General features: G+C 62.8%; 53 protein-coding genes and 1 pseudogene (1 of these 54 cut by a window edge). 40 read left to right on the top strand and 14 right to left on the bottom strand.

What is annotated here, in order from left to right:
- Positions 1-41: 41 nt before the first annotated feature.
- The 3 genes from ACSQ8R_RS18790 to ACSQ8R_RS18780 form a co-directional block, all read right to left on the bottom strand.
- Complete coding sequence (locus ACSQ8R_RS18790) at positions 42-824, bottom strand: cyclase family protein (protein ID WP_436254768.1); 783 nt, start codon at positions 822-824, stop codon at positions 42-44.
- 446 nt (positions 825-1,270) lie between these two features.
- Positions 1,271-1,945: an amino acid ABC transporter permease gene (locus ACSQ8R_RS18785; protein WP_436254767.1), complete on the bottom strand. Its 675-nt coding sequence runs from the start codon at positions 1,943-1,945 to the stop codon at positions 1,271-1,273.
- 77 nt (positions 1,946-2,022) lie between these two features.
- Positions 2,023-2,820 (bottom strand): ABC transporter substrate-binding protein, encoded by a 798-nt coding sequence (locus ACSQ8R_RS18780; RefSeq protein ID WP_436255517.1) that lies wholly within the window; start codon positions 2,818-2,820, stop codon positions 2,023-2,025.
- A gap of 377 nt (positions 2,821-3,197) precedes the next feature.
- Here ACSQ8R_RS18780 and ACSQ8R_RS18775 point away from each other — a divergent pair, with 377 nt between their 5' ends.
- A complete protein-coding gene (locus ACSQ8R_RS18775) occupies positions 3,198-3,902 on the top strand; it encodes a hypothetical protein (RefSeq protein WP_436254766.1) in 705 nt (234 codons plus the stop codon).
- Between the two features lie 16 nt (positions 3,903-3,918).
- On the opposite strand, the gene ACSQ8R_RS18770 is transcribed toward ACSQ8R_RS18775, so the two are convergent.
- The 5 genes from ACSQ8R_RS18770 to ACSQ8R_RS18750 form a co-directional block, all read right to left on the bottom strand.
- On the bottom strand, positions 3,919-5,097 hold the full coding sequence (locus ACSQ8R_RS18770) for an alpha-hydroxy acid oxidase (protein ID WP_436254765.1): 1,179 nt from the start codon (positions 5,095-5,097) through the stop codon (positions 3,919-3,921).
- Complete coding sequence (locus ACSQ8R_RS18765) at positions 5,094-6,971, bottom strand: dipeptide ABC transporter ATP-binding protein (protein WP_436254764.1); 1,878 nt, start codon at positions 6,969-6,971, stop codon at positions 5,094-5,096. The genes ACSQ8R_RS18770 and ACSQ8R_RS18765 overlap by 4 nt, the downstream gene beginning before the upstream one ends.
- A gap of 1 nt (position 6,972) precedes the next feature.
- Complete coding sequence (locus ACSQ8R_RS18760) at positions 6,973-7,848, bottom strand: ABC transporter permease (protein ID WP_436254763.1); 876 nt, start codon at positions 7,846-7,848, stop codon at positions 6,973-6,975.
- A gap of 1 nt (position 7,849) precedes the next feature.
- Positions 7,850-8,866 (bottom strand): ABC transporter permease, encoded by a 1,017-nt coding sequence (locus ACSQ8R_RS18755; protein WP_436254762.1) that lies wholly within the window; start codon positions 8,864-8,866, stop codon positions 7,850-7,852.
- A gap of 76 nt (positions 8,867-8,942) precedes the next feature.
- Positions 8,943-10,478, bottom strand: coding sequence for an ABC transporter substrate-binding protein (locus ACSQ8R_RS18750; RefSeq protein WP_436254761.1), 1,536 nt, complete (start codon positions 10,476-10,478; stop codon positions 8,943-8,945).
- A 406-nt stretch (positions 10,479-10,884) separates the two neighbouring features.
- On the opposite strand from ACSQ8R_RS18750, the gene ACSQ8R_RS18745 reads away from it, so the two are divergent.
- The 6 genes from ACSQ8R_RS18745 to ACSQ8R_RS18720 all read left to right on the top strand — a co-directional run bounded on the left by ACSQ8R_RS18745 (position 10,885) and on the right by ACSQ8R_RS18720 (position 16,641).
- A complete protein-coding gene (locus tag ACSQ8R_RS18745; protein WP_436254760.1) occupies positions 10,885-11,313 on the top strand; it encodes a hypothetical protein in 429 nt (142 codons plus the stop codon).
- Between the two features lie 10 nt (positions 11,314-11,323).
- Positions 11,324-12,937, top strand: a complete 1,614-nt coding sequence (locus ACSQ8R_RS18740) for an AMP-binding protein (RefSeq protein ID WP_436254759.1) — start codon at positions 11,324-11,326, stop codon at positions 12,935-12,937.
- 71 nt (positions 12,938-13,008) lie between these two features.
- Positions 13,009-13,434 (top strand): organic hydroperoxide resistance protein, encoded by a 426-nt coding sequence (locus ACSQ8R_RS18735; RefSeq protein ID WP_046631594.1) that lies wholly within the window; start codon positions 13,009-13,011, stop codon positions 13,432-13,434.
- Positions 13,434-14,612, top strand: a complete 1,179-nt coding sequence (locus tag ACSQ8R_RS18730) for a thiolase family protein (protein ID WP_436254758.1) — start codon at positions 13,434-13,436, stop codon at positions 14,610-14,612. The genes ACSQ8R_RS18735 and ACSQ8R_RS18730 overlap by 1 nt, the downstream gene beginning before the upstream one ends.
- On the top strand, positions 14,609-15,853 hold the full coding sequence (locus ACSQ8R_RS18725) for an SDR family NAD(P)-dependent oxidoreductase (RefSeq protein WP_436254757.1): 1,245 nt from the start codon (positions 14,609-14,611) through the stop codon (positions 15,851-15,853). Before ACSQ8R_RS18730 ends, ACSQ8R_RS18725 begins: the two co-directional genes overlap by 4 nt.
- Entirely contained in the window at positions 15,850-16,641 is a 792-nt protein-coding gene (locus tag ACSQ8R_RS18720) for a cyclase family protein (RefSeq protein WP_436254756.1), read from the top strand. The genes ACSQ8R_RS18725 and ACSQ8R_RS18720 overlap by 4 nt, the downstream gene beginning before the upstream one ends.
- On the opposite strand, the gene ACSQ8R_RS18715 is transcribed toward ACSQ8R_RS18720, so the two are convergent.
- Positions 16,620-17,162, bottom strand: coding sequence for a winged helix DNA-binding protein (locus ACSQ8R_RS18715; RefSeq protein ID WP_436254755.1), 543 nt, complete (start codon positions 17,160-17,162; stop codon positions 16,620-16,622). The genes ACSQ8R_RS18720 and ACSQ8R_RS18715 overlap by 22 nt on opposite strands.
- Before the next feature lie 98 nt (positions 17,163-17,260).
- On the opposite strand from ACSQ8R_RS18715, the gene ACSQ8R_RS18710 reads away from it, so the two are divergent.
- Positions 17,261-18,067, top strand: coding sequence for an aspartate/glutamate racemase family protein (locus ACSQ8R_RS18710; protein WP_436254754.1), 807 nt, complete (start codon positions 17,261-17,263; stop codon positions 18,065-18,067).
- A gap of 5 nt (positions 18,068-18,072) precedes the next feature.
- Here ACSQ8R_RS18710 and ACSQ8R_RS18705 read toward each other — a convergent pair whose 3' ends face one another.
- Entirely contained in the window at positions 18,073-18,999 is a 927-nt protein-coding gene (locus ACSQ8R_RS18705) for an NADP-dependent oxidoreductase (protein WP_436254753.1), read from the bottom strand.
- A gap of 27 nt (positions 19,000-19,026) precedes the next feature.
- On the bottom strand, positions 19,027-19,782 hold the full coding sequence (locus ACSQ8R_RS18700) for an HpcH/HpaI aldolase family protein (protein WP_436254752.1): 756 nt from the start codon (positions 19,780-19,782) through the stop codon (positions 19,027-19,029).
- A 191-nt stretch (positions 19,783-19,973) separates the two neighbouring features.
- Here ACSQ8R_RS18700 and ACSQ8R_RS18695 point away from each other — a divergent pair, with 191 nt between their 5' ends.
- Genes ACSQ8R_RS18695 through ACSQ8R_RS18685 form a run of 3 tightly spaced genes read left to right on the top strand, consistent with a single transcriptional unit; the run spans position 19,974 to position 22,278 of the window.
- The gene (locus ACSQ8R_RS18695) at positions 19,974-20,681 is read left to right on the top strand and encodes a GntR family transcriptional regulator (protein WP_436254751.1); all 708 of its coding nucleotides are present in this window, start codon (positions 19,974-19,976) and stop codon (positions 20,679-20,681) included.
- On the top strand, positions 20,678-21,772 hold the full coding sequence (locus ACSQ8R_RS18690) for an LLM class flavin-dependent oxidoreductase (RefSeq protein ID WP_436254750.1): 1,095 nt from the start codon (positions 20,678-20,680) through the stop codon (positions 21,770-21,772). The genes ACSQ8R_RS18695 and ACSQ8R_RS18690 overlap by 4 nt, the downstream gene beginning before the upstream one ends.
- Positions 21,769-22,278, top strand: a complete 510-nt coding sequence (locus ACSQ8R_RS18685; protein ID WP_436254749.1) for a flavin reductase — start codon at positions 21,769-21,771, stop codon at positions 22,276-22,278. Before ACSQ8R_RS18690 ends, ACSQ8R_RS18685 begins: the two co-directional genes overlap by 4 nt.
- Positions 22,279-22,422: 144 nt before the next feature.
- Here the strand turns inward: ACSQ8R_RS18685 and ACSQ8R_RS18680 are convergent, their stop codons facing one another.
- On the bottom strand, positions 22,423-23,700 hold the full coding sequence (locus ACSQ8R_RS18680) for a cysteine desulfurase-like protein (RefSeq protein WP_436254748.1): 1,278 nt from the start codon (positions 23,698-23,700) through the stop codon (positions 22,423-22,425).
- Between the two features lie 247 nt (positions 23,701-23,947).
- On the opposite strand from ACSQ8R_RS18680, the gene ACSQ8R_RS18675 reads away from it, so the two are divergent.
- Entirely contained in the window at positions 23,948-24,640 is a 693-nt protein-coding gene (locus tag ACSQ8R_RS18675; protein ID WP_113126889.1) for a GntR family transcriptional regulator, read from the top strand.
- Positions 24,641-24,678: 38 nt separating this feature from the next.
- Here the strand turns inward: ACSQ8R_RS18675 and ACSQ8R_RS18670 are convergent, their stop codons facing one another.
- Positions 24,679-25,497 (bottom strand): sugar phosphate isomerase/epimerase family protein, encoded by an 819-nt coding sequence (locus ACSQ8R_RS18670; protein WP_436254747.1) that lies wholly within the window; start codon positions 25,495-25,497, stop codon positions 24,679-24,681.
- Between the two features lie 218 nt (positions 25,498-25,715).
- Between ACSQ8R_RS18670 and ACSQ8R_RS18665 the strand changes: the two genes are divergently transcribed.
- From ACSQ8R_RS18665 to ACSQ8R_RS18580, 18 genes are all read left to right on the top strand, one after another.
- Positions 25,716-25,874 (top strand): hypothetical protein, encoded by a 159-nt coding sequence (locus ACSQ8R_RS18665; RefSeq protein WP_436254746.1) that lies wholly within the window; start codon positions 25,716-25,718, stop codon positions 25,872-25,874.
- Between the two features lie 23 nt (positions 25,875-25,897).
- A complete protein-coding gene (locus ACSQ8R_RS18660) occupies positions 25,898-27,535 on the top strand; it encodes an ABC transporter substrate-binding protein (protein WP_436254745.1) in 1,638 nt (545 codons plus the stop codon).
- A 107-nt stretch (positions 27,536-27,642) separates the two neighbouring features.
- Complete coding sequence (locus ACSQ8R_RS18655) at positions 27,643-28,656, top strand: ABC transporter ATP-binding protein (RefSeq protein ID WP_436254744.1); 1,014 nt, start codon at positions 27,643-27,645, stop codon at positions 28,654-28,656.
- Entirely contained in the window at positions 28,653-29,636 is a 984-nt protein-coding gene (locus ACSQ8R_RS18650; RefSeq protein WP_436254743.1) for an ABC transporter ATP-binding protein, read from the top strand. The genes ACSQ8R_RS18655 and ACSQ8R_RS18650 overlap by 4 nt, the downstream gene beginning before the upstream one ends.
- Positions 29,637-29,648: 12 nt before the next feature.
- Complete coding sequence (locus ACSQ8R_RS18645) at positions 29,649-30,575, top strand: ABC transporter permease (RefSeq protein ID WP_436254742.1); 927 nt, start codon at positions 29,649-29,651, stop codon at positions 30,573-30,575.
- A gap of 12 nt (positions 30,576-30,587) precedes the next feature.
- Positions 30,588-31,469, top strand: coding sequence for an ABC transporter permease (locus tag ACSQ8R_RS18640; protein ID WP_436254741.1), 882 nt, complete (start codon positions 30,588-30,590; stop codon positions 31,467-31,469).
- A gap of 372 nt (positions 31,470-31,841) precedes the next feature.
- Positions 31,842-32,495 (top strand): TerC family protein, encoded by a 654-nt coding sequence (locus tag ACSQ8R_RS18635; RefSeq protein WP_436254740.1) that lies wholly within the window; start codon positions 31,842-31,844, stop codon positions 32,493-32,495.
- 279 nt (positions 32,496-32,774) lie between these two features.
- Positions 32,775-33,731: a VOC family protein gene (locus ACSQ8R_RS18630; RefSeq protein WP_436254739.1), complete on the top strand. Its 957-nt coding sequence runs from the start codon at positions 32,775-32,777 to the stop codon at positions 33,729-33,731.
- Positions 33,732-33,747: 16 nt separating this feature from the next.
- Complete coding sequence (locus ACSQ8R_RS18625) at positions 33,748-34,476, top strand: PIG-L deacetylase family protein (protein ID WP_038591148.1); 729 nt, start codon at positions 33,748-33,750, stop codon at positions 34,474-34,476.
- A gap of 15 nt (positions 34,477-34,491) precedes the next feature.
- Positions 34,492-35,163 carry a 4-carboxy-4-hydroxy-2-oxoadipate aldolase/oxaloacetate decarboxylase gene (gene ligK / locus ACSQ8R_RS18620; protein WP_436254738.1) on the top strand — a complete coding sequence of 224 codons (672 nt, stop codon included), beginning with the start codon at positions 34,492-34,494 and terminating at the stop codon, positions 35,161-35,163.
- Positions 35,164-35,337: 174 nt separating this feature from the next.
- Positions 35,338-36,393, top strand: coding sequence for a 4-oxalomesaconate tautomerase (locus ACSQ8R_RS18615; protein ID WP_436254737.1), 1,056 nt, complete (start codon positions 35,338-35,340; stop codon positions 36,391-36,393).
- A gap of 15 nt (positions 36,394-36,408) precedes the next feature.
- The gene (locus ACSQ8R_RS18610) at positions 36,409-37,281 is read left to right on the top strand and encodes a DUF1932 domain-containing protein (protein WP_436254736.1); all 873 of its coding nucleotides are present in this window, start codon (positions 36,409-36,411) and stop codon (positions 37,279-37,281) included.
- Positions 37,282-37,458: 177 nt separating this feature from the next.
- Entirely contained in the window at positions 37,459-38,193 is a 735-nt protein-coding gene (locus ACSQ8R_RS18605; protein ID WP_432762579.1) for a GntR family transcriptional regulator, read from the top strand.
- Positions 38,194-38,353: 160 nt separating this feature from the next.
- Positions 38,354-39,766: a vanillate/3-O-methylgallate O-demethylase gene (gene ligM, locus ACSQ8R_RS18600; protein WP_436254735.1), complete on the top strand. Its 1,413-nt coding sequence runs from the start codon at positions 38,354-38,356 to the stop codon at positions 39,764-39,766.
- Positions 39,767-39,858: 92 nt separating this feature from the next.
- A complete protein-coding gene (locus ACSQ8R_RS18595; protein ID WP_436254734.1) occupies positions 39,859-40,782 on the top strand; it encodes a methylenetetrahydrofolate reductase in 924 nt (307 codons plus the stop codon).
- A 78-nt stretch (positions 40,783-40,860) separates the two neighbouring features.
- Positions 40,861-42,111 carry a LysR family transcriptional regulator gene (locus ACSQ8R_RS18590; RefSeq protein WP_436254733.1) on the top strand — a complete coding sequence of 417 codons (1,251 nt, stop codon included), beginning with the start codon at positions 40,861-40,863 and terminating at the stop codon, positions 42,109-42,111.
- Positions 42,112-42,205: 94 nt separating this feature from the next.
- A complete protein-coding gene (locus tag ACSQ8R_RS18585; RefSeq protein ID WP_436254732.1) occupies positions 42,206-42,985 on the top strand; it encodes an IclR family transcriptional regulator in 780 nt (259 codons plus the stop codon).
- A gap of 174 nt (positions 42,986-43,159) precedes the next feature.
- Entirely contained in the window at positions 43,160-44,173 is a 1,014-nt protein-coding gene (locus ACSQ8R_RS18580) for an amidohydrolase family protein (protein ID WP_436254731.1), read from the top strand.
- A 55-nt stretch (positions 44,174-44,228) separates the two neighbouring features.
- On the opposite strand, the gene ACSQ8R_RS18575 is transcribed toward ACSQ8R_RS18580, so the two are convergent.
- Positions 44,229-45,032: an MBL fold metallo-hydrolase gene (locus tag ACSQ8R_RS18575; protein WP_436254730.1), complete on the bottom strand. Its 804-nt coding sequence runs from the start codon at positions 45,030-45,032 to the stop codon at positions 44,229-44,231.
- A gap of 195 nt (positions 45,033-45,227) precedes the next feature.
- Here ACSQ8R_RS18575 and ACSQ8R_RS18570 point away from each other — a divergent pair, with 195 nt between their 5' ends.
- From ACSQ8R_RS18570 to ACSQ8R_RS18525, 10 genes and pseudogenes are all read left to right on the top strand, one after another.
- The gene (locus ACSQ8R_RS18570) at positions 45,228-46,307 is read left to right on the top strand and encodes an acyltransferase family protein (protein WP_436254729.1); all 1,080 of its coding nucleotides are present in this window, start codon (positions 45,228-45,230) and stop codon (positions 46,305-46,307) included.
- 59 nt (positions 46,308-46,366) lie between these two features.
- Positions 46,367-46,945: a DUF2239 family protein gene (locus ACSQ8R_RS18565; protein WP_436254728.1), complete on the top strand. Its 579-nt coding sequence runs from the start codon at positions 46,367-46,369 to the stop codon at positions 46,943-46,945.
- Positions 46,946-47,111: 166 nt separating this feature from the next.
- Positions 47,112-47,915: an SDR family NAD(P)-dependent oxidoreductase gene (locus ACSQ8R_RS18560; RefSeq protein WP_436254727.1), complete on the top strand. Its 804-nt coding sequence runs from the start codon at positions 47,112-47,114 to the stop codon at positions 47,913-47,915.
- Positions 47,916-48,239: 324 nt separating this feature from the next.
- Complete coding sequence (locus ACSQ8R_RS18555) at positions 48,240-50,096, top strand: TRAP transporter large permease subunit (protein WP_436255516.1); 1,857 nt, start codon at positions 48,240-48,242, stop codon at positions 50,094-50,096.
- Between the two features lie 44 nt (positions 50,097-50,140).
- Positions 50,141-51,160 (top strand): TRAP transporter substrate-binding protein, encoded by a 1,020-nt coding sequence (locus ACSQ8R_RS18550; RefSeq protein ID WP_046638027.1) that lies wholly within the window; start codon positions 50,141-50,143, stop codon positions 51,158-51,160.
- Between the two features lie 35 nt (positions 51,161-51,195).
- Positions 51,196-52,071: an IclR family transcriptional regulator gene (locus tag ACSQ8R_RS18545; RefSeq protein WP_436254726.1), complete on the top strand. Its 876-nt coding sequence runs from the start codon at positions 51,196-51,198 to the stop codon at positions 52,069-52,071.
- Between the two features lie 16 nt (positions 52,072-52,087).
- A complete protein-coding gene (locus tag ACSQ8R_RS18540) occupies positions 52,088-53,257 on the top strand; it encodes an acetyl-CoA acetyltransferase (RefSeq protein WP_436254725.1) in 1,170 nt (389 codons plus the stop codon).
- Positions 53,254-54,894, top strand: a pseudogene (locus ACSQ8R_RS18535) (acyl-CoA synthetase); the annotation flags it as partial. The gene ACSQ8R_RS18540 and the pseudogene ACSQ8R_RS18535, both read left to right, overlap by 4 nt.
- 135 nt (positions 54,895-55,029) lie before the next feature.
- On the top strand, positions 55,030-55,770 hold the full coding sequence (locus ACSQ8R_RS18530; RefSeq protein WP_436255515.1) for a PCC domain-containing protein: 741 nt from the start codon (positions 55,030-55,032) through the stop codon (positions 55,768-55,770).
- Positions 55,771-55,772: 2 nt separating this feature from the next.
- Positions 55,773-56,363, top strand: partial view of an SDR family NAD(P)-dependent oxidoreductase gene (locus ACSQ8R_RS18525; protein WP_436254724.1) — the 5' portion only. Its footprint extends 159 nt past the window's final position; 591 of the gene's 750 nt are visible here — the first part of the coding sequence; it begins with the start codon at positions 55,773-55,775; its stop codon lies beyond the right edge, outside the window.

Here is a 56,363-nt window from a genome sequence, read left to right as displayed (position 1 = left end):
AGAAAGGGCCGGAACCTTCCGGGTCCGGCCCTTCGATCGGATCAGGCGATCAGGGCCAGCGCCCGGACCGGCGAGCCGGTGCCCTTGACGAGCTTCAGCGGTGCGGCGATCAGCACGGCGCCCTTCGGCGGCAACTGGTCGAGGTTCGACAGCGATGCGAGGCCGTATTTGCCGGCGCCGTGCATGAGGTTATGGGCAGGGAAGGGCGGGTTCATGCCGCCGGCCGAACCGGCGTCGGTGCCGATGGTTTCCTGGCCCCAGCCGATGATGTCCTTCGAAATCAGGTATTGGATGGCTTCGGCGGTCGGGCCGGGAGAATGAGGGCCATTTTCGTCGGCGTTCAGGAAGGTTTCGGTGGAGCCGTTGCGCTTGTACCAGTCGGAGCGCATCAGCACCCAGCTGCCGGCTTCGATCTCGCCATGCTCGGCTTCCCATTCCTTGATGCTGTCGACCGTCAGCAGGTAGTCCGGGTTTTCGGCGGCTTCCTGGGAGCGGTCGATGACATTGACCGGCGCCACGAAATTCTGCGGCGGGATGGTGTCGGTCGTGTTGTTCGGCTTGTCCTTGCCGGTGATCCAATGACAGGGCGCATCGAAATGGGTGCCGGTGTGTTCGCCGAGTTCCAGCCAGTTCCAGGCCCAGAACGGACCGTCCTCGTTATATTCAGAGATCGTGTGGACGGCGACCTTGGGGGTGTTCTTGCCGAACTGCGGCGGCAGGTAGAGGACGGGGGTATCTGGCCCGAGCGGCGCCGTCAGGTCCACGACCTTGACTGAGCCGGAGAGAAGAGCGGAAGCGAGACTAGTGAGTGTGCTGGAAGACATGGTGCCGGGTTCCCCTTGAATGACCGGTTTCGTGAGCCGGGCAGCAGCCGGTTTTCCTCTCCGGGTGCCGCTAACCGATGATGGAGCCTATTGCAGAAAATATGAGGATGCAAGCAATCGGGAGAGGCTGCATCGCGCAAATTTAGGTGGCGGGGTGCCGATGAAAAAGCCGGAAGTTTCACCGGAAGTTGCCTGTTTCGGACTCGATTGAGGACGAGTGCGACCGGCAGTCAACCTGCCGATACGGTCGCCGTCCGTGGTGCCGTCCTCCGAAAATATATGCATATGGATGAATAATGAGAACAGGAGGGGGCTTTTGACACGGCGATAATCGGGAGGCGGCCATAAGGACCTTGCGAGCGGCATCCATCATGGGGCGATCCAAGACCTCCGCCAACAACCACCTCGCCGGCGCCGCCTTCGAATAGGGCTCGCCGCCTCCGCCGTCAGCGCTTCTTTTCCTTGTTGAACCTCTGTTCGAGAAGATTGACCAGCCGCACCATCGGCCAGAGGAAAGCGATGTAGATCACCGCAGCTCCGATCAGCGGTGTCGGGTTGGCGTAAAGCGCCTGTGCGTCCGTCGCTTCCTTGAGGAGTTCCGGCAGCGCGACCGTGGAGGCGAGCGACGTATCCTTGAACATCGAGACACAGTTGTTGGTCATCGGCGGGATGACGATGCGGATCGCCTGCGGCAGCACGACCTTGCGCAGCGTAACGAGGAAGGGCAGGCCGAGAGCTGCGGCCGCCTCGAACTGGCCGCGCGGAATACCCTCGATGCCGGAACGGAAGATCTCCGCCGAATAGGCGGCCATGACGATCGAGAAGGCAAGGCCGGCGGACGTCCAGGAGGACAGGCGGATGCCGACGAAAGGCAGCGCGTAGTAGATGAGGATCAGCACCACCAGCATCGGCGCCGCGCGGAAGATGTCGATGTAGAATACCGTCAGATAACGCACCGGCTTCGGCCCGTAGAGGCGCAGAAGCGCGATCGCCAGGCCGATGGGAATGCCGATGCCGATGCCCGCCACGCCGAGCAGGAAGGTGTTGATCAGCCCGCGCAGCAGCGCCGGAAACGCGTCGCCGAGAACCCCGAGGTTGAAGAATGTATCGAGGAGGGTCATGTCCTGGTGCCTCTAAGCTCACGAAAAAGCCGGCCGTCGCCGGCCGGCATGATTGGGGTGTGCGATCAGTAGCCGGCTCAGGGTTTCGGCAGCGGCTGTTCGATTGCGGATGCGGAACCGGCGGCCGGATCCGAGCCGAACCACTTCTTGTGGATCGCGGCCAGCGTGCCGTCCTTCTTCATGGCGGTGATCGCATCGTTCGCCTTGGCAAGCAGGGGGTGATCCTTGGTCATCATCAGACCGTATTGTTCGCCGGTCTTGATGCGTACCTTGACGGCAAGGTCCTTCATCTTGAGGAAGGCGTATTCCATGCCCGGAACGTCGCTGACGGCGACGTCGGCGCGGCCGGCGGAGAGATCCATCAGCAGGTCCTGCTGGGCATTGTAGCTCTTGATGTCGCTGATGCCGTATTTCTCCTTGTTGTCCTTGGCCCACTTGTCGCCGGTGGAACCCGCCAGCACGCCGACGACCTTGCCCTTCAGGTCCTCGACCTTGGAAACGGTCGCTTCCTTGCGGGTGGCGATGCCCATGTCGGCGTCATAATAGGCTTGCGTGAAGGACTGGCTGCCGAGACGTTCCTTGGTGATGGTGATCGAGGAGATCGCGACATCGATACGCTTCGAGGACGTGGCGGCGAACAGAGCCTGGAAGCCGAGGTCGGAAATCTCGACCGTCATGCCGAGGCGCTTGGCGACTTCGTTGACGATGTCGACTTCGAAACCCTCGAACGTTCCGGCGGCAGTCTTGTATTCGAAGGGCGGGTTGCTCGGGTAGGAGCCGACGGCAAGCGCTGCGGCAGACGCAAAGCCGGCGCTTGCGACGGACAGGGCGGCAGCGCCCGCGAGACCTAAAAAGGCGCGGCGGAAAAGGCTCATGGTCATGATTGCGTTCCCTCTGTTCTGGCGACCGGCGGGCGTTTTTCCCTGCCGGATCGGATACGAATTCTTTTGATGATTGGCAGATGGAGCGACGTTGACGCGAGCCCTCTCCCAAGAGCGATCCAGCGGCGTCCCATATCCTCCTTCAACGCGCGTGGGAGCGGATCGTGATCGAAAATCCGGCAAGTTTCAAGGGGAAAGATTGAAGCTTAAATCATGTCGGGGCGGTCCGTCCCTGGCCGGCAAACGAGGCAAAAAATAGTTTAGGTATAAACTTGTTTTTCGCTTCCTGCGGTTCGATAGTGGCTCACGACAGGGGAACAGGGGCCGCCGGCAATCGTTGCGGTCCCATTATGGAAGCAGGAATCCAAGCCATGCGTTTTGCCTATTTCGCCTTTTTCGAAAACACCGATGGCAGCGAGCTCGCCGTGAGCAAGGCGGATGTCGAGACCGTCGCCGAGATCGTCAAGCTCACTCCCGGGTTGACCGCTGCCAATCTCTATACGCCTGAAGTCACCAAGGACATGTACAACAAAGACGAGCAGTCGCCGATCTTCGGCATGCAGCTCTATTTCAACGACCTGACCGATCTGGAAGACGCCATGGCACCGGCAGGCCACCTGCATCAGCTTGCGGCTTCCGGCGTGCTTTCGAGCATCCGCGGCGCGAAGGGCACGCAGCAGGCCATGTATGCGCGGCATTTCCCGGTCGATGAAGCCAGGCTCGATATGGAAAAGAACGGCAATCCCTGTTCATACGTGGTGCACTATACCGGACCGGCGGAGGACCTGAACGTCTGGATGCACCATTATGTCAGCCATCATCCGCAGGTGATGCGAACCTTCCCGGGTATCCGCAAGATCGAGGTCCTGTCGCGGATCGACTGGTGCGGTTTCCTTCCGTGGGAGCGGGTCAACCACATGCAGCGCAACCGGGTGATGTTCGACAGCCCGGCGGCACTGCAGGCCGCGCTGCAGTCGCCGGCGCGCATCGCAATGCGCGAGGACTTCAAGACCTTCCCGCCCTTCGAAGGCGGCAATTCCCACTTCCCGATGGAGACGCAGATCATCGTCCCGTGAGGGGCGGTGAGGCTGTTCAGAGCTTGATATGGTCGCGGTCGAGATCCGCGACCGAGCGGCAGCCGAGAAGCGCCAGGGTGCGGCGGATTTCCTCTTCGAGGATGGTGATGGCGCGGGTGGCACCCGCCTCACCTCCGGCGGCGAGGCCATAGAGTGTCGCACGGCCGGTCATGACCGCATCGGCGCCGAGCGCCAGGGCCTTGACGATGTCGGTGCCGCGGCGAAAGCCGCTGTCGGCGAGGATGGTGATCCTGCCCTTCAGCTTGCCGGCGATTTTTGGCAGGACAGTGATCGGCGAAGGCGCCCCGTCGAGCTGGCGGCCGCCGTGATTGCTGATAACGATGCCGTCGGCACCCGCATCCATCGCCAGCTCCGCATCGCGCATCGTCATGACGCCCTTGACGATCAGCGGGCGCTTCCAGATTTTCCGCAGATGGCGGATGTGGCTCCAGTGAAGGTCCGGCTCCACCTGTTCGCGCGACCAGATGGCGGTGCGGGCAAAGGTCTGCTGGTCCGCGGGCAGGAAATCGAGGAGGTTGCCGAAGGGCGGAATGCCGCGCGCCATGACCGACAGTGCCCAGCGTGGATGGCAGAGAATATCAAGCTTGTGGCGGAAGGTCGGGTCCATGCCGGCACGATAGTTGCGGCGGTCCCATTCGCGGTTGCCGAAGGTGGCTGCGTCGGTCGTCACCATCAGCGCCTGGCAGCCGGCCCTTTCGGCGCGGCCGACCAGCTCGTCCATGAAGGTCTGGGAGCGGAAGACGTAAAGCTGCATCCAGTGGGAGAGGTTGGGGATGTTGGAAAGTTCCTCGATCCGCATATTGGAGACGGTGCTCTGGGTGAAGGTCACACCGGCTTTGGCGGCGGCTTCCGCGAGCAGCCGATCTCCCTGATGCTGGAACAGACCATTGAAGCCGGTCGGGGCAACGATGAGTGGTAGCCGCATCTTCCGGCCAAAGATCGTCGTCGAAAGATCGGGCACGCCGACGCCGGTCAGCGTCGAGGGGCGGAATTCGATTTCGGAAAAGATCTGGCGGTTGCGGCGGAGCGTCCATTCGTCCTCGGCGCCGCCTTCGAGATATTCCAGCACGAAAGCGGGGAGACGGTTGCGCGCCATGGCCTGCAGGTCGGCGATGGTGACGGCGCGGCTGATATCCCTGCCGTCGTAATATCTCCGACCGGCAATCGCCATCATTCGACCTGATAGCCGGCTTCCGCCAATACCGGCGACCATTCGGCGTTGACGTCGTCCGGCGGCACGGCGGCGAGCAGGCTGCGGGTATAGGCGTGCTGCGGGTCGGCGAACACGGTTTCCGTCCGGCCGCTTTCCACGACCTCGCCGCGATACATAACCATCACCCGATCGCAGAGATAACGGACGACCGACAGGTCGTGGCTGATGAACAGCATCGAGAAGCCGTGCTCATCGCGAAGCTTCAGGAGAAGGTCGAGAAGTTGCGCCTGCACCGACACGTCGAGGCCGGAGACGATCTCGTCGGCGACGAGGATGCGCGGCAGGGTGCAAAGCGCGCGGGCAATGTTGACGCGCTGCTTCTGGCCGCCTGAAAGCTGGGAGGGGAAACGTGTCGCCGCATCCGGCGGCAGGCCGATTTCCTTCAAGAGTTCGGCGGCGCGGTCCATGCGTTCGCGGGTACTGTTGTGCAGACCGCTCGCCTCGCTTGCCTGGGTGACGATGCTGCCGATGCGACGGCGTGGGTTGAGCGCCGATTGCGGGTCCTGGAAGACCATCTGGATAAATTCGCGGCGATAGGCCCGTTCGGCATTGCTGTTGCCGGTAACGTCGCGACCGGCCAGCGTGATCTTGCCGCCTGTCGGCGTATCGAGGCCGACGACGAGGCGGGCGAGCGAGCTCTTGCCGCTGCCGCTCTCGCCGACGATGCCGACGAACTCCCCCTCGCCGAGCGAAAAATCGACGCTGTTGACGGCCTTGAAGCTGCTGCGCTTGGCGAACGGGCTCCAGGCCGTCGTATAGGCCTTGGTCAGTTTCTCGCCGTTGAGATGGATCTTGGTCGAGGCGACCTCGCGGCCGGGTGCCAGCGGCGGCGGCACGATGTCCGGCGTCTTCTCGGTGCGGATGCAGGCGGCGATATGGTTCGGGCCGATATCGGCGAGGGGCGGTTCGGCGCGGGTGCAGGCCTCGATCGCGTTCGGACAGCGGGAAGCGAAGCGGCACCCCTTCAGTTCCTTCAATACGCGTAGCCCCGGCATGCGTTCCGGCAGGATGAAGAGGCCGCGGCGCGGGCCCGATATGTTTGGGTTGGCGAGCTGCAGGCAGCGCGTATAGGGATGCGCCGGTGCCGAGAAAAGCTGTTTTGCCGGGCCGCGCTCGGCCGGCCGGCCGGCATAGAGCACCATGATCTCGTCGCTGATCTGCGAGGCGAGGCGCAGGTCGTGGGTGATGAAGATCACCGCCGTGCCGTCGCGTTTCTGCATTTCGGCGATCAGCTTGACGATGCGAGCCTGGATGGTGACGTCGAGCGCGGTGGTCGGCTCGTCGGCGATCAGCAGGCGCGGACGGCTGGCAAAGGCCATGGCGATCAGGATGCGCTGGCACATGCCGCCGGAAAGCTGGTGCGGGTATTTTTCCAGCAGCGCGGCGCCATGCGGCAGATGGACGGCCTCGAATTCCCTGAGCGCCCGCTCGCGCCAGTGCTCCCCGGAGGCAAGGCCGATGCGTAGAAGGTGTTCCTTGATCTGCTGGCCGACTGTCAGCACCGGGTTGAGGCCGGAAAGCGGCTCCTGCGGAATGAAGGCGATGTCACGGCCGAGAAGGTTGCGCCGACGTTCCGCCGCCATCGACACCAGGTCTTCGCCATCGAAGGAAAGGGTGCCCTTGGTGACGGCAAAACCCTTCGGCAGGTATTGCGAGATGGTGCGGCCGATCATCGACTTGCCGGCACCGGATTCGCCGACCAGGCCGAGGATCTTGCCGGGCTCGAGCGAAAAATTGAGGTCTGTCAGGACCGGGAAGCTTTCCTTCGCTCCAAGCGATTCAACGCAAAGATTTTTGGCCGAAAGAATGGGATTTCTGGCTGAAAGAATGGCCATGTCAGGTGCGCTCCGTCTGGGTCAGGCGCGTATCGAGGGTACGGCGCAGGCCGTCGCCCAGGATATTGAAACCGAAGACCGCGAAGAAGATCGCGAAGATCGGCGCGATCAGGTTGAACGGCGCCTCGTAGATGTTCTGGCGCGCATCGGCGATCATCTGGCCCCAGGCAGCCGTTTCCGAGCCGACGCTCATGCCGACGAAGGAAAGGATCGCTTCGACGATGATGGCGACGCCCATTTCGAGGCTCATCAGTGTGATCAGCAGCGGCAGGGTTCCGGGCAGGATTTCGCGGGTGATGGTGCGCCAGTGGGAAAAGCCGATGAGTTGCGCGGCAGAAACGTAGTCGCGTCGGCGCAGGACGATGACTTCGCTTCGCAGCACGCGACAGAAACGGGTCCAGTCGACCAGGATGATGGCAAGCACGACGTTGCGCAGTCCGGTGCCGAGGCCAACCATCAGGATCAGGGACAGAATGACCGGAGGGAAGGACAGCCAGATCTCGACGATGCGACCGATCACCCAATCCACCCAGCCGCCGAAATAACCGGCGACGTGGGCGAAGAAGGCGCCGATGATCATCGCGCCGATCGAGGCGCTGAAGGCGACCGTCAGCGCCACGCGGGCGCCGAATATCAGGCGGGACAGGACGCATCGACCGAGGCTGTCCGTGCCGAGCGGAAACATCGCATCGCCGCCATCGGCCCAGGCGGGCGGGGTCAGGATCGACAGCAGGTTCTGTTCGTTCGGATCGTTGGGCGCCAGATAGGGGGCGAAAATCGCGCAGATAGCCAGAATGAAGATGATCACCAGGCCTGTCTGGACGCGGCCGGATTTCAGCCAGAGCGGAAGCGGTCGCCCCTTCGCATATTGTAGCATGTCAGCGCACCCTCAGTTTCGGGTTGAGGATCAGGTAGAGACTGTCGATCACGATGCTGATCACCAGAACGGCGACGCAATAGGTGAGGCCTGCGCCCTGGATGATCGGCAGGTCCGCATTGCGGATCGCATCGACCATCAGATTGCCCATGCCCGGATAGGAATAGATGATCTCGACGAGCAGCGTGCCGCCGAACAGGAAGCCGAACTGCACGCCCATCAGGCTCAGCGTCGGCAGGATGGCGTTCTTCAGGCCGTGGCGGATCAGGATGCGCTTTTCCGAAAGCCCGCGAAGCCGCGCCTGCTGGATGTAGTCGTCCTGGTATGCATCGAGCAGGCTTGAGCGCAGCACGCGCATCAGCGACGGAGACAGCGCGATGCCGAGCGCGAGGCAAGGCAGGATCATATGCTCCAGCGCGTTGAAGAAGGTCGAGATATTGCCGGTGATCAGGCTGTCGAGCAGCAGGAATCCGGTGACGACCGGGCGTTCGAAACCGGGGCTCAGCCGCCCGGTGAAGGGCAGAACTTCAAAAAAGACGCCGAAGATCAGGAGCAGGAACAGGCTCCAGAGAAATTCGGGAAGCGAGAGCAGAAGGATGGAGAGAAAATCCATCACCGCTTCGGCGCGGGTGCCGCGCACGTAAAACAGGAAGAGGCCGCCGGCGAGGCCGAAGACGGTGGCGACCACCATGGCGATGACGGCAAGCTCGATGGTGGCGGGCAAGGTCGAGCTGATCAGGCTCGTCACGTCCTGACGGAAATGGATGGAGCGGCCGATATCGCCATGGAAGAGCTTGTTCAACCAGATGCCGTATTGCTGGTAGAGCGGCAGGTTGAGCCCCATTTCCGTGCGCATGGCCTCGACTTCCTGGACCGTCGCATTGGGTGGCAGCGACATCGCGGCGGGATCGACCGGCAGGATGCGCAGGATGCAGAAGAGAAGCGCAGAAACAAGCAGCAGGATTGGTATCGCGGTGAGGACACGCTTTACCAAGAGCTTGGCAATGGTCGCAATCATGCGCATGCCCCATATGACGATGTGAAGGAATGGGTCCGGGCGTACCCGGACCCCTTGATGGCTATGTCAGCCGGTATCAGGACCAGGACATGGTGCTGCCCAGGACCCAGGCATTGCCGTATTTGACGTAGTTGAGGCTCTTCTTTTTGACCAGCGTCTGGACGCTCTGCAGGATCGGGATATTGGCGCCCGTTTCGACGGCTTCCTGCGCGACGGCCTTATAGCCGGCGATGCGCTTCTCGTAGACCGGCTCGACAAAGAGTTTGAGGATCTTGTCGCCAATCTCCGGACCCTTCCAGGCGCCGAACGGCATCTTCGGGTTCATCAGGTAACCGGAGAAGATTTCCGGGTCGCCGGTAGCGTTGTCGAAGCTGTAAAGGGTCGCTTCCGGCAATTGGCCGCCGCGGTTCAGTTCGAAATACTTGGAATATTCGATCTGCTGCAGCTCGACCTTCAGGCCGACCTTCTGCCACATCTGCACCAGCGCCCTGGCGATATCGAAATCGCTCGGGAACTGGCCGTTGGTGGCGGCAAGCGTAAAGGTCGCCGGCTTGTCCGCGGTGTAACCCGCATCGGCCAAGAGCTTCTTCGACAGTTCCGGATCGTAGGCGAACTTATAATCGGGCAGGTAGCCCGGCGTGCCCGGCGTCGCCGGTACGGAGAGCGGCACTGCCGCGCCACCATAGAAGGCCTTGGAGAGCGCCGCCTTGTCGATCGCGTGATGGGCTGCAAGGCGGACGGCCATGTCCGTGAACCCCTTGTCGTTGCGCATCTGCAAGAGGATCAGGCGGGTGAAGGGATTGATCTCGGCCGTCAGGCCTTCCGTCTTGCCGAGACGCTCGGCCTCACGGACCGGAATGTTGACGGTCAGGTCCACCTGGCCGGACTGGATGGCGGCGGTACGGGCCGACGGATCCTTGATGATGTCGATCGTGACGCGTTTGATCTTCGGCTTGGTGCCGAAATAGGCGTCGTTGCGCTCCAGCACGATGCGCGAATTCATCTGGTAATCGACCAGCTTGTAGGGGCCGGTGCCGATCGGCTTCTTGGCGAATTCTTCCGGGCCGACGGATTCGATATATTTCTTCGGCACGAGGTAGCTGCCGAGGAAGGCGAGCCATTGCGGCGCGGTCGGGGTCGGGGCGGAGAATTTCATCACGCCCGAGGTCGGCGAGAGGATCTCGATGTCGGTGAGCGTGCGCCAGGAATTGGCGATATCGAGCTTCAGGCCGGACTTGATGCGATCGACGAAGGTGTATTTGAAGTCCTCCATCGTCATCGGATCGCCGTTGTGGAACTTCACGTCGCTGCGGATCTCGAACGGCATCGAAAGGCCATCCGGCTTCAATTCCCATTTGGTGATGAGATTGGCGATCAGCTTCAGGTCCGGCGACTGGTCGAGCGGCTGGTCGAAGACCATCTTGAAGAGCGGCTGGGCATCCGGAACGAAGCGGAGGTTCGGGTCCCAGGACGGCACGTCGGACGGCCAGCCGATGGTGACGTTGTCGGTATCTGCAGCGAAGGCGATTGTGGCCTGCGAGAGCACGGAGCCGCTGACCGCGGCCAGGCCGAGCATCTGCAGGAGATTTCTGCGGTCGATTTCAAAAGTCATGACGATCCCTCTGGTTCTGCCCGTCGATTACGACCGACGGACCTGCGGCGGTTGGTGAAACGCAAGCCTGCAATCCTGCCAGGGGCTTCGATTTTTTCTTTTGAGCCGCTTTTCGCGGTCGTCCCCTTAACAATTGAGGGGATCGTAGAACGAGGTATAAATTACTTCAAGCCTAAAATTTCCGATCGTGAGAAATTGAGAACGGCGTCGACTTATGCGTGTAGAAGGCCGAAAATGCGGGGGTTTTGTCAGCCTGCAGGTTGAGGGACCTCAGGGGACGCCGAACGCCGATTGGCTGGTCAAAAGCGAGGATCGTAAAAATCCGTTGACGTCTTTTCCAATTATTTTATGCTTAAAATGTCTTTTAGCGAAATGACGCCTCAACGCGACTGAAAGAGGGACGCTCATGATCGATCCGCATTGTCATTCCAGCAGCATCATGGTGGAGCGCCCGGCGGTGGTCGCCTTCGAGCTCATGTCGGACGGGCTGAAGCAGGGGCAGTGGGCCTGGGGCAGCCTCAACCGTACCGAGGTGGAGCCCGGCCTCTTCTGCGGCACCTCGACCTTCACGGGAAAGCAGACATTCGTGCGGCTCAATATCGACCGCGCCCGCTTCCAGGTGGATTACGAAGTCGGCGCGGCCAAGGAAGCCATGCAGTTCCGCAACATGTCGCGCGTCATTCCCGGCGAGCTCCTGCGCATGGGGCCGGACAAGTGCGTGGTGACGCTGCTGACCTGGCGGCTGGAGACGCAGACGGATGCGGAGTGGATCCAGTTCGGCACGATCCACGAGGCCGAGATGTTCCTGATCAAGGGCATCCTGGAACGGACATAAGGATAGAGCCATGCATTCTCCCTACCTGCTATTCGAGAACCAGGCGCTGAAGGGTCCGGATGCGCCGATGCTGATCGCGCCGGCCAGCGCCAAGCTCCCCTATGCGCCCGAGGGCTTTCGCCATAGCTATGGCCAGGTTTTCGCACGCGTCGGTCTCCTGAAGCAGAAGTTCGCGGCGGCCGGATACGGGATCGGAGCCCGCGTGGCCCTCCTCCTCGAAAACCGTCCGGAGTTCTTCGACTATTGGCTGGCGCTGAACGCGATCGGCGTCTCGATCGTGCCGATCAATCCCGATCTGCGCCGCGACGAACTGATCTTCCAGCTCGACATGGCGGAGGCGCTGCTAATGGTGGTCATCCGCGAGCGGCTGGATGACCTGCGGGACATCGCGCCCGGCAAGGTGACGGTGATCACCGCCGGTGACGACATTCCGTCCTCGCCGCAAACGCGCGAGGCAAGGCCGGGCGGTCCGGAAGCGGAATGCGCGCTGCTGTTCACCTCCGGCAGCACCGGCAAACCCAAGGGCTGCATTCTCTCGAACATCTATTTCATCGGTATCGCCGAATGGTACACGACGCAGGGCGGCATCGCTACGATGGACGAGGGAACCGAGGTTGCGCTGACGCCGCTGCCGATGTTCCATATGAATGCGCTGGGCTGCACGGCGGTCGGCATGATCATGAAGGGCGGTGCGATCGTGCCGCTCGACCGCTTCCATTCGAGCAGCTGGTGGGCGTCGATCGCCGATTCCGGCGCGACGATCATTCACTGTCTCGGCGTCATTCCCGCGATCCTGCTGCAGCTGCCGGCCGTCGAAGCCGAGCGGGCGCACAAGGTGAAATTCGCGCTGGGACCGGGCGTCGACGCCCGTCACAAGATCGAATTCGAGGCGCGCTACGGCATCCCGATCGTCGAGGCCTGGGCGATGACCGAAACCGGCGGACGGGCCGTGACCACCACCGCGGCGGACGATTACATGCCGGGCCTGCGCTGCATCGGCCGGCCGCGTGCCGGCATGGATTTCCGCATCGTCGATGACGCGGGGAATGATGCGGAAATCGGCAAGCCGGGTGAACTGCTGGTACGCGCCAAAGGCGCCAACCCGCGCGACGGTTTCTTCAGCGGTTATCTCAACGACGAAAAGGCGACCGAGGAGGCGTGGGAAGGCGGCTGGTTCCACACCGGCGACGTCGTTTATGCCGATGAGAAGGGGCTCCTCTATTTCTTCGACCGTAAGAAGAGCATCGTGCGGCGCAGCGGCGAGAACATCGCCGTGCTGGAAGTGGAAGCCGCGCTCGCCAAGGACCCGGCTGTCAAGGCTTCGGCGGTGACGCCGGTGCCGGACGATCTGCGCGGCGAGGAGGTTTTCGCCTTCATCGTCGAAAGCGAGACCGGCGGAGGGGGCGAGCCGCTCGAAAAGGCGAAGCGGATCATCGAGGCGGCCGGCGTCCATATCGCCTATCACAAACTGCCCGGCTACCTGGTTTTTATCGACAGGCTGCCGGTGAGTTCGACCCAGAAATTGCAGCGCGGCGAGATCAAGACGATGGCGGCGAAGGCGGTCGAGGATGGTTCGGCGATCGATCTCAGGAAGCTGAAGGCATCGATCCGCAAGTCGGGCTGAATTCTCTTACGGTTCTCCGTTGCATCTGATATACCATAAATCACAGCTTAAATCATGATATGGAGGCATGCATGACCCCGGAAAAGATCCTCTACGAGACGTCCGTTACAGCGCACGGCGGTCGGGAAGGGAAAGCGCAGAGCACGGACGGCAGCTTTGCCGTCAATCTTTCGGTACCGAAGGGACTCGGTGGCCCGGGCGGCGAGGGAACCAACCCGGAGCAGCTTTTCGCAGCCGGTTATGCGGCCTGTTTTCTCGGCGCGGTGAAGCTGGTGGCGCGCACCAGCAAGATCGCGCTGCCCGACGACGTTTCGATTACCGCCAAGGTCGGCATCGGCCCGGTGCCGGTCGGTTACGCGCTGGCGGTCGAGCTTGTGGCGTCCTTGCCCGGCATCGAGCGTGCGGTCGCGGAAGAGATCGTTGCCGGCGCGCATGAGCGCTGCCCCTATTCCAATGCGACGCGCGGCAATGTCGACGTCAAGCTGACGGTGGCCTGATGGCCTTTTCCCGCGCGCGGAAATCCTATGACGGCGTGGTTCTGGCGGTACCGGTGACGGTACCCTACCAGCGCTATTCCATCGAGACCGCGCATTGGTGGATGGGCAAGGCGTTGAGGGCCCTGGCCGACGGCGCCGGCATCAGCCACCGGGATTTCGACGGCTTTTCGGTCGCAAGCTTCACCATGGGGCCGGATGTGGCCGTCGCTCTCACGCAGCATTTCGGGCTGTCGCCGCGCCATATCGATCACGTGCCGATGGGCGGGGCCGCGGGTATCGTCTCGCTCCGCCGGGCGGCACGGGCAGTGCAGGCGGGTGATGCGGATATCGTCGCCTGCGTGGCGGCCGACACCAACCGGGTCGATAGTTTCCGCAATCTGCTGGCCGGCTTCTCCCGGTTTTCGCAGGATGCCGTCTATCCCTATGGTGCCGGCGGCGCCAACGGCAGTTTCGCGCTGATTGCCCGCCACTACATGGATCGCTACGGCGCGACGCGCGAGGATTTCGGCAAGCTCTGCGTCGCCCAGCGCGACAACGCGCTGCGCAATCCCGATGCGCTGATGAAGAAGCCGCTGACGCTGGAGCAATACATGTCGGCGCGCGCGATCGCCGAGCCCTTCCATCTGTTCGATTGCGTCATGCCCTGCGCCGGTGCGGAAGCCTTTCTGGTGATGCGCGAGGAGACGGCCACTTCGCTGGGGCTTCCCTTCGTCCGGCTGCTGTCGGCCATCGAGCGGCACAATGCGTTTGCCGAGGATCCAGTGCAGGTGCGGGGCGGCTGGGTGGTCGATCGCGACGAGCTTTACGGCATGGCCGGTTGGGCGCCCGGCGATATGGATTTTGTTCAAACCTATGACGATTATGCGGTGATCTCGATGATGCAGTTCGAGGATCTGGGTTTCTGCGCCAAGGGCGAGGGGCCGGATTTCGTGCGCCAGCACACGTTCACGGTGGACGGATCCTTCCCGCACAACACCTCCGGCGGCCAGCTTTCGGTTGGTCAGGCGGGGGCGGCCGGCGGGCATCTCGGTATTACCGAGGCGATGCGGCAGCTTCTGGGGACGGCGGAGGGCCGACAGGTCAAGGATGCGAAGCTCGGGCTGGTTTCGGGTTTCGGCATGATCAACTACGACCGCGGGCTCGCTTCAGCGGCCGCTATCCTGGCGAGGGCGTCATGACCGAACCTCTCGCCAGGCCGAAACGCAAAAATCCGCTCGCCCGCACCACGCAGCCGCTGCTGCCGCCTCAAGCGCGCAGCCGCAAGGCGCATGGGTTGACGCTTGCGGCCGCGACCGGCCGCTTCATGCTGCAATGCTGCGGCGAATGCGGGCGCTATACATATCCGGCGCGCGAAGCCTGCCCGAACTGCCTTTCGTCGGATCTGACGTTCCAGGACGCGCCGACCGGTGGTTCGCTGCTGTCGGAAACCCGGATCGAGGTCACCAGCGATCCCTATTTCCGCGAACACATGCCCTGGCGCACCGGGCTGGTTCAACTCGATTGCGGACCGGTCGCCGTCGTGCATTTGCATGGCGATTGCGGCGGACCCGGTAGCCGGCTCAGGCTGTCCCTGCAGCTGGACCGGGCTGGACAGGCCGTGTTCTTCGCCAAACCCGTTTCGGAGGTGCCGCACATGGAAGACGATCCGCAATGGCGCGAGATGACCGCCGATCCGAAGCACCGCCGGGTTTTGATCACCGACGGGCGCGGCCCGCTTGCATTGCCGCTGGCGCAGGCTCTCAAGAAGGCGGGGGCGGCCAGGATCTTCGTCGGCGTGGCCGACCGCTGGAAGCCATTTGACCAGCAGGCGCCGCTGGAGGCGATCGAGGGGGTCGAACTCGTCGATCTGGACCTGACAAGCGAGCGTTCCGTGCAGGATCTGGCGATGGATATCGGCGCCAAGGTCGAGATCCTGATCAACACCGCCGATCATGTCCGGCCGGCGCATCTGTTCGATGCGGGTGCCGCCAATGCCGCGCGCGAGGCGATGGATCATACCGTGATGGGACTGATGCGCCTCGCCCAGGCTTTTGGTCCGGTAATGCGCTCGCGCGGCGCCGACGGCGCGACCGGCGCCGTTGCCTGGGTCAACGTGCTCTCGGTGCACGGCCTCAGCAATGCACCGCAATTCGGCGTCCATTCCGCGGCACATGCCGCCTGCCTGTCGTTGTCGCAATGGCTGCGCACCGAGCTTCGGCCGGGCGGCATCCGGGTTCTCAACGCCTTCGCCGGGCCGCTCGATACCGAATGGTTCCAGATGGTGCCGCCGCCGAAGGTGGCGCCCAAGGCTCTGGCCGACGCCGTTCTCGACGGATTGAAGCGCGGTCTGGAAGATATTTATGTCGGTGATGTCGCCAAGGATATCGAGGCGCGGCTGTTCGACAATCCGAAAGCCGTCGAGCGGGAGGCCGGCCAATGAGCGACGATATTCTGGGCAAATTCGCCGGAGCCTTGGCGAGCGGTGCGGTCCGCGTCGTCGATCTTACCCACACGCTGTCGCCGGATTTCCCGGTCATCGTCATGCCGCCGGAACTGGGGCAATCCGCGCCATTCCGCATCGAGAGGATTTCCCGCTACGATGGCGGCGGCCCCGCGTGGTACTGGAACAACCTCTCGTTCGGCGAGCACACGGGCACCCATTTCGATGCGCCGATCCACTGGTATACGGGCCGCGACCTGCCGCTCAATTCCGTCGATACGCTGCCGCCGGCCGACATGATCGCGCCGGCCTGCGTGATCGATTGTTCGCAACAGGCAAGCGAAGATGCGGATTTCCTGCTGACCGTTTCGGATGTCGTCAAATGGGAAGAACAGCACGGCCGCATCCCGGCGCGCTCTTGGGTCCTGCTCCGAACCGACTGGTCGAAGAAGTCAGGCGTCGCCTATGCAAACCTGCTTGCCGACGGCGCCCATACGCCCGGGCCGGATGCGGAAGTCATGTGCTGGCTGGTCGCGGAACGGGACATTATCGGTTTCGGGACGGAAACGATCGGTACGGATGCCGGGCAGGCGGGGCATTTCTCGCCGCCCTATCCGGCGCATCACTACCTTCATGGCGCTGGCCGCTACGGGCTGCAATGCCTCATCAATCTTGACCAATTGCCCCCGAAGGGTGCGATGATCTTTGCGGCGCCGCTGAAGATCCAGAACGGCTCGGGAAGTCCGTTGCGCGTGCTCGCGCTCGTTCAGGAGCGCTCGACCGGATGAGACCCGCTCGCCACGCGCCGGGCGGCCGTGTCGTAGAAGCTTGTCAGCAGCTCCAGCATCTCCGTCGCGTCGCCAAGCCCCTGTTCCGCATGGTCCATCTTCTGGATCAGCGAAATCAGCAGGTGCCGGCGCAGTGCCCGGTAGTCCTGGGTGAGCTTGGTCCCCTTGCGGGTCGGGGTGTAGAGCGTGTCCTTGCGCGAGCGGCCCTTGACACGTTCGATCAGCTGCAGGGTCTGCAGCTTCTTGATGGCGTATTGAATGTTGGCGGTGTCGTCGCGGCCGAGCAGGCGGGAGATTTCGCCAAGTCCCTTTGGCTTGTTACGGTAGCGGATCGTGTGCAGGATGGCGGTATCGAGGCCGCTCAGGCCGGCGCCGGCGAGTTCGCTCGAGCTTTCCGACTGCCAGCGCAGGAAGGCCGCGGAAATCCGCCAGAGCGACCATTCGAACTCCGTCAGCGCGGCTTCCGACATCTCGACCGCCGTATCGCTCAGCGGGTTGTCGGGCGTGGTCGGCGAAGTCATACGGCTCTCCGGTTGGTTTCTGCAATCGGAGTAAAGCTTTAAAATGGGGTTTTGACGAGCGCAAAATCGCACGCTCAAACGAACGAAACGAGGGGAACATGCGCATTTTCTGGCAAAGTTTCATCGATGCCACTTCAAGTGCCGCCTATATGAAGCGGCTCTCCAGCTATCTGAACAAGATCGCCGAGCCGGGCACCACAGTGGATGTTTTCGGCATCAGCCCGCCGGACCGGCATTTCGGGCGGCTGGCGGAATTCCGCTGCGCGGCGATCGCGATCGACAACGGGCTGGAAGCGGCAAGCCGCGGTTACGACGCGGTCGTCATCGGCCATTTCCAGGACCCCGGCCTTTATGAGCTCAAGTCGGCGCTGACCATTCCGGTGATCGGTACCGGCGAGGTCTGCATGCACTATGCGGCGCGGCTCGGGCGGCGCATGGCGCTCGTCACCCTCGACGACGTCTTCCAGGCCTGGCACTACGAGCAGGCCGATCTCTATGGCCTTGGTGGCCGCGTGAAGCACGTGGTCGGCATGAATTGCGAACCTTCGGATTTCAGCGCCGCCTTTGCGGGCGATGACGAGGCGCGGTGGCGGATGCTTGCCGGTTTCACCGCCTGCGCCGAGCCGCTGGTGCGCGATGGCGCCGATGTCGTGGTGCCGGCAGGCGTACTGCCGGGCCTGCTGGTCGGCGGGGAATACGGGTTCAAGGTGCTGCATGCGCCGGTCGTCAACACGGCGGCGGTGGCGCTGAAGAGCGCAGAGATGGACGTGCGTCTGCAGAAGATCAACGGCATCGAAGTGAGCCGCGGGCCGTTCTGCGCACTCGCCAACGAGCACGCGATCGAGGACTTTCGGACGTTCGTCGCCAAGGGCCGTCAGGCGCCGCTGTTTCCAAGCGGCACCTGAAAACGTCACATCGTCAGCATCAGGCGCCCACGCGAGATGGCGCCTTTTTCCATTAGTCGGTGAGCTTCGGCCGCCGCCGACAGGGGCATGGTGCGGGCGATCTGGGGCTTGAGTAGGCCCGCGCCGGCGAGATCCATTATCGATTGGAGCGCCGACTTGTCGTCGGTGATCATCGCGCGCGTAACCTTGACGCCGAATTCCTCGCCGCGATCCCGGATCGGATCGGCGACCAGCCAGACCATGTGGCCGCCCTTTTTCAAGACCTTGTAGGACTTGTCGTGGACTTCGCCGCCCATCAGTTCGAAGACGATATCCTGATCGCTAAGGAGTTCGGAAAAATCCTCCTCGTCATAGGCGATGACGCGGTCGGCACCGAGGCCGAGCACATAGTCACGATTGGTCGAGCGGCAGGTGGCGGTCACGTGGGCTCCGAGGTGGTGGCAGAGCTGGACCAGCAATCCGCCGACCGCACCGGAACCGGAATGGACGAGAACCTTGTCGCCGGATTTGACTTCGGCAGTCTGCACCGCAATCCAGGTGCTGAGGCCGGCATTGGTCAGCGCCACGGCCTCAACGGTGGAGAGGCTGTCCGGAATCTTGACAGCATGCTTTTCATCGACGGCGATCATTTCCGCATAACCGCCTTGGGCGAAGGCGCCGGCCATGACCGCGGCCCGGTCTCCCACCTTGAATTCCTTGACGTCGTCGCCGACCGCGATCACCGTGCCGCCGCCGTCGCGGCCGGGCACGCTCGGCATCGGCAGGGTGAAATGGCTTTGCAAATGACCGGCGCGGAGCTTCCAGTCGAAAGGCGTGACGCTGGCGGCCTCAAGTTTCACCAGGATCTGGCCGGGTCCGGCAACCGGATCGGGCAGATCGACATAGTGCATCACATCGGCCGGGCCGTGCTCGTTGTATTGGATGGCCTTCACGTCTTCACTCCCGGAAAATTGTTGCGGCTACGCGGAGCGCGCCGCGGTGACGTCGGCAGCGATGCCGGCGCCGAGGAACCTCGTATCGCTTGAAAGCAGATAGAAGCTGATGCCGGCCTGCGACCATTTGCCGACGTCATCGGGAGAAGGGCGGAAGATGCCGACGGCCTTGCCCGCCTTGCGGGCCGCGTCGGTGATCTTGCGAATGGCTGCGTCGAGCTTCCCGGCTCCGTCCGGCCCCATCGCGTTGATCGAGACGGATAGATCGCCCGGGCCGATGAAGATTACGTCGATACCCTCGACGGCGACGATCTCCTCGACATTGGCGAGCCCTTCGGCGGTCTCGATCTGGATTGCGAGGACGAGGCTTTCATTGGCAGATTGCAGGTAGTCGGGAATGCGGTAACCGTAACCCGCGGCGCGTCCCGGTCCGACGCCGCGTTCGCCGACCGGCGGATAACGGGTCGCCAAAACGGCCGCCTTGGCCTGGGCGGCGGTCGAGACCCGTGGCACCAGTACGCCGGCAGCTCCGGCATCCAGCGCGCCGGCGATCGATTCCGGGGCATGGCCCGGGACGCGCACCATGGCGGGTACGCGATGCACGTCCGCGGCACGAACGAGGTTTTCGATGAGTTCGCGGCCGATCTGGGCATGTTCGGCGTCAATGCAGATGAAATCGAGACCGGCTGCGGCGGTCACTTCGATGGCGACGGGATGAGGGATCGCCGCGAAGGTGCCGATGACGCGTTCATGACCGATACATTTTTTGCGGAAGTCGCTCATCGGGATGCCTTGGAAATATACTGATACGTTTCGAACGCGCGCCTAACTAAAGTTTAAGCCTAAAATTCCTGGAGCCGCAAGCCAATTAAACAGTATACTGAAATTGAAGCATTTTTTGCGATTATGAGATTTCCAGCGGAATTTTGTTGAAAATAGAAGAAATCTGTATACGGTTTAGGCAGGAGATTTCCATGTTGAAGCCGAACGACAATCTAGTGGATGCGATTTATGCCGATCTGCGGCTTAAGCTGCAGCGGAGTGCCGTTTCGCCGACCGATCGCCTGGTGGATACCGAGATCGCCAATGCCCACGGCATCTCCCGCATGCCGGCGCGCGAGGCGCTGCTTCGGCTGGTTTCGGAAGGGTATCTGGTCGGCACGACGCGCGGTTTCGCGGTGCGGGAATTGTCACTGGAGGACATTTCCGGGCTTTTCGAAGTGCGCCGGCAGCTCGAGCCGCGGGCTGCGGCCTGTGCCGCCCGCGACATGACGCCCGAGATCGAGGCGGAAATTACTGCGGCGATGAACCGGGTGGAGTTGGCGCTGAACCAAAGCGACATTCCGGCGCTGCTGGCGGCCAATGTGGATTTCCGCAATGCCTGGCTGAAGGCGGTCAACAATCCGCACATGGCGGCGACGATTTCCCGCTTCATCGATTATTTCCAGTCCGTGCGGCTCGGCACGTTCGCCGATCCGGATACCGCCTGCCAGTATATCGATGGCCTTTCCCGCATTCACGCGGCCTTCCTGGCGCACGATCCGCTGATGGTGCAGGACCGGATGACGCTTTTCATGTTCGCGGCGGAGGAGGCCTATCTTTCCGTGCGGCGGCGCCAGTTGGAAGAGGCGGAGGCGCAGCGTCCCGCCCGCAGAAGAATACAAAAGAGAGGAACAGCATGATCAAGCCGCATCCGCTGAAAGGCCCCAGCAAACTGAAACTCGGGGTGTTTTCCCCGAATGCAGACGGGGGGCTTGCGATTACCGACGTGCCGGAACGCTGGCAGGCGCGCTGGGAGGACAATCTCAACGCGGTGCAGATCGCCGATCGGGGCGGGCTGGATTTCTTACTGCCGATCGCGCGGTGGAAGGGGTTCGGCGGCAAGAACCGGGTGCGCGAATGGTCGTTCGAGACGTTCACCTGGGCGGCCGGCCTTGCCTCGGTCACCGAGCGGATCGGCCTTTTCATGACCGTGCATGTGCCGCTCGTGCACCCGCTCTATGCGGCGAAGGCGCTGGCGACCGTCGATCATATCAGCAGCGGTCGGGCTGGCCTCAACATCGTCTGCGGCTGGAACCCGAAGGAATTCGGTATGTTCGGAGTACCGCTGGTGGAGAAGGGGTACGACCAGGCCGACGAATGGCTGGAGATCATGGAGCGGGCCTATACGTCCGATGCGCCGTTCGACTATGACGGCACCTATTACAAGCTAAAGGACGTCGTCAGCCGGCCGGCGAGCCTGCAGTCGCCGCGACCGGTCACCATGAACGCTGCCTTCGGCGGGCCGGGCCGGGATTTCGCGGCGAAGAACTGCGACTATCTGTTCACCACCTTCACCGAGATTTCCGAAGCCGGAAAACATGTGGAAGATATCAGGAGCCGGGCGGACCAACTCGGCCGCGATGTCGGCGCCTATACGGTGTGCCACGTCGTCTGCCGGGAAACGCAGCAGGAGGCGGAGGACTATTACGAGCGTTATGCGGTGACGATGGCGGATCACGCGGCAGTCGATGCGCATATGGCCGGCAAGAAGGAATTTACCCAATCGCATGACAAAAGCGCCTACGATCTCTATCGCAAGCGGTTTGCGGGCGGCGCGGGCGGTTATCCGCTGGTCGGCACGCCGGAAAGGATCGTCGAAGACATGATCGCCATATCCGAACAGGGGTATTCCGGTATTGCCATGTCCTTCGTGAACTACACCTATGAGCTGCCTTTCTTCTGTGATCGTGTCATGCCTTTGTTGAGGAAAGCGGGACTGAGGGTGGAATGACGGTGGATATGCTGAGCGACGAAGTGGAAGCGACGCGACTGGCCTTCCGGGAAGGCATGGCGCGGCTGGCGGCGGCGGTGAATATCGTCACGACAGACGGACCGGGCGGGCTTGCGGGGTTTACGGCTTCGGCCGTGTGCAGCGTGACGGACCGGCCGCCGACGCTCATCGTCTGCCTCAACCGGTCGAGCTCGGTTGCCGGCATGTTCGAGAAGAACCGGGTGCTCTGCGTCAATACGCTCAATGCCAGCCACGAAGCGATGTCGAAGCTGTTTGGCGGCTCGACGCCGCAGGACGACCGGTTCGCGGTGGGCGACTGGGTGCTTGGCGCAACGGGATCGCCAAGGCTGACCGATGCGATCGTCTCGTTCGATTGCGAAGTGGAAAATGCGGTGGCGAGCGGCACGCATCACGTGCTGTTCTGCCGGGTCATCGGGATTGCCCATGGCCCGGCGGATGAAGAGGCGCTCGTCTATTTCCGGCGCCGCTATCACCATCTCAAGTGAGCCGGCTTGATAGCCGAGCTTCATTGTTCGCTCGTCATGCTCGGCCTTGTGCCGAGCATCTGCAAACGTTGATGCCGGCAGATGCTCGGGACAGGCCCGAGCATGGCCTCGAGAAACCAACTGGCCTCCGGCGGGGCTTCTCGTCTATTTGGCCTTGGCGATGATCTCGCCGAGCACCGTGTCGAAGCGGTCGATCTCTTCCGCCTTGTTGTAGTGGACCATGGAGACCCGCATGCAGCCGGTTTCCATGGTGAGCCCGAGACGCTTCATCAGGCGGGGCGCGAACATGTGTCCGTCGCGGCTGCCGATGCCGTTCTCGCCGAGTTGGGCCGAGAGATATTGCGGGGTCAGGCCCGGAATGCTGAAGCAGATCGTCGGAACGCGCTTTTCCACCTGGGCTTCGTCCGAAACGCCGTAGATGGTCGCGCCGTGTTTCTTCAGCACCGACAGCATCTTCTTCGACAGCGTCTGCTCATAGGCGCGGATGGCGCCCATGGCGGCGGCAAGCGCATCGCGGCGCGAATGCTCGCCTTCGGGAAGGAACCTACGGCCGAGGTCTTCGAGGTAAAGCACGGCGGCATTCATGCCGGCGACGTTCTCGTAGGTGAAGGTGCCGACCTCGATCTTGTAGGGCGGTACGTCGGGAATGAAGTCTTCCTTGAAGGTGGGAAGCTTGACCAGCGCATCATAGCGGCCCCAGAGGAAGCCCATATGCGGTGAAAAATTCTTGTAGCCGGAGCAGACGAGGTAGTCGCAACCCCAGGCCTGGACGTCGATCAGCGCGTGCGGGCCGTAATGCACGCAGTCGAGGAAGACCTCGGCGCCAGCCGCGTGCGCCAGCTTGCCGACGGTCGCGACATCGACGATCGTGCCGATCGAATGGGCGGTGACGGTGCATGCGACGAGGCGGGTCCTGTCGTTCAGGAGCGGCTTCAGGTCGTCGGTATGCAACGTTCCGTCTTCGCGCATCTTCCACCAGACGATCCTGGCGCCGTCGGCTTCCAGCGCCGTCCAGGTGGCGATGTTGGCGTCGTGGTCCATGTCGGTGACGATGATCTCGTTGCGCTGCTGCAGCATCTTGGCGATGCCGAGGCTGACGAGGCGGATGAAGGACGTGGCGTTGAGGCCGAAGGAGATTTCCTCCGGACGATAGGCATTGACCAACAGGCCAACCGAAACGCGCGCTTCGGCAATCGTGCGGTCGACGCCCTGGCTGTGCAGATAGGGCGCCATGCGCTGCACGTTGCAATCGACGAGATGGGCCGCGACCGCATCGACGACGGCCTGGGGCACCTGGGAGCCGCCGGCGTTTTCGAAGAAGATGAAGTCCTTGTATTTCTGGAGGGCTGGAAATTTCAGCCGGAGTTCATCGACCGGAAAAGCCTTGGCGAGATTGTCGCCTGCCGTCACATGCGTGTTCATGGATTTCTCCCAGATGTCGTGGATTGATGAGGAGGGATGCAGGTGACAACGAGCCTCCCCGTGTTTATGTTTGGCATATTCGCCAAATGAGCATTTGATCAAACTTTCAAATGTTCTATTGTGCGGTCGGCATTTGATCAAGGGGAATTGCGTCGTGAGCAGTGGATGACCCGACGCGAGGAGACTTGAAGAGCGCGGCCCGTTATGCGAGGCCTGGTTGTGATTTGAACGGGATCTGAGGGCAAGGATGGCGGATAGCGGGCTTTTGAAGGTCACGTCGCGCGTGACCGTTCAGGATACGGTCTACGAACAGCTGCGCCGGGCGCTGATGTGGGGTTCGTTTGCCCCATCGCAGGCGATCACAATTTCGTCGCTGGCAACCGAGTTCGGCACCAGCCATATGCCGGTGCGCGAGGCGCTGAGAAGGCTTGCGGCGGAGAACGGGCTGGAGATCGGCCATAATGGGTCGGCGCGGGTACCGGCGGTTTCCCGCGAGCGGCTCGACGATCTCTGCCAGGCGCGTGTCGCGCTCGAAGGCCTGGCGACGGAACTCGCGGCCAAGCATATGAGCGACGAGGATATCGACCGTTCGGAGGCGCTCGCCCGCGAGCACGAGGAAACCGGCAAGGCCGGCGACGTCTATGGCATGCTGCGCAAGAACCAGGAGTTCCATTTCGGCATCTACGAGGCGTCGCGTTCCGAGGTGCTGCCGCAGCATATCGAGATGCTCTGGCTGCGGTTCGGCCCCTATATGCGGATGCTGACCAACTATGTGGAAAAGGAATTCGACAAGGGCGTCACGCATCCCTTCTCGTCCTATCACTTCCGGATCGTCGCGGCGCTTCGCGAGCGCAACGGTGCGCTCGCGCGCGACATGATGGTCGGGGATATACTCGCCACACAGTCGCATTTGCGGGACATGTCCCCGGAACTGCGGTGACCCCGGCGCGGTACGCCGGGGCCTTCGTCCGAAAAGGCTTACTGGCCGAGGCCGAGCGAAGCGAGATATTCGACCGAAGCCGGGATCTTCGACTTGTCCTTGATCTCGACGATCAGGCGCGGATTGCTGGTGATATCGGCAAGTGCCTGGAAGACTGACGGCCAGAGGATATTGCCTTCCCCCAGCGCCCAGTGGCGGTCCGCGTAACCGTCGGCATCCTGCAGGTGCACGTGCTGCAGGCGGTTGCCGGCTGCCTTCACATAATAATCGACCGGCGGAGCGCCCGTCGAACCATGCGCATAGTGGGCATGGCCGGTATCGATCGACACGGCGACGGCCGGCGAATTGAAGCTGTCGGCGAGCGCCACGCGGATATGCTGGTCGATATCCTCGATGTTTTCCAGAACGATCACGGCGCCGATATCCTCGGCCTGCTTGACGGCATCGCGCATGGTCAGGTGCACGTATTCGAGGACGCGCTCGCCCTCGCCCCTGTTGTTGTCGAGATTGTTGTAGGACCAGGTCGTGTAGGGGCTGTGGGCGACCATCTGGGTCGCGCCGATCACGGCGCAGACGTCGAGGCCCTGCTTCAGGCGCTTGGCGACGACGGCACGGATGTCCGGATCCTGGGAGGCGATGGTGAAGCCCCAGAACGGACCGTGGATGCCGAGACGGCCTTCAAAACCATCCAGCAGCTTCAGGGCGCGCTCGGCGAGCGGCGTCCAGTCGCCGTTCAGAACATCAGCCGTGGTGAAATCCTGGAGTTCGAGATCGCGCTGCTTGTCGAAAAGCCAGTTGCGGTGAATTTCGAGCTCGCCAAGCGTCATGGCGGCGCCGATCACGGGAAGGGAGGACATGGAAAACTCCATTAAACAAGGAAATGTGGGGAGGGGAATGCGCCGGAAGAAGATCCTCGCACGGACCTCCATGTCAGAATTTTGTGTCGGCAATATTACATTTGTAACGCAGGATCATGAAGTTTGCATCCGTGTTCAATTTCATCGAATCGCCAAGATAGCGTCACGGAACTGATACACAGGCTGGCCAAATAGCCCCTGCAAATCAGGGGGTAGTCGTGAGCCGCAGCAATACGCTTTTCATCCTCGCGAACCGGGCCGAGCGGCTTCCCATGTTCTCAGCCCGCGCCGGTCGCTTGCTGCTGTCAGCTCAAGCTTTCCGAGCCTTCAGCCGTCACCGCTCCAGCCCGCAGGGGCTGATCGAACTCGTCCATTAACCCGAAGCCAAAGGACATATTCCATGGTCAACTTCACCCGCCGCAGCACGCTCGGCCTTGCCGGCGCCGCTGCCGGTTCGCTGATCCTGCCGCGCTTCTCGATCGCCCAGAGCGACAAGCGCGCCTCGATCACCATCGCCGTCCAGAAGATCACCAATAACAATACGCTCGACGTCTGGCACGAACAGTCGAATGTCGGCGAGCGCGTCTTCTTCCCGAACCTCTGGGAAGGTCTCATCCTGCGCAACTGGATGGGCAATCAGGGTCCGCTTCCCGGCCTCGCCACCGAATGGAAGCGCATCGACGACAAGACGCTGGAGCTGAAGCTGCGTCAGGGCGTCAAGTTCCACAACGGCGACGAGCTGACGGCCGACGACGTCGTGTTCTCGTTCTCCAGGGAACGCGTGTTCGGCAATACGGAACCGGCCGGCGGCAAGACGATTTTCGAATCCGAACACAAGCCGACCACCGTCAAGGAACTGCCGGCTACCGTCCCCGGCGTTGGCCGCCGCCTGTGGCCGGCCCTTGCCGGCGTCGAGGCCGTCGACAAGTACACCGTCCGTTTCCACAACGCGACGCCGGATGTCACGATGGAAGGTCGCCTCTATTCCGGCGGCAGCCAGATCACCAACCGCCGCGCCTGGGACGAAGCCAAGTCCTTTACGGAATGGGCCCGCAAGCCGGTTACGACCGGTCCCTACATGGTTGCCGAATACAAGCCGGACGTCTCGCTGACGCTCGTCGCCTTCGACCAGTACTGGGGTGGCCGCCCGCCGCTTGCCCAGATCCGCTTCGTCGAAGTTCCGGAAGTCGCTTCGCGCGTCAACGGCCTGCTTTCCGGCCAGTACGACTTCGCCTGCGATCTGCCGCCGGACCAGATCGCGACGATACGGGCCGCCAAGGGCTTTGAAGTCCAGAGCTCGACCATCTGGAACCACCGCGTTTCGGTCTTCAACACTCAGAACCCGATCCTCGCCAACCCGCTGATGCGCCGCGCGATGACGCATTCGATCGACCGCAAGGCGATCGTCGAGGCGCTCTGGGCCGGCCAGACGGTCATCCCGGCCGGTCTGCAGTTCGAATCCTTCAAGACCTCGGACATGTTCATCGAAGGCTGGGCCGCTCCTGAATTCAATCCGCAGCTTGCCAAGGACCTCCTCAAGCAGGCCGGCTACAAGGGTGACCCGATCCCGTACCGCCTGCTCAACAACTACTACACGAACCAGACGGCCAACGGCCAGATCATGGTCGAGATGTGGAAGCAGGTCGGCATCAACGTGCAGATCGAGATGAAGGAAAACTGGGGCCAGATCCATGATCCGGCAGGTGTCAAGGGCGTGCGCGACTGGTCGGCTTCCAATACGATCAACGACCCGATCACTCCGCTCGTCGTGCAGTTCGGCCCGAACGGCGAAGTCCAGCAGAAGAAGGACTGGACCAACGACGAAATGAACAAGCTTTCGCAGGTCATGGAAACTTCCACCGACCGTGCGCTGCGCAAGAAGGCAATCGCTCGCATGCTGGAAATCGCCGAGCGCGAGGACCCCGTCTATCAGGTCCTTCACCAGAACGCCGTGTTCACCGGCATGAAGTCGTCGCTGAAGTGGAAGGCCGCCCCGGCTTTCGCCATGGACTTCCGCTCGACCAACTGGGCGATCTGATCGGATCTTTTCCCCTGCTCCGGCGACCAAACGGCCGCCGGAGCATCTGTTTTGAAGAACGGCAATGTCTTCGCCCGGAAGCGGCGGGAGGCAGGAGTATGGCGGGAATGGATAAGGCATCGTCCAATCTGGTGGAACTGCGCGGCTTGAAGGTCGCCTTCGACGGCGTCCAGGTTCTGCACGGTATCGATCTCAATGTGGGCCGTGGCGAAGCGCTCGGTCTCGTGGGGGAATCGGGATGCGGAAAATCGGTGACGTGGCTTGCGGCCCTGGGACTGCTTCCCGGCAAGGCAAGCGTCACCGGGTCCGTGAAGCTTGAGGGAAGAGAACTCTCCGGCGGTCCGCGCGAGGCTTATGAACAGGTGCGCGGCGGCCGGATTGCGATGATCTTCCAGGATCCGTCGAGCTCGCTCAATCCCGTGCTCAGGATCGGCCGGCAGATCGTCGAGGCGCTGTCGCTGCATCGTGGCCTGCGGGGTGACCCCGCGAAAAGAGAGGCGTTGCGGCTGCTGGACATGGTCGGCATTCCCGATGCGCGCCGCCGTTTCGATCTCTATCCGCACGAATTCTCGGGCGGCCAGTGCCAGCGCCTGATGATCGCCATGGCGCTTGCCGGCGAGCCTGACCTCTTGATTGCCGACGAGCCGACCACGGCGCTCGATGCGACGATCCAGGCACAGATCCTCGACCTGATGATCCAGCTCAGGGCCGAGACCGGCATGGCGACGGTGTTCATCAGCCATGATCTCGGCGCCGTTTCCCAGGTCTGCGAGCGGGTCTGCGTCATGTATGCCGGCCGGATCGTCGAGGAAGGCACTGTTGCGCAGCTGTTTTCCGCGCCGCGCCATCCCTATACGCGCGGCCTTTTCGACGCGATCCCGCGGATTGACGGTCCCCGCCAGCGGCTCATTCCGATCCCTGGCACGGTTCCGAATCCGAAACACCTGCCCGAAGGCTGTGCCTTCCAGCCGCGCTGTTTTCGGGCGGTCGAGGCCTGCCGCGGCGAGCGCCCGCCGCTCGTGACGTCGGAAGATGGCCGGCAGCTCGCCTGCTTCCGGCCGGTTCCGGCCAACGAGCCCGCCGAGCCGAGAACCAGAGTGACCGAGGACATGCTGCAATGACCGCCCTTATCGAAGCGGATAATCTCGTTCGTATTTACCAGATCCGCCGCGGCGTGTTTGCAAAGGCGCATCCCGTGCGCGCCGTCGACGGCATTTCGCTGGCGCTGAAGCCCGGCGAAACGCTCGGCGTCGTCGGCGAGTCGGGCTCCGGCAAGTCTACCCTCGGGAGGATGCTGCTCGGTATCGACGCCGCACAGGGCGGTGAAGTGCGGTTCGAAGGCAAGCCGATGCCGCTGTTGAAGACGCCGGAATGGCGTGCGCTGCGGGCAAAGATGCAGTTCGTCTACCAGGATCCGCTGGCAGCGCTGGACCGGCGCGTGACGATCGCAAGGCAGATCGGCGAGCCGCTGGAGATCCATAACCTCATCCCGAAGCAGCATCAGCACGCCCGTGTCGCCGAGCTGATGGCGGCCGTCGGCCTGCGTCCGGATCAGGCCGGCCGTTATCCTCACGAACTGTCGGGTGGCCAGCGGCAGCGCGCCGTGATCGCCCGTGCACTTGCCGCCCGTCCCAAACTTCTCGTCTGCGACGAGCCGGTTTCGGCGCTCGACGTCTCCATCCAGGCGCAGGTCGTCAACATGCTGCGCGACCTGCAGGAAAAGAACGGCATCGCCATGGTGTTCATCAGCCATGACCTGAAGGTGGTGCGCAATATCGCCGACCGGGTGGCGGTCATGTATCTCGGCCGGATCGTCGAGGAAGCGTCCTCCGACGTGATTTTTCACTCGCCGCAGCATCCCTATACCAAGGCGCTGGTTTCGAGCGTGCCGGTGCCGGGCAAGATCCTCGAAGGACGTGTCATTCTTCAGGGCGAACCGCCGAACCCGGCCAATCGTCCGCTCGGCTGCGCCTTCCATCCCCGTTGCGCGCTGGCGCAGGATGTCTGCCGCACGGTCGTGCCGCCGCTCCGCCCGATCGGCAACGGGCGTACGGCCGCCTGCCATATCGTGGCCGGCGAAGCCGCCCCGATCGCGGCCTGAGAGGAGTTTTCGATGATCCGCTTCATAGCCGTTCGACTTCTCCGGGCCTTGATCACCATCTTTGCCGTCGTCACCTTCGCCTTCGTCGTGCTGCGCATGTCGGGCGACCCGGCGCAGGTCATGCTCGGCCCGGACGTGCCGCAGGAGGCCGTCGATGCGTTCCGCCGTTCCTGGGGCCTCGACCAGCCGCTGTGGGTTCAGTATCTCGCCTATATAAGGTCGATCTTCACCGGCGATTTCGGGGTCTCGATGCGCGACAAGGCGTCGGCGCTGGATCTGGTCCTGCAGCGCGTGCCCGCGACGCTGCAGCTCACCATGCCGGCGCTGCTCCTGAAGCTCGCCCTGGGCATTCCCGCCGGCGTCTACGCGGCGCTGCATCGCCAGAGCTTCGCCGATCGCGGCGTGATCCTGCTCGCGGTTCTCGGCTTCACGATCCCCTCCTTCGTCATGGGTCTCCTGCTGGTGCTGATCTTCGCGGTCATCCTTGGCGTGCTGCCGTCCGGCGGTCAGGATACCTGGGTACACGGCATCCTGCCGACGATCACCATGAGCATCGGCGGGATCGGCATCCTCGCCCGGTTCTCGCGCAGCGCGATGATCGAGGTGATGGGGCAGCCCTATATCCGCACCGCCTCCGCCAAGGGTCTGAAATGGGGTGACGTGGTCTGGAACCACGCGCTGCCCAACGCCGCGGTGCCGATCGTGACGATCGTCGGCTTCATGGTCGGCTCGCTGATCGCCGGCGCCGTCGTGGTCGAGTCGATCTTCTCGTGGCCTGGGATCGGCCGCCTGCTGATCGTCTCTGTCGGCAACCGTGACCTCGCCGTCGTCCAGTGCATCCTGCTGATCATCGCAGCCACCATGGTTGTTTCGAACCTCGTCGTCGACCTGCTCTACGGCTGGCTCGACCCCCGCCTTCGCTCCAACGCGGCGCATTGAGGAGAAAGAATTATGGCCACCATCAATCTGTCGGAAACCTCGCGGGCGCCGGGCTGGTATGCGGGCTTCATCACGCGCCTGCGCCGCAACCTGCCATTCACGGTCGGGCTCGGTATTGTCTGGCTGGCGGCCATGGTCGCGGTCGCGATCTTCGCCGACCAGATCCGCCCCTACAACATCACGGCGATGGACCTGTCGAGCCGCCTTTCCCATCCGGGGGCTCTGAAACACCTGCTCGGCACCGACGAACTCGGCCGTGACGTGCTCTCGCGCCTTCTCCAATCGGTCCGGGTGTCGCTGATCATCGCCTTCGGCGCGACGATCCTGTCTGCGGTGTTCGGCACGGCGCTCGGCTTCGCGGCGGCGCAATTTCGAGGTGCGGTCGAACATCTCGTGCTGGTGCTCGCCGATTTCCAGGCGGCGCTGCCATTCCTGATCATGTCGCTTGCCGTGCTTGCCTTCTTCGGCTCCTCGATGGTGCTGCTCGTCTGCCTCATGGGCTTCTACGGCTGGGAACGTTACGCCCGCATCGCCCGCGGCCTTGCGATTTCCGCCAGTTCGCAAGGGTATGCGGCCTCCGTCGTGCAGCTCGGCGCGACGCCTGCACGGGTTTATTTCCATCACATCCTGCCGAACGTCGCCTCGACGCTGATCGTCTCGATGACGCTGACCTTTCCGGAAATCATCCTGATGGAAAGCGGCCTTTCCTTCCTCGGCCTCGGTGTGCAGCCGCCGGAGACCAGCCTTGGCAACATGGTGGGTTTCGGGCGCGAATACCTGACCCGCGCGCCATGGATCATGCTCGCTCCGTCGGTCGTGATCATGCTGACGACGCTGTCGATCAGCATTGTCGGCGACTGGCTGCGCGACAAGCTCGATCCCACCCTTTCGTAATCTCATGGTGGTTCGCCGTGGCCCCGCCGGCCACTTCGATCGGTGCTGTTACTGGCGCTGTGGGCGGATTGCAACGGATCGTCAACGATCCATGGCGAAACAGCCCCAAACCGGCTGTTTCATAAACTCGCCACTTGAGTTTCCGCGATCATGCAGCTAAATCTCACGCCACCAGGACCGGGCCCCTCTGACAGTTCATCTCTGAGCTGTGATGTCGGACTGGATTAGTCCAACTTGGGTGCCTGGTGTTCGTGGAAATCATGTGACGACAACGGCGGTGACCCACGACAGGCGGAAATGCAGGTCGTGAGCGTCTCAAGTTCGTCTCGGTCCACTCGCGGGCACTCCCGCCTTTGAGAGATTGGGTGCCAAATGATGGAATTCTTTACGCCGGAGGCATTGTCCGCCCTCCTGCAGGTTATCATGATCGACCTCGTGCTGGCCGGCGACAACGCGATCGTCATCGGTCTTGCCGCTGCCGGCCTGCCGAAGGAACAGCGGTCCAAGGCCATTCTGGTCGGTATCATCGCGGCCACCGTGCTGCGTATCGGTTTCGCGCTTGCCACGACCCAGCTTCTGCAGGTCGTCGGCCTGCTGCTCGCCGGTGGCGTCCTGCTTCTCTGGGTCTGCTGGAAGATGTGGCGCGAGTTGCGCACGCCGCATCAGCATGAGGACGAAGCCAACGAAGCGCTGCAGAATGCAGACCTCAATGCCGACGGTACGGTCGCGGGCGGTGCGCCGCGCAAGACGTTCTCCCAGGCTGCCTGGCAGATCGTCATTGCCGACGTCTCCATGTCGCTCGACAACGTGCTCGCCGTTGCGGGTGCTGCTCATGAACATCCAGAAGTCCTGATCTTCGGCCTCGTCCTTTCGATCGCGCTGATGGGCATCGCGGCAAGCTTCATCGCCCGCCTGCTCAACAGGCATCGCTGGATTGCCTATGTCGGTCTCGCCGTCATCCTTTACGTGGCGCTTGAGATGATCTGGCGCGGCTATCACGAAGTCGCTCCCTATCTCGGCGTATAATATCGCTTGGCGCGGCGGTTCTGCCGCCGCGCCGTTGCCTTCGGGTCTCTAACGCCCGTCTTCGCTCGCCATTTGCCGGGCGGCTTTTCCTGGTCTCAACCAAAACTTATGCCGCGTCAGCAGAACCTATTCGTCAGGCTGCCGATCTGCTTTTATGTCTTCATGCCAAGCTTCGGCGCCCTTGCGCCGGCCGTGTTGGGTGGAGGACGCGGGCTCGATTTTTTGGAGGAGAATGCGCCTGTCCGCCGGGCGCGGTAGATCGACCATCTAGGAAAAGCCATGACCGAACCCTGTTATGATGTCGCCCATCTCGGCCACGTCGAGCTTTATTCAGACCGTTTCGAGGAATCGCTCGACTTCTTCACCCGCGTCTACGGACTGACCGAAAGCGGCCGCGAGGGCGACAGCGTCTATCTGCGCGCCTATGACGACTACGAGTTCCACACGCTGAAGCTCACCAGGCATCACACCACGGGTGTCGGCCATATCGCCTACCGCACCTCGTCGGCGGAAGCGCTGGAGCGCCGCGTAGCGGTAATCGAGGAAAAGGGCTGGGGCGTCGGCTGGATCGAAGGCGATCTCGGCCACGGCCGGGCCTACCAGTTCAAGAGCCCGGACGGCCATCTTTTCGAACTCTATTGGGACACCAGGGAATATGTAGCGCCGCCGGAAGAAAAGCCGGCGCTGAAGAACATCGCCCAGCGTTACCATGGCCGCGGCGCATGCCCGCGTCGCCTCGACCACGTCAATCTGCTTGCCGCCGATGTCAGCCTGATCCGTGAATTCATGACCACGGCGCTCGGCAGCCGGGTCACGGAGATGATCCAGCTCGACAATGGCCGCCTCGGCGGCTGCTGGTTCACCATCAACAACAAGACCTACGACCTTGCCTGCTCCGAGGACCATACCGGTTCGCATGGCCGCTTCCACCATGTCACCTATGCCTGCGACCAGCGCGAGGACATTTTGCGCGCCGCCGACATCTTCCTGGAAAACGGCGTGCATATCGAATCCGGGCCGCACAAGCATGCGATCCAGGGCACGTTCTTCCTCTATGTCTGGGAGCCTGCCGGCAACCGCGTCGAGCTCGCCAATGCAGGCGCCCGCCTGATCCTGCGGCCGGACTGGAAGCCGGTCGTCTGGACCGAGGCCGACCGCAAGAAGGGGCAGGCCTGGGGCATGAAGACGATCGAAACCTTCCATACGCACGGCACGCCGCCGGTTGCACACAAGTAAAAACAAGAGGCATCCCATGGCAAAGACAGCATTGGTCATCAGCGCCCATTCGGCGGATTTCGTCTGGCGTTGCGGCGGCGCGATCGCGCTTCACGAGGAAAAGGGCTATGACGTCACCGTCATCTGCCTGTCCTATGGCGAGCGCGGCGAAAGCGCCAAGCTCTGGAAGAACCCGGGCATGACGCTCGAAAAGGTGAAGACCGAGCGCCGCAAGGAGGCGGAAAACGCCGCGAAGGCGCTCGATGTCACCGACATCCAGTTCTTTGATCTCGGCGATTATCCGCTGGTCGTCGATCAGGACGCCAAGTTCAAGCTGGTCGATGTGATCCGCAAGGTGCAGCCGGAATTCATGCTCTCCCACTCCAAGTGGGACCCCTACAATACCGACCACATGTACGCGACGCAGGTGGCGATCGAAGCCCGCATGATCGCCCAGGCCTGGGGCCACAACCCGGGCGAAAAGATCCTCGGGGCGCCGCAGCTTTACCTGTTCGAGCCGCACCAGACCGAACAGATGGAATGGAAGCCGGACGTCTTCCTCGATATTTCCCCCGTCTGGGAAAAGAAGTGGGCGGCCATCCAGTGCATGGAAGGCCAGGAGCATCTCTGGCATTTCTACAAAAACGTCGCGGAAAATCGTGGCAACCATTTCATGCGCAATTCCGGCGGCCAGGCGAGCGGACGCAAGTCGACCCATGCGGAAGGCTTCCAGTCGGTCTTCCCGCGCACCGTCGATGAACTCTGAGGGGAATGAACTCTGATGTCGGTCGTCGTCCAGAATATCGAACGTGCGGACCCGTCGGTCATCGACCGGCTGGCCGCCTGCGGGGTCGCAACCGTCCATGAGGCGCAGGGCCGCAAGGGCCTGCTCGCCAGCTACATGCGGCCGATCTATCCGGGCGCGCGGCTTGCCGCGAGCGCCGTCACCATTTCCGCGCCTCCGGGCGACAACTGGATGCTGCATGTGGCGATCGAGCAGCTGAAGGCCGGCGACATCCTGCTGCTCGCGCCGACCAGCCCCTGCGAAGACGGCTATTTCGGCGATCTGCTCGCCACCTCCGCCCAGGCGCGCGGCTGCAAGGGGCTGATCATCGATGCGGGCGTGCGTGACGTGGTCGATCTGACCCAGATGAAGTTTCCGGTCTGGTCGAAGGCTGTCTATGCCCAGGGCACCGTCAAGGAGACACTCGGTTCGGTCAACATCCCGGTCGTCTGCGCCGGCGCCTATGTGCGCCCCGGCGACGTGATCGTTGCCGATGACGACGGCGTCTGCGTCGTCGCCCGCGAAGAAGCGGAAGCGGTCGCCAAGAAAGCGGAAGCGCGGGTCGCTGCCGAAGAAGACAAGCGCAAGCGGCTCGCCGCCGGCGAACTCGGCCTCGATATCTATAACATGCGCGGCAAGCTCGCCGAAAAGGGTTTGAAGTATATCTGAGCGGAGGAATCGGAGGGTTCTTTCGTTATCGTCGGCCTTGTGCCGAGGATCTGCTCACATCGACCGTTGGCAGATGCTCGGGACAAGCCCGAGCATGACGGCAGGATTTTTTGCCGACAGGTGAGACAGGCAAAACGACCGGCTCGTTTCCCTGTAAAAGCGGAGGAAGATTTCATGGCGACAAGCGAAACCGGTATCCGCTGCATGTGGATGCGTGGCGGCACGTCCAAGGGCGGATATTTTCTCGCTTCGGACCTGCCGGCCGACCGCGACAATTTCCTGCTGCGGGTGATGGGTTCGCCCGATCCCCGCCAGATCGACGGAATGGGCGGCGCCCATCCGCTGACCTCCAAGGTGGCAGTGGTCCGGAAATCCGAGCGGGAAGGGGTCGATGTCGATTATCTCTTCCTGCAGGTCTTCGTCGATCAGCCGATCGTCACCGATGCCCAGAACTGCGGCAATATTCTCGCCGGCATCGGGCCCTTCGCCATCGAGCGGGGGCTGGTACCGGTCAAGGGCGAGAAGACCGAGGTCTCGATCTTCATGGAGAATACCGGGCAGATCGCCATCGCGACGATCGAGACGCCGGGCGGCCGGGTGACCTACAAGGGCGATGCCCGGATAGACGGCGTGCCGGGAACCTCCGCGCCGGTGCCGATCGTGTTCGCAGATACGGCCGGTTCTTCCTGCGGCGCGTTGCTGCCGACCGGAAATGCGGTCGATGTGATCGATGGCGTCGCTTGCACGCTGATCGACAACGGCATGCCCTGCGTCGTCATGCGCGGTGATGTGCTCGGCATTACTGGTAACGAAAGCCCCAAGGATCTCGAGGCGAACCAGGAGCTTCGTGCCAGGCTGGAGGCGATCCGGCTAAAGGCCGGGCCGATGATGAACCTCGGCGACGTCACCAAGAAATCCGTGCCGAAGATGACGATGGTTTCGGCGCCGACGGCGGGCGGGGCGATTTCGACCCGTACCTTCATCCCGCATACCTGCCACGATGCGATCGGCGTGCTCGGCGCGGTCAGCGTTGCGACGGCCTGCCTTCTGCCGGAAGGACCGGCTTCGGAATTGGCTGTCATTCCGGCTGGCGACGAGAAGCTGCTGTCGATCGAACATCCGACCGGCGAGATGAGCGTCATCGCCACAATGAAGGATGGCGAGGTCCATCGCGCGGCGGTGCTGCGCACGGCGCGCAAGCTTTTCGACGGCGTGGTTTTCGGCGACTGAGAGTAGGATACGGCTATGAGGATCGCGTTTCTGGGTTTTGGCGAAGCGGCACGCGCCTTTCACGACAGCCTGGCTCCGAGGCTCGAGAACGGAGAGTTCCGTGCCTATGATCTCTTGCTCGACGATACCGAGAAGGCGGGCGAAATGCGGGCGGCGATGACGACGCGCGGTGTCCGGCCGGAAGCGTCGCCTGCCGGTCTTGCCGATGCCGAATGGATCTTCAGCGCCGTCACCGCCGATCAGAGCCTCAAGGCCGCGCAGTCCATCGCTCCGCATCTCGGCCAGGGCGCGCTGCTGATCGACATCAACTCCGTCTCCCCCGGCCGCAAGCGCGAAACCGCCGCGCTGGTCAACGAAACCGGCGCCGACTATCTCGACATGGCCGTCATGGCCCCGGTCCATCCGAAGGGCCACGCAACCCCGATTCTGATCGCCGGCAAGGGTGCGGCCGGGCTTCTGGAGCGTTTTCGCGGTCTTGGCTTCAGCGCCGATGTCGCCGGAGAGGCAGTGGGCTCGGCGACGGCCATCAAGATGGTTCGCTCCGTGTTTGTTAAAGGTCTTGAAGCGATAACCGTCGAGGCGCTGCTCGCGGCGGAAGCTTCGGGCTGTTTCGAGGAGATCCTGGCTTCGCTGTCGCAGAGTTTTCCCGGTCTCGACTGGTCGAAATTCCCCGACTACCAGTTCGAACGCACCACCCACCACGGTCGTCGCCGGGCCGCAGAGATGCGCGAAAGCGGCGTCACGCTCGATGCGCTGGGGCTGAACGGCGGTCTTGCCCGCGAGATCGCCGCCATTCAGGACGAGATGGCGGCAAGCGGCGTGAAGCCGACGGACGATCTCAGGGATACCGTCGCGCGGGTTCTTTCGGCCCGGCGGCAAGGCAAATAAGTCCGTCCCTTCAATGCGTTCGGTGTATACGCATTGATCTTTTCCGTTCGAAATACCTGCCGTCATCCACAGCCTGAACCCTCTGTATACATGAGGCTTGGCCAATCCATCAGATATGGCTAAGATTTGTGATCGACAGGCGGAAGTTGCGCGCCTTGTCCGGGCAAAGGTGCGGATTTGGAAGAGACCTCGAGAACGACCCATACGATGCGCGCGCTGATGGAGCTGCGCAAGAAGATCCTCAGCGGCGACTATCCCGGTGGCACCCGGCTTTTCGAGGTGTCGCTGGCCGAGACGCTGCAGATTTCCCGCACGCCGGTGCGCGAGGTGATGTCGCGCCTTGCGGAAGAGGGGCTGCTCGATCGGTTGGCGAATGGCGGTTTCGTGGTCCGCAGCTTTACCTATGCGGATGCGGTCGATGCGATCGAGCTGCGCGGCGTGCTGGAAGGGACGGCGGCGCGGCTGGCCGCCGAACGGGGTGTTTCCCAGGCGGGACTGGATCAGCTTCGGGAAATCCAGGCCAGGCTCGACGATTGTTTCGGCGAGGCTGCGGACGATGTGGATCTGGAAGCCTATTCCGAAGCGAATGCGAAATTTCACACCGTGCTGGTCGAGCTTTCCGGCAGTACCGTTATACAGCGGGAGGTCGAGCGCGCGACACGACTGCCCTTCGCGTCACCGTCGGCTTTCCTGTCGGGCCGGGCGCATGTGGCGGCCTTCCGCCAGTCGCTGCATATCGCACAGGAACAGCATCGCACATTGGTGTCGGCGATTGCCGGCCGCGAGGGTGCAAGGGCTGAATTCATCGCCCGCGAGCACGCCCGCATCGCCCGCAAGAACCTCGAATACGCCGTCTTCGAGGATCCCGAGCTGATGCTGACCGTTCCCGGCCTGGTGCTCCTCAACTCCTGAGGGCCGCCTGCCTGCCGCAGGTTTTGATGGCCGGAGGCCTTCGGTCTGCTATCCGCAGCCGATTGTCAGCCTGCCGAATATTTCCCCTTGAATTTGTCTGCCGATGCCGTCATGTATACACGACATCTCAAGCCACAGACAAACCATAGGGAGGAATTCCGTGACTCAGGCCAATCTCACTCAAGTTTTGAAGGATGCGGGCAACACCGTCGAGCATCTGCGCAATTCCAAAACCGGCATCTATGTATACCCGGTTGTCGCTCCGGAATTCTCGAACTGGCGCTCGGAACAGGCTGCATGGCGTGAGGGCGCCGTTCTGTTCGACCAGTCGCATCACATGGACGAGCTGGTCGTCGAAGGTCCGGATGCTGCCAAGTTCCTCGAAAGCCTGTCGATCAACAGCTTCGCCAATTTCGGCGTCGATCGCGCCAAGCACTACGTTCCGGTCACGCCTGCCGGCCACGTCATCGGCGACATGATCATCTTCCGCGAAACCGAAGAGAAGTTCGTTCTCGTCGGCCGCGCACCGACCGCCAACTGGCTGCTCTACAATGCCTCGCTCGGCAAGTTCAACGTCAAGCTGACGCATGACCCGCGTTCGCCTTCGCGTCCGGATGGCAAGCTCGTCACCCGCATCCACTACCGCTTCCAGATCCAGGGTCCGGATGCGCCGAAGGTCTTCGAAAAGATGAACGGCGGCCCGATCCCGGAGATCAAGTTCTTCCACGTCGACTGGATCAATGTCGGCGGCCGCAAGGTTCAGGCCCTGCGCCACGGCATGGCCGGCGCTCCGGGTCTCGAAATCTGGGGTCCGTATGCGGAGAAGGACGAGGTCCGCGCCGCCATCCTGAAGGCAGCGGAAGAAGCCGGCGTCGATCTGCGCCCGGTCGGCAGCCGCGCCTACGCCACCAACACGCTGGAATCCGGCTGGATCCCGTCGCCGCTTCCGGCGATCTATACCGGTGACGAGTTGCAGGCCTATCGCGACTGGCTCTCGGCCCAGAGCTATGAAGCTTCGGGCTCGATCGGCGGCAGCTACGTGTCCGACAATATCGAAGACTACTACCTGAACCCCTACGAGCTGGGTTACGGCGTCTACGTCAAGTTCGACCACGACTTCGTCGGCCGCGCTGCTGTCGAGAAGCAGAAGGCAACCCCGCAGCGTCGCAAGGTCACCTTCGAGTGGAACTCCGACGACGTCGTCAAGGTCATCGCGTCGGCCTTCCAGCCGGGCGAACAGGCCGCCAAGTGGATCGACTTCCCGCTTTCCAACTACGCCTCGTCGAGCTTCGACAAGGTTCTGAAGGACGGCAAGGTCGTCGGCCTGTCGATGTTCAACGGCTATAGCTACAACGAGCGTTCCATGCTGTCGCTCGGCGTCGTCGATGCCGACATCAAGGAAAACGACATCCTGACGCTTATCTGGGGCGAGCCGGATGGCGGCACGTCCAAGACCTCCGTCGAGCAGGGCCACAAGCAGGCCGAGATCCGCGTTCGCGTCGCGGCCGTGCCCTATGCACAGGAAGCACGTGAAAATTACGCCGAAAGCTGGCGCACAAAGAAGGCCCTCTAACGGCCGGGCGTGCGAGAACGGCTTGTTCTCGCACGCCGCTCCGTCCGTCTGACCGGACGTTTTTCATTGGCTAAACGGGGGGAGGATCAACAATGGCACTTTTGAATCTGTTCAAGGGCAAGCAGGAAGAGAAGACCGTGGAGCCGGCCAGCTTCAGGGATCTTATCGACGGCTACTCGATCGAAGTCATGCCGCGCACGGCGGCGAAGATCGAAGATTTCAAGACACTGCTGCCGAAGGGCACGCGGGTCTATATCGCCCATATCGACGGAACGCCGATCGAGGACATGGTGCAGACCGCAAGGCGCCTCCACGAAGACGGCTTCCCGGTCATGCCGCATTTTCCCTCCCGCATCATTCCAAGCCTGGCGATCCTGGAGGACTGGATCAAGCGCTACAGAAACGAGGCGGGCGTGGACCAGGCGCTGCTGCTCGGCGGCGGCGTATCGACGCCGGCCGGCGATTTCGACAGCTCGATCCAGCTGATCGAGACCGGCCTGTTCGACCGCTATGGCTTCAAGCGGCTGCATGTCGCGGGCCATCCCGAGGGCAACAAGGACATCGACAAGGACGGCAGCTCCAGGATCGTCGACGAGGCTCTGAAGTTCAAGCAGGCCTATTCCGAACGGACCGACGCGGAGATGGCGATCACCACCCAGTTCGCCTTCGACGCCAAGCCGGTCATCGCCTGGGCGGAGCGCATCGCCGCCGCCGGCGTCAAGCTGCCGATCCACCTCGGGATTGCCGGCCCGACCAAATTGCAGACGCTGATCAAGTTTGCCATCGCCTGCGGCGTCGGCCCGTCGCTCGGCGTGCTGCAGAAACGCGCGATGGACCTCAGCAAGCTGCTGGTTCCCTATGAGCCGACCGAGGTTCTGACCGAGATTGCCGATTATAAGGCTGCTCATCCGGAAAGCCTGATCGACAGCATCCATGTCTTCCCGCTCGGCGGTATCCGCGCCAGCGGCGAATGGATGAACGAGCAGCTGACCGGAGAGCGCAACATCGCACCGTGACTTAACCGAAACGGGGCGGGGTTGGGCCTGCTCCGCTTCGCCGCTGCCGGGAGGAGAAAGGCAGGGGAGGACCGATACGTGGACTATCCCAATCTGCGTCACATTCGTCTTTTCTGCGCCTGCCTGCGCACCGGCTCCCTGACGCAGGCGGCCGATATCGTCGGCGTCACCCAGCCCGCGGCATCGCAGGCAATTTCCCGTCTCGAAGACCTTTTCGGCACCCGGCTTCTCGAGCGCGGTCCGGGGCATGCCATGGCGACACCGGCAGGCCGCGTCGTCCAGGCCCGGTCGCTGCGCGCGCTTGAACTTATCCGTACCGGTTGCCAAAAACTCCAGGCGGATTCGGGGTCGCGCGGCTCTGCTGCCGACGCAAGGCTGACGATCTCCCATCTGCGCGCCCTGCAGGCCTTTGCCCAGACCGGAGGTTTTCCGGGTGCGGCGCGCATCCTCGAACAATCGGGTGCCGCGGTTCAGCGCACGGCGCGCAATGCCGAGGCGATCTTCGGCACAAGCCTTTTCGAAGCCGACGGCCGCGCGACGCGGTTCACTAGCGCCGGCCGTGCCGTCGCCCGCTGGGCCGGCCTTTCCTTGAAGGAACTCGGCAACGCCACCGAGGAAGTGCAGGAGCTGCGCGGCAAGTTCGATGGCCTTGTCTCGATCGGGGCGCTGCCGATGGCGCGCACGACCATCGTGCCCGATGCCATCGCGTCGCTCGCCCTCACCCATCCGCTGGCGCGGTTCGAGATCCTCGAAGGCAGCTACGAGCAGCTCCTCAGCGACCTGGAAATGGGCCATATCGATTTCCTGATCGGGGCATTGCGCAGCCGCCTCACGCCGTCGCTGAACCAGGAGCCGCTTTTCGATTTTCGGCTGGCGGTCGTCGGGGGCACCGGTCATCCCCTTTCGGGCAAGGCGGATGTCTCGCTTGCCGAACTTGCCTCCTACCCATGGGTCGTGGCGCGCAAGGGCACGCCCAACCGCAGCACCTTCGATGCCCTGGCGGCGAAGTTCTCCGATGGGCCGCAGATGCAGGGAACCGTCGAGACCGGTTCGCTGACGGCGCTGCGCGGTATCCTGATGCAGACGGACCGGCTGGCGCTGCTCTCCCGCCACCAGCTCCGGCATGAGCTGAAGGCCGGGTTCCTGACGCTTCTGAACTACGACGTGCCGGGAAAGCCGCTGTCGATCGGCATCACCACGCGCCGCAACTGGCAGCCGACCGCTCTCCAGGCCGAATATCTGGCGGCTATCCGTCGTGTGGTGGCGACGGAGGAAACAGTCAGCGCACCAGATGGTGCCCGCCTGCCCGCGCTCAAGGCCGCCGAGTAGCTCCACTTGCCATTGCAGTTTTCGGGGTTATCGTTATTGCCGAATGTCCGGCCGTTCCGATGTCGCGCGCCGCCAGAAGAGAGCGGGAGCATCTTTGAGAAAAAAGGCCGTCAACAGTCTCGAACGCCTGCAGGCAGTGCTTGAGGTTTTCACCGAGGATCGTCTGGAATGGACGCCGGAAGAGCTGATGGAAGAGCTGGGCTATAGCCGGCCGACGCTCTATCGCTACCTCAAGATCCTGAAGGACAGCGGTTTTCTGACTTCCATGCCGAATACCGGCTTCACGCTCGGACCAAGGGTGGTGGAGATGGATTATCTGCTGCGGAAGTCCGACAGCCTCATCCTGTCCGGCGCGCCCTATCTGCAAAAACTCACCGGGCGATATGAATGCACCGCGCTTCTGGTGCGCTGGTACGGCGAAAAGATCCTCTGCGTCGATTCGATCAGCTCCAGCCGCGAGGCGATCAGCAGCTATCCGCGCGGGCGGCCGATGCCGCTCAGCCGCGGCGCGATCGGCCGGTCCATCGTCGCGTTCCTGCCGCGCCGCAATCTGGTGCCGCTGATCAAGCGCACGCTCGACGAATGGCAGGCGGCGGGCGCCGGCGATACCGTGGAAGCGGTCCTCGACGGACTGAAATCGGTGCGCAAGAAGGGTTATGCCGTGGCTTACGGCGAGGTCACGCCGGGCGTCATCGGTTTCGCAGCGCCGATCTTCGACGCGGGCCAGAGCCCGATTGCAAGTTTTTCCCTGACGATCGCCCAGGATCACGTCCCCGGACTCGCGGTGGAGGAAATCGGCCGGGAAGTCCTGTTCGCGGCTGGCGAGATCAGCGCCGCGCTCGCCTCGCACCGACATCGGATTTCGAGTCAATAATCTCATATTACAAGAAAATGTGTTGACTTTCAGCGCCCGCCTTCGCATCTTGCCGCGGCGGAGCATGGCCGGAACCTCGGCATGTCTTCGCCTGCGGATTTTTTAAACGCCTAGGGGCACTGGACTTCCCTCAAGTTCGCGGTGCCGCACCAGGACAGACAGGAGGAGCATTCCATGAAGAAGATCGACGCTTTCAACCATATCTGGCCAAAGCCCTTTTTCGACAAGCTGATCGGCTATATCGGCACGATGACCGATGTCACCATGCGCTCGGGCGCGGTGCCGATGATGACCGATCTCGACCGTCGTTTCCAGGTGATGGACATGTTCGGCGGCGACTACCAGCAGGTCCTGTCGCTCGCTTCGCCGCCGCTCGAAAAGCTGGCCGGGCCTGAGCGCGCCTATGACCTCGGCCGGATCGGCAACGATTCCCAGAAGGAGTTGTGCGACAAATATCCGGAGCGCTTCCCGGCCTTCATCGCCACCGTGCCGATGGAAAACCAGGAATGGATGATGGCGGAAACCAAGCGGGTCGTCGAAGATCTCGGCGCCTGCGCGGTCCAGATCTTCACCAATTACAGCGGCAAGCCGCTCGACCTGCCGCAGTTCGAGCCCTTCTTCGAATATATGGCAAAGTCCGGCAAGCCGGTCTTCCTGCATCCGTCGCGCGGCGCCAACTTCCCGGACTACCTGACCGAAGACCGCTCCGAATACGAGATCTTCTGGACCTTCGGCTGGCCGTATGAAACCTCGGCGGCGATGGCACGCCTGGTCTTCTCGCGCATCTTCGACAAGTACAAGGGCCTCAAGGTCGTCACCCATCATGCCGGCGGCATGGTGCCCTTCTTCGAAGGCCGCGTCGGTGCGGGCTGGGACCAGATGGGCAAGCGCACGTCCGATCGCGACCTCTCTACCGTGCTGAAGGCGCTGGAGCGTCCGCATCTCGAATATTTCAAGGAATTTTATGCCGACACGGCGAGCTTCGGTTCGACCAAGGCGATCGAGCACGCGATCGAATTCTTCGGCGAAGACCGGGTGCTGTTCGCATCCGACGCGCCGTTCGATCCGGAAGGCGGCCCGATGTACATCCGCGAGACCATTCAGGTTCTCGACAACATGGACATCTCCGACGCCACCCGGCAGAAGATCTACGAAGGCAATGCAAAGAAGCTTCTGGGCCTGAAGTAAGCGATCCGGTTTTCGCATCTATCGAACGCGCGGGCGGAAAACGCCCGCGCGTTTTTCATTGGGTGAGCCGGTCGATGTAACGTTTTGCGGAGCGGGCGACGATCGCCTGGCCGTCTGCCCGGACATTCTGGTGCGAAAAGGCGCCGTAGATGCGCTCGAAAGGCCAAAGTGCCAGCCGCTCCGCGACATCGGCCACTTCGGCGGCACTCAGCGGCAGCATGTTGGGATAGCTCCACATGAAGGAGACATGGTTGGCGCCGGGCGTGACCTGGACGATATCGCCGGCCAGCAGCACACCCTTGCCGTCCCCGCCCGTCCAATGCAGCACCGTGCCGCCGGCAAAGTGTCCGCCGCCATGAACCAGCGTGACGGAGGAGGAAAGCACCAGCGCATCCTCGTCCCAGAGCCGGACATGATCCGACGGACGGCAGATCCATTCCTTGTCGGCGGCATGCAGGTAGATCGGCGCGTCGAAGGCCGCCGCCCAGTCCTGCATGGTCGTGTAATAATGCGGATGGGATATGGCGATGGCGCTGAGGCCGCCGAGAGCCCGGACGATCGCCTTGGTCGCGTCGTCCAGAAGCGCGATGCAATCCCATAGGACATTTCCGGCCGGCGTCCGCAGCAGCAGGGCGCGCTGATTGATCGCGAAGGCGGGGACGGTCTGGATCGCCAACAGGTCCGGCTCGAGCTGCGTCCAGGCATTTCGATGCGTCCGCGCAAGCTTTTCCGTCGTCGTCCAGGCCTGCCCGGATGGCGGCACATATTGGCGCTCGTCGGCGCAGATGGGGCACCTTTGCGGCGCGTCCTCAGCTTCCTCGAAGGAAGTGCCGCAGGCGCCGCAGAGAAAAATCGACATCGAAACCTCCCTCAGGACCTGCTGTAGGCCCTGTCATGAATTTGACAACAAACGATATTCGTCAAGGGAAGGGAAGACCTGGCGTCGCGTGGCGCCTGCCTGCCGGAACCGCTCGTATTGTTCGGTAAGGATTCACGTTTTCCAAAGACCGGTGCGATAGGGTCGGGCGGATTTGTTCCACACCCCGAGGATCGAATGACGGCCCCGAAGATGCCAAGGCTCCTGAACCTGGATATCCTGCGCCTCGTCTCGGCGCTGATGGTGCTGACGTTCCATTATGGTTTCCGCATGCGGATTTCCGGCGAGGGCGGCGGCATCGGGTTTCCGGAAGTCGCACCCTTTGCCATGTGGTTCGATACGGGCCTGCTGATCTTTTTTGCGATTTCCGGCTATGTCATCACCATGTCGGCGGAGGGCCGCTCGGCCTATGACTTCGCGGCTGGCCGTTTCGCGCGGCTCTGGCCGACCTTCATCGTCTGCGCGACGATCACCGCCGCCGTGCTCGCCGCCTGGCATGTGCCGACCCTCGATCCGCCGACGGTGAAGCAATGGCTGGCGCATGTCGTCATCATCTCGCGCGGCCTCGGCCAGCCGTTCCTCGATGGCGCCTATTGGACGATCGCCTACGAGATCATCTTCTATGGCTGGGTTTTCCTGCTGATCGCCACCGGCCTTTTCGAGCGCGGCTGGCGCATCGTCGTGCTGGCATGGCTGGCGATTTCCGTCGTCAACGAGGCCCTCATCGGCAGCGGCGCGATCCAGAAATTGCTGATCACCGAATATTCCGGCTATTTCGCCTTCGGCCTGGCGCTTTACAAGGTGAGGCAGCGCGCTTCCCTGTCGAGCCTCTGTGTCCTCGCTGCCGCGGTCTGCTGGGCAATCGCCACGCCATTCCTGACCGAACCGGATTTCGTCGCAACATATGCGTTGAGCCGCAACGCCGTCGGGCTCGCCCTCATTGGACCGCTGGCCCTTGCTGCGGTCACAGCCTGTGCGGCGGCGCCGTCGCTGCGCATTTCTCCGGCACTCGCGATCGGGCTCGGCGGCCTCACCTATCCGCTTTACCTGCTGCATCAGAACATCGGCTACGCGGTGTTTGCGCGTTTCGGGACCGAGCAGAACCGCTGGCTCGTCGCTGTGGGCCTGATTGCCGTCCTGCTTTTCGTTGCCGGGGTCATCGCACGAACCATCGAACCGGCGGCGCGGCGGGCGATCATACGCGCCGCGGGCCATCTTCGAGACGGTTTCGGTCGCCTGAGACAGCGGACGGCCTGATCCGGATTGACGGCTTTATTTTACCCGGATAAATCTGCATATCAATTCCGGGGAAGCAGATGGCAGATTTTCATTGGACAGCTTTTCGAGGCGAGAACCGCATCGCGAGCGGATCACCGGCCGAGGTCGTGACGGCGATCAAGGGTGAACATGAAGGCGTTCTGGTTTTTGACGATGCGACCGGAAAGCCGGTCGATCTCGACCTCCGCGGCACACTCGAAGACTGTCTCGGTCGCCTTCCCAGGGATCATGCGGAGCCTGTGGAACCGGTGGGACGGCGGCCCGGGCGACCGAAGCTCGGCGTGGTGCCGCGCGAGGTGACGCTGCTGCCGCGGCATTGGGAGTGGCTCGGCCAGCAGCCGGGCGGCGCCTCGGTTGCCCTGCGCAAGCTCGTCGATGCGGCGCGTGCAGCCGGCGGTTCGGGAGACGATCGGCGCCGGGCTCAGGAGGCCGCCGATCGCTTCATGCGGGCGCTCGCCGGGGATCAGCCGGGATACGAGGAAGCCGCGCGGGCGCTTTATGCCGGACAAGAGGGGCGCTTCAAGGAACTGACGGAGAACTGGCCGACGGACGTCCGGGACCATGCCCGATCCCTCGCCCGAGCCGCGTTCGAAACCGGCCCGGCAGGCGCGAAATAACTTTCTCATTGCGGCATACCGGCGAAAATACGCGGGTCATCGGGCATTTCCAGGCGGTTATGTACCTTTTTGCACATGTTCTGTCCGCGATTGAACATGGACCGAATGAAAACCGCACCGTAAGTTGCTTCGAGCCGCCGGGGAGGGTGGCTTGGAGGAGCAGTTTATGGATCGCATGAAGAACAAGGTCGTTCTCGTTTTCGGCGCCGGTTCGGTCGGCCCCGGTTTCGGGAACGGCAAGGCCGCCGCCGTCGCCTATGCCCGCGAGGGCGGCAGTGTCGTCTGCGTCGACGTCAATCTCGATGCGGCCAGGAATACGCTCGACGTCATCGAATCCGAAGGCGGCACGGGCCTGGCGCTCGCCGCCGACGTCACCCAATCCTCCGATATCGCCGTCGTCGTCGAAACGACCATGGAGCGTTTCGGCCGCATCGACGTGCTGCACAACAATGTCGGCATCAACCTGCCGGGCGGCGCGGCCGAGGCCACCGAAGAGAGCTGGCGCAAGGTGATGGACGTCAACCTGACCAGCGCCTTCCTCACCTGCAAGGCCGTTCTGCCGATCATGGAAAAGCAGGGCGGCGGGGCGATCGTCAACATCTCGTCGCTCGCCTCCATCAGATGGACCGGCTATCCCTACGTTTCATATTATGCATCGAAGGCTGCGCTGAACCACTTTACCCGAGCGATTGCGATTGAATATGCGGCCAAGGGCATCCGCGCCAATGCCATCCTGCCGGGCGTGATGGACACGCCGCATATCCAAAAACAGATCAGCGGCTACTACGGCTCTCCTGACGAGATGAAAGCCAAAAGGGACGCGCTTTCGCCGATGAAACGCCAGGGAGACGGCTGGGACATCGCCTGGGCCTCGGTTTTCCTTGCATCGGACGAGGCGAAATACATTACCGGGGTCGAGCTTCCGATCGATGGCGGGCTGCATGTGACGGTGTCCGGCAGCTTGAACTGAGGCGGTCCGAGGCGCGGCTCGGGCTGGTCTACAATATGGATCGGTCTCGAAGTTTTATGCCATTCCTGCAAATTTAGGCTTGCCTAATCCGTCCGTCTTCAGCAAACTCCGGCAACTTGAAGAAGAATAAGATCCAGATAATGGACCATTGCGGATGGCTGGAGGAGCCGGACGCCGGGAGGAGAAGCGGGCACGCCGGAGAGGGGTGTGGTCCGCCTGGATTGCGGTTCGATCCGCGATCGATCCGGAGCGTTCTTCCGTCTGTCTCCTGCGCAGCACAGAGGAGGATGATGCGTGACGGCAGCCCATAACACGATCGAGCCCATGGATGAGGCTTCTCTGCTCGCCGGGCTCGAGGGCGTGGCGCCGCAGCAGAGCGGCTCCGCCTGGATGCGGCCGGCGGAGGCGATTGCCGCTGCCCTTCTCGTCGGCATCATCGCGCTTCTATTGGCAGGTGTCATTTCCCGCTATGTCTTCTCGCTGCCGGTCGTATGGATCGACGAGGTGGCATCGATTTCCTTCCTCTGGCTTGCCATGCTCGGTTCGGCCATGGCCGTCGATCGCAGCGAGCACCTGCGGCTGACCCTCTTCGTCGGCATGCTGCCGGAAAAGCTGCACGGCTTGGCGAATACGCTGGCTCTGCTGCTGATGGCGCTCTTCCTCGGCGTGATGCTGCGGCCGGCTTATGAATATGCCATCGAGGAATCTTACATCACCTCGGCTGCGCTCAACATTCCGATGAGCTTTCGCGCCGCGGCCCTGCCGGTCGGTGTCGGGCTGATGCTGATTCTGGCGGTCGTCAATGCGCTGAAGGGATCGACCTTCAGGCAGGTCGCCATGTCCGTGGTGATCATCGCCGCCGTGACGGCGCTTCTCTGGCTCGCCGGGCCAGGCCTGAAGCAGATCGGCAACTGGAACATCCCGATCTTCCTCGTCGGTTTCGTGGCGCTGTTCCTGGTTCTCGGCGTGCCGATCGCCTTCTGCTTCGGCCTCGGCACCCTGGCTTTCCTGACGTTTACGACCTCGGTGCCGGTGTTCGTGATGATCGGCCGCATGGACGAGGGCATGTCGAGCATCATCCTGCTGTCGGTGCCGATCTTCGTGCTGCTCGGCTGCGTGCTCGACGCGACCGGCATGGGCAAGGCGATCGTCGAGGTGCTGGCCTCGCTGCTCGGCCATGTCCGCGCCGGCATGTCCTATGTCCTGCTCGGCTCGATGTTCCTCGTCTCCGGCATTTCCGGTTCCAAGGTCTCGGACATGGCGACCGTCGCTCCGGCGTTGTTTCCGGAAATGAAACGCCGCGGCCACAAGCCGCCGGAGATGATCGCGCTGCTGGCGACCGGCGCGGCGATGGCGGAAACCGTGCCGCCGTCGATCGTGCTGATCGTGCTCGGATCCGCCGCGGGCGTCTCGATCGCCGGGCTGTTCACTTCCGGTTTCGCCATCGCCATGGTCCTGCTGCTGGTGCTGGCGATCCTTGCGCGCTGGAAGGCGCGGCACGAATCCATGGCTGGCGTGCGCCGTGCGCCGCTGTCGGTGATCAAGAAAGCGCTGCTGGTCGCTGCGCCCGCACTGGTATTGCCCTTCCTGATCCGCACAGCCGTCGGCGAGGGGATTGCGACCGCGACCGAAGTTTCGACGATCGCCGTGCTCTACGCGATGATCATCGGCGCGACGCTTTATGGCGGCATCAGCCTGAAGAAGCTCTATTCCATGCTGGTGGAGACGGCGGCACTCTCCGGTGCGATCCTGATGATCCTCGGCGCGGCCTCCGCCATGGCCTGGGCGCTAACCCAGACCGGGTTCGCGGCGCAGCTCGTCGAGGCGGTGCAGGGGCTGCCGGGCGGCTGGCTGACCTTCATGGGCGTCACCATCCTGATCTTCATGGTGCTTGGCTGCGTGCTGGAAGGCCTGCCGGCGATCGTGCTGATGGCGCCGATCATGTTTCCGGTCGCCCGTTCGCTCGGCATCAACGACATCCATTATTCCATGGTGGTGGTGACGGCGATGAATATCGGCCTGATGACGCCGCCGATCGGCATCGGTTTCTATATCGCCTGCAAGATCGGCAACGTCTCGCCGGACGAAGCCATGAAGGCCATCTGGCCCTATATCGGCGCGCTGATGATCGGCCTTCTGGTGATCGCTGCCGTGCCCTACTTCTCGACCGCCTTTCTCTAATGGCTGTGAGGCAAAAAACTGGGACGAAATCGGAGGAGGATTTCATGAACGTCAACCGCAGAACGCTTCTTTTGGGCGCGGCCACGACCGGCATCGCCACGACCTTTTCAATCCGCACGCGGCCGGCCAACGCCGCCGAGTTCACCTACAAGTTCGCCAACAACCAGGCGCTGACGCATCCGATGAACGTCCGCGCCAAGGAAGCGGTCGCCAAGATCCAGGAGGAGAGCGGCGGCCGCATGGCCATCAACATCTTCCCGTCGAGCCAGCTCGGCGCCGATACCGACATGCTGAACCAGGTCCGGTCCGGCGGCGTTGAAATGTTCAGCCTGTCGCCGATCATCCTGTCGACGCTGGTGCCGAATGCCTCGCTGAACGGCGTCGGTTTCGCCTTCCCGAGCTATGACAAGGTCTGGCCGGCGATGGACGGCGAACTCGGCAAATATGTTCGCGGCGAGATCGAGAAGAAGGGCCTGCTGACGCTCGACAAGATCTGGGACAACGGTTTCCGGCAGATCACCTCGTCCAAGGGGCCGATTACGACGCCGAAGGACCTCGAAGGTTTCAAGATCCGCGTGCCGGTGAGCCCGCTCTGGACCTCGATGTTCACCGCCTTCGGTTCGGCGCCCGCCAGCATCAATTTCGCCGAGACCTATACGGCGTTGCAGACGGGCATCGTCGACGGGCAGGAAAACCCGCTCGCCATCCTGACGACCGCCAAGCTGTTCGAAGTGCAGAAATACGTCTCGATGACCAATCACATGTGGGACGGTTTCTGGATCCTGCTCAACCGTCGTTCCTGGCAGGCGCTGCCGGCAGACCTGCAGGGTATCGTCTCGAAGCACTTCAATGCCGCCGCCGAGCTGCAGCGCAAGGACGTGATGGGCCTCAACGCCACCGTCCAGGCCGAGCTGGAAGGCAAGGGCATGAAGTTCAACAAGCCGGACGGCGCGCTTTTCCAGGAGAAGCTGCGTGCCGCCAATTTCTACAAGGACTGGAAGTCGAAATACGGCGACGAGGCCTGGGCGATCCTCGAAAAGGCTATCGGCAAGTCATTGAGCTGATCGGTAGCGGGCATGCATCTGATGGGAAGCGGCATATGCAACAGGTGATCGAGATCCCGTCGGGTCTTCGGGAAGGTGCCGTTTCCGGCTCGCAGGCGGTGGAGCGGGCGCTGCAGCTTCTCTCCATCGTCGGTCGCGGGGCGGAAAAGGGGGTGGCGCTGGCCGATGTGGTCGCCGATAGCGGCCTCAACAAACCCACCGCCCGGCGGCTGCTGATGGCATTGATGCGGTCCCGTCTCGTCGAGCAGGACGAGCTTACCCGCCGATATTATCTCGGCGGGGAGCTTTACGTACTCGGCATGCTGGCCTCGCGTCGGCATGGCCTCCTGGAAATGGCGGCCGAGAGCCTGAAGCGGCTCTCGGCCAAGTCCGCCGACACGAGTTTCGTCTCGATGCGGCGCGACGACTACGCCGTCTGTCTGCATCGCGAGGAAGGTACGCATCCGGTGCGCACCCACGCGCTCTTGACCGGCGACCAGAACCCGCTCGGCGTCGGCGCCGGATCGCTCGCCATGCTTGCGGCGTTGCCGGATGCGGAAATCGAGGCGATCCTCGGCCGCATTGAAGGCGTGATCGCCGCTCAATATCCGGGCTATTCGACGGATATCATCCGCGAGGATGTCGTCCGCACGCGTGAGCTTGGTTACGCGCTCAACCCCGGGCGGGTGATCGCCAATTCGTGGGGGATCGGCATGGCGATCCTGCTGCCCGACGGGCGGCTCGCCGGTGCGCTGTCGATCGCCGCGATCGACAGCCGCATGGGCGAGGCGCGCCAGAAGGAGCTTGCGGCACAACTGGCCCATGAGGTCGAGCGGGTGCAGGGCAAGCTGAAATCGCTGTTCAGTTCGGAAAACCCGGTGCTTCGAAAGGCGCCGCAGACGGCACGCTCGAGAACACCGGAACGTGCCTGAAACAAAGGAGAAGGTCATGGCAGGAGCAGAGATCGTCGGTTGGGCGCATTCGAAGTTCGGCAAGTCCGAAGCGGGCTCGACGCGGGAATTGATGGCCGAGGTGATCAATCCGGCCCTCGAACACGCCGGCATCACGGCGAAGGATGTCGACGGTATTTTCGTCGGGGTGTTCAATAACGGCTTTTCCAAGCAGGATTTCCAGGGCGCACTGGTGGCGATGGCGGCCGACGGGTTCGATCATGTACCGGCGGTGCGGATGGAGAATGCCTGCGCCACCGGCTCGGCGGCGCTCTATTCGGCGCTCGATTTCATCGCCTCCGGCCGCGGCAAGATCGCCCTGGTCGTCGGTGCCGAGAAGATGACCGCGCTTCCCACCAGGGAGACGGGCGACATCCTGCTGTCGGCCTCCTATCGCGAGGAGGAGGCGGATGTCGAAGGCGGTTTCGCCGGTCTTTTCGGCCGCATCGCCAGCCATTATTTCCAGCGCTACGGCGACCGTTCGGAAGAGCTTGCGATGATCGCGGCGAAAAACCACGCGAACGGCATGAAGAACCCCTATGCCCATATGCAGAAGGATTTCGGCTTCGACTTCTGCAACACGGTCTCCGAGAAGAACCCCTACGTCGCCGCGCCTTTGCGCCGTACCGACTGCTCGCTGGTATCCGACGGTGCCGCCGCCCTGGTGATCGCTTCGCCCGAAGTCGCAGCCGGCATGAAACGCGCGGTCGCCTTCAAGGCACATAACCATGTCAACGACATCCTCGCCATGTCGCGGCGCGACCCGATTGCCTTCGAGGGCGCCCGCATGGCCTGGCAGAAATCGCTCGCGGAGGCAGGCGTCTCGCTGGACGACCTGAGTTTTGTCGAAACGCACGACTGCTTCACCATCGCCGAGCTCATCGAATACGAGGCGATGGGGCTTGCCGAACCCGGCAAGGGATATCGCGTCATCCGCGAAGGCATCACCCGCAAGGACGGCCGCCTGCCGGTGAACCCATCGGGCGGGCTGAAATCCAAGGGGCACCCGATCGGCGCGACCGGCGTTTCGATGCATGTGATGGCGGCGATGCAGCTTTGCGGCGAGGCGGGCGACATGCAGCTGCCGAAGGCGACGATGGCCGGTGTCTTCAACATGGGCGGCGCCGCCGTCGCCAATTACGTGTCGATCCTGGAGCGGACGAAATGAATGCGATCAGTTCGGTAGCCGCTGGGGTTGCCGCCGACGATCAGGCCGAACCGAGGGGCGGGCTCAGCCCCCGCTCGACGCGGGTGATGAACCTTGCGCGCTTCGTGACGCAGGCGATGCGTCGCGAGCCGCAGGGCGTGGCACTGGTCTGGGCCGAGAAGACCTGGACCTGGGAAGAGTTCGAGACGCGCATCGACGCGATGGCCACGGCGCTGCAGCAGCGTTTCGGGGTGAGCAAGGGTGACCGCATCCTGGTCCAGTCGCAGAACTGCAACCAGATGTTCGAGAGCATGTTCGCCTGTTTCCGGATCGGCGCCGTCTGGGTGCCGACCAATTTCCGGCAGACGCCGGAAGAGGTGGCCTATCTCGCCAAGGCGAGCGGCGCGACTGGCCTGATCTGTAATGGGTCGTTTCCGGAGCATGCGGGCGTGGTGCGGGAGAGCAATCCGCAGATCGGTTTCGTCATCGCGATCGGCGAGGCGGAGTTCGGCCCGTCCTATGATGCCATTGTCGACGAGTTCGATCGCAAAAAGCCGGTCGAGGCGCGTGTCGAACGCGACGATCCCTGCTGGTTCTTCTTCACGTCGGGCACGACCGGCCGGCCGAAGGCGGCCGTGCTCACCCACGGCCAGATGGCCTTCGTGATCAACAACCATCTCTGCGATCTGATGCCCGGGGTGACATCCGCCGATGCCGCGCTGGTCGTCGCCCCGTTATCGCATGGGGCGGGCGTGCATCAGCTCACCCAGGTGGCGCATGGGGTAAAGACCATCCTGCTGCCGACCGAAAAATTCGATATCGACGCGGCCTGGGGGCTGATCGAAAAATGGCGCGTCTCGACCATGTTCACCGTGCCGACCATCCTGAAGCTGCTGGTCGAGCATCCGGCTGCCGAAAAATACGATCATTCCTTGCTGCGCTACGTCATCTATGCCGGCGCGCCGATGTATCGCGAGGACCAGAAGCGGGCGCTGAAAAGCCTCGGGCCCGTAATCGTGCAATATTTCGGGCTCGGCGAGGTGACCGGGGCGATCACCGTGCTGCCGCCCGCGCTGCATTCGCTCGAGGACGGCGAAGCCGCCAGGATCGGGACCTGCGGCATGGAACGCACCGGCATGCAGGTGTCGATCCAGAACGACGCGGGCGATGAGGTCGGGCCTTACGAGACCGGCGAGATCTGCTGCATCGGTCCGGCGGTGTTTGCGGGTTATTACGACAATCCGGAGGCCAACGAGAAGGCGTTCCGCAACGGCTGGTTCCGCACCGGCGATCTCGGCCATATGGATGCGGAGGGTTTCCTCTACATCACCGGCCGCGCCTCGGACATGTATATTTCCGGCGGCTCCAACGTCTATCCGCGCGAGATCGAGGAGAAGCTGCTCACCCATCCTGATATCAGCGAGGTGGCGGTGCTCGGCGTGCCGGATCCGCTGTGGGGCGAGGTCGGCGTGGCCGTCTGCGTCGCCAAGCCGGGTTCGGCGGTGACCGAAAAAGAGCTGTTCGCCTTCATCGACGGCAAGATGTCCCGCTACAAGATGCCGAAGCGCTTCATCTTCTGGGATGCGCTGCCGAAATCCGCCTATGGCAAGATCACCAAGAAGATGATCCGGGAAGAACTGCAGGCTCGCGGCGAGCTCAATAATGAGCCGGCTAATGATGTGCCCGCTCTGCGTCAACTGAAGCATCCCGGTCCAATTGCGCCTACCAGACGTGAATCGGTGAAGACGGAACTGAAGCCGGTCGAGGGCGTGCTCCGGCCTGGCGAAGTCTTCATGGCCGAGGTGGCGCGCATTTTTGCCGAGGCGGGCTGCAAGGGCGGCTTTCTCAATATCGAAGGCGGCGCCTGCGATCCGTTCCGGTATGTCCTGCCAGCCTTCTCGCCGGACGAGGATCATGTTGCCTGGTACAGCGCGACCTTCTCGCCGGAAGCGGGCGGCAGGTTCCAGGCTGCGACGGCCATGGTCGGCGAAAGGGACGGCGCGCCGTTCCTGCACTGCCACGGCATATGGGATACCGGCGAAGCGGCTCTGCGCATGGGGCATGTGCTGCCATTCGACAGCATCGTCAGTCGGCCGATCGCCGCCAAAGGTTATGGCAGCGCCACCGCGACCTTCTCGTCGATCCCCGATCCTGAAACGAATTTCACGTTGTTTTCCGCAAAGGGCGAGAGCGTCGAGGGCAATGGCATCCTGCTGCGGGTGCGCCCGAACGAAGATGTCGGAATGGCGATCGAAGACGTCTGCCGGGAGCACGGCATCGAGAACGCCCGCATCTATGGCATCGGCAGCATCAACGAGCCCGTTTTCGAGGACGGGCGCCGGATTGTCTGCCTCGCGACCGAGATCGCCATCGAGAACGGCGTGCTCGAAAACACACCGGATGGGCTGCGGGCCTCCATCGATGCCGCGGTCGTCGATACGGACGGCGTGATCCATCACGGCCGGCTGGCGCGGGGCGACAATCCGGTCGGCGTCACTTTCGAACTGGTCATCGTCGAAAACCGGGAGAACTGAACATGCGAAGCGTCGTCGTCACGGGTGCGGGATCGGGTATCGGCCTTTCGACGACGGAGTTTTTGATCGAGGCCGGCTGGCATGTGCTGGCGGCGGATCGCGATGCCGCAGCGCTCGAACGCTTGGTGGAACGGTTCGGCAATCGGACCGGTCTGCTCACCACCGTTCTCCTCGATATCACCGACGAGAAAGCGATCGCGGATCTCGGCCGTCGATGCCAGGCTCTTCAATATCCGCTGCAGGCACTGGTCAACAGCGCCGGCATCGGTTCGAACGTCCGGTTTGCCGATACCACGACCGATCAACTCAGGCGGATGTATGAAGTGAATGTCGTCGGCGCATTCGCGTTGTCCCAGGCGCTCGCCCCGATCATGCGGGAGAACGGCGGCGGCTCGATCGTCCACATCGCCTCGGTCTCCGGCATCAAGGGCAATCTCGGCCGCTCCGCCTATGGCGCGTCCAAGGGAGCGCTGGTGACGCTCACCAAGATCATGGCCGTCGAGCTTGCCGACGACCTGATCCGCGTCAACGCGATTGCGCCCGGACCGATCGAGACGCCGATGGTCAAGGAGAACCACACGGCGGTGACGCGC

This window comes from Neorhizobium sp. LjRoot104 (assembly GCF_964253725.1).
Taxonomy (GTDB): domain Bacteria; phylum Pseudomonadota; class Alphaproteobacteria; order Rhizobiales; family Rhizobiaceae; genus Neorhizobium.
The sequence above is the reverse complement of the archived record's forward strand: the minus strand, read 5'-3'. Positions and strand labels throughout refer to the sequence as shown.

Bases quoted from the DNA above. Each gene is read 5' to 3' on its own strand.
- ACSQ8R_RS18660 (WP_436254745.1), top strand. From the start codon at position 25,898: ATGGTCAACTTCACCCGCCGCAGCACGCTCGGCCTTGCCGGCGCCGCT.
- ACSQ8R_RS18710 (WP_436254754.1), top strand. From the start codon at position 17,261: ATGCGCATTTTCTGGCAAAGTTTCATCGATGCCACTTCAAGTGCCGCC.
- ACSQ8R_RS18570 (WP_436254729.1), top strand. From the start codon at position 45,228: ATGACGGCCCCGAAGATGCCAAGGCTCCTGAACCTGGATATCCTGCGC.
- ACSQ8R_RS18700 (WP_436254752.1), bottom strand. From the start codon at position 19,782: ATGAGCGACTTCCGCAAAAAATGTATCGGTCATGAACGCGTCATCGGC.
- ACSQ8R_RS18530 (WP_436255515.1), top strand. From the start codon at position 55,030: ATGGCCGAGGTGGCGCGCATTTTTGCCGAGGCGGGCTGCAAGGGCGGC.
- ACSQ8R_RS18630 (WP_436254739.1), top strand. From the start codon at position 32,775: ATGACCGAACCCTGTTATGATGTCGCCCATCTCGGCCACGTCGAGCTT.
- ACSQ8R_RS18790 (WP_436254768.1), bottom strand. From the start codon at position 824: ATGTCTTCCAGCACACTCACTAGTCTCGCTTCCGCTCTTCTCTCCGGC.
- ACSQ8R_RS18675 (WP_113126889.1), top strand. From the start codon at position 23,948: ATGGCGGATAGCGGGCTTTTGAAGGTCACGTCGCGCGTGACCGTTCAG.
- ACSQ8R_RS18740 (WP_436254759.1), top strand. From the start codon at position 11,324: ATGCATTCTCCCTACCTGCTATTCGAGAACCAGGCGCTGAAGGGTCCG.
- ACSQ8R_RS18650 (WP_436254743.1), top strand. From the start codon at position 28,653: ATGACCGCCCTTATCGAAGCGGATAATCTCGTTCGTATTTACCAGATC.
- ACSQ8R_RS18615 (WP_436254737.1), top strand. From the start codon at position 35,338: ATGGCGACAAGCGAAACCGGTATCCGCTGCATGTGGATGCGTGGCGGC.
- ACSQ8R_RS18765 (WP_436254764.1), bottom strand. From the start codon at position 6,971: ATGGCCATTCTTTCAGCCAGAAATCCCATTCTTTCGGCCAAAAATCTT.
- ACSQ8R_RS18755 (WP_436254762.1), bottom strand. From the start codon at position 8,866: ATGATTGCGACCATTGCCAAGCTCTTGGTAAAGCGTGTCCTCACCGCG.
- ACSQ8R_RS18670 (WP_436254747.1), bottom strand. From the start codon at position 25,497: ATGTCCTCCCTTCCCGTGATCGGCGCCGCCATGACGCTTGGCGAGCTC.
- ACSQ8R_RS18555 (WP_436255516.1), top strand. From the start codon at position 48,240: ATGGATGAGGCTTCTCTGCTCGCCGGGCTCGAGGGCGTGGCGCCGCAG.
- ACSQ8R_RS18655 (WP_436254744.1), top strand. From the start codon at position 27,643: ATGGATAAGGCATCGTCCAATCTGGTGGAACTGCGCGGCTTGAAGGTC.
- ACSQ8R_RS18780 (WP_436255517.1), bottom strand. From the start codon at position 2,820: ATGAGCCTTTTCCGCCGCGCCTTTTTAGGTCTCGCGGGCGCTGCCGCC.
- ACSQ8R_RS18565 (WP_436254728.1), top strand. From the start codon at position 46,367: ATGGCAGATTTTCATTGGACAGCTTTTCGAGGCGAGAACCGCATCGCG.
- ACSQ8R_RS18560 (WP_436254727.1), top strand. From the start codon at position 47,112: ATGGATCGCATGAAGAACAAGGTCGTTCTCGTTTTCGGCGCCGGTTCG.
- ACSQ8R_RS18720 (WP_436254756.1), top strand. From the start codon at position 15,850: ATGAGCGACGATATTCTGGGCAAATTCGCCGGAGCCTTGGCGAGCGGT.
- ACSQ8R_RS18550 (WP_046638027.1), top strand. From the start codon at position 50,141: ATGAACGTCAACCGCAGAACGCTTCTTTTGGGCGCGGCCACGACCGGC.
- ACSQ8R_RS18725 (WP_436254757.1), top strand. From the start codon at position 14,609: ATGACCGAACCTCTCGCCAGGCCGAAACGCAAAAATCCGCTCGCCCGC.
- ACSQ8R_RS18715 (WP_436254755.1), bottom strand. From the start codon at position 17,162: ATGACTTCGCCGACCACGCCCGACAACCCGCTGAGCGATACGGCGGTC.
- ligK (WP_436254738.1), top strand. From the start codon at position 34,492: ATGTCGGTCGTCGTCCAGAATATCGAACGTGCGGACCCGTCGGTCATC.
- ACSQ8R_RS18580 (WP_436254731.1), top strand. From the start codon at position 43,160: ATGAAGAAGATCGACGCTTTCAACCATATCTGGCCAAAGCCCTTTTTC.
- ACSQ8R_RS18680 (WP_436254748.1), bottom strand. From the start codon at position 23,700: ATGAACACGCATGTGACGGCAGGCGACAATCTCGCCAAGGCTTTTCCG.
- ACSQ8R_RS18575 (WP_436254730.1), bottom strand. From the start codon at position 45,032: ATGTCGATTTTTCTCTGCGGCGCCTGCGGCACTTCCTTCGAGGAAGCT.
- ACSQ8R_RS18545 (WP_436254726.1), top strand. From the start codon at position 51,196: ATGCAACAGGTGATCGAGATCCCGTCGGGTCTTCGGGAAGGTGCCGTT.
- ACSQ8R_RS18690 (WP_436254750.1), top strand. From the start codon at position 20,678: ATGATCAAGCCGCATCCGCTGAAAGGCCCCAGCAAACTGAAACTCGGG.
- ACSQ8R_RS18645 (WP_436254742.1), top strand. From the start codon at position 29,649: ATGATCCGCTTCATAGCCGTTCGACTTCTCCGGGCCTTGATCACCATC.
- ACSQ8R_RS18770 (WP_436254765.1), bottom strand. From the start codon at position 5,097: ATGATGGCGATTGCCGGTCGGAGATATTACGACGGCAGGGATATCAGC.
- ACSQ8R_RS18775 (WP_436254766.1), top strand. From the start codon at position 3,198: ATGCGTTTTGCCTATTTCGCCTTTTTCGAAAACACCGATGGCAGCGAG.
- ACSQ8R_RS18610 (WP_436254736.1), top strand. From the start codon at position 36,409: ATGAGGATCGCGTTTCTGGGTTTTGGCGAAGCGGCACGCGCCTTTCAC.
- ACSQ8R_RS18625 (WP_038591148.1), top strand. From the start codon at position 33,748: ATGGCAAAGACAGCATTGGTCATCAGCGCCCATTCGGCGGATTTCGTC.
- ACSQ8R_RS18685 (WP_436254749.1), top strand. From the start codon at position 21,769: ATGACGGTGGATATGCTGAGCGACGAAGTGGAAGCGACGCGACTGGCC.
- ACSQ8R_RS18735 (WP_046631594.1), top strand. From the start codon at position 13,009: ATGACCCCGGAAAAGATCCTCTACGAGACGTCCGTTACAGCGCACGGC.
- ACSQ8R_RS18635 (WP_436254740.1), top strand. From the start codon at position 31,842: ATGATGGAATTCTTTACGCCGGAGGCATTGTCCGCCCTCCTGCAGGTT.
- ACSQ8R_RS18760 (WP_436254763.1), bottom strand. From the start codon at position 7,848: ATGCTACAATATGCGAAGGGGCGACCGCTTCCGCTCTGGCTGAAATCC.
- ACSQ8R_RS18540 (WP_436254725.1), top strand. From the start codon at position 52,088: ATGGCAGGAGCAGAGATCGTCGGTTGGGCGCATTCGAAGTTCGGCAAG.
- ACSQ8R_RS18695 (WP_436254751.1), top strand. From the start codon at position 19,974: ATGTTGAAGCCGAACGACAATCTAGTGGATGCGATTTATGCCGATCTG.
- ACSQ8R_RS18640 (WP_436254741.1), top strand. From the start codon at position 30,588: ATGGCCACCATCAATCTGTCGGAAACCTCGCGGGCGCCGGGCTGGTAT.
- ACSQ8R_RS18750 (WP_436254761.1), bottom strand. From the start codon at position 10,478: ATGACTTTTGAAATCGACCGCAGAAATCTCCTGCAGATGCTCGGCCTG.
- ACSQ8R_RS18785 (WP_436254767.1), bottom strand. From the start codon at position 1,945: ATGACCCTCCTCGATACATTCTTCAACCTCGGGGTTCTCGGCGACGCG.
- ACSQ8R_RS18745 (WP_436254760.1), top strand. From the start codon at position 10,885: ATGATCGATCCGCATTGTCATTCCAGCAGCATCATGGTGGAGCGCCCG.
- ACSQ8R_RS18595 (WP_436254734.1), top strand. From the start codon at position 39,859: ATGGCACTTTTGAATCTGTTCAAGGGCAAGCAGGAAGAGAAGACCGTG.
- ACSQ8R_RS18730 (WP_436254758.1), top strand. From the start codon at position 13,434: ATGGCCTTTTCCCGCGCGCGGAAATCCTATGACGGCGTGGTTCTGGCG.